Below are 57,671 nucleotides of genomic sequence, written 5' to 3' on the forward strand. Positions count from 1 at the left end.
ATGATATATTGCAATTGTTCTATATTCATGTATGATTCCCCTTTAATTCCTCATATTAGAATCATACCTCTAATAGAAAACCCATTCAATAATAGGGAAATAAATTTTACCCATCATATTACAAACAGACAACTACAGATTCTCCCTAATCTAAAAACGATTGATGACTGCCGTTTTGTTATCTAATTCTTTTATAGGTTTTTTCGAATGATTCTTAATAGATAATGCAACAAATACACCGGCCAATGCTGCAAATACTAAAAACCAAAACGCTGCATTATAAGAGCCATTAAACAGTGTAATGATAAAACCGATTGCAACCGGCGAAACTGCACCTGCGATTTGACCTGCAAAGGTCACAAGCCCAGAGGCCGAACCTGTTAGTTCCTGTGGTGCATATTTAATGACAATTGTATAAAGAACGGTACCGAAGAAAGAAAGAGCTACTGAATTAAGAGTCAGAAATGTTATGAACATTCCAACAGACGTAGCATTAGACATAAGGTAAAGAAAAATAGCAGATAATATAGCTCCTGCAGCAGCTAAATACTTCTCGCGACCAACCATATATTTATCCAATACCCAGCCGCTTACATTAAACATAAAGAAACCGACAACATAAGGAATAGCCATTAGACCCCCAGCTGCTACAATATCCACCCCTTTTTCCTTCACTAAATAGATAGGCATCCATGAAATTAGACCATAGTTAATGATATTTGATAAAAACTTAAATGAAACTAACTTCCAAATGTTCTCTATTTTTAATAATAGCTTTAGTGGAACTTTCTTTCGTTTCTGGGTGGTTATTGTCGTTTCCCCAGATTCTTTAGGCTTAAGGATAAACCAAAATCCAATTGACACCAAAATACCGAGAATACCAGCAATGATAAACATCCCCCTCCAGCCAAACGCGACCACCATTGACGCGGCAAGAGCGGTGCCTAAGATTCCGCCTATATTTTGGGCAGACAGGAAAAAGGAATTGGCGCGGCCTCGTTCATTTTCAGGAAAATTATCCCGTATGGTTGACATACTTGCTGGGTAAAAAGGACCTTCCCCTATCCCGAAAACGAAACGAAATAATAACAGTGTAACAAATGACCAAACAAATCCAGTCGCAAGAGTAAATAAAGACCAACTTAACAGGGAAACTGTAATCATAACTCTTGCTCCGAATTTATCGGTCATCCACCCTCCAAGTGGCTGCATTAAAGAATAACTGATAAAGAATATACTAATTGCCAAGCCTGTTTGGGAGGTAGTAAGATTAAACTCATCCCCCATAGGTATTATCGCAACATTAAGGGCAACACGATCAAAAAAGCTTAAAACCATTCCAATAAATAAAAGACCACTAATAGTCATTTTCCGTTTCTTACTAGCAAACATCTCCATAAACCGTCACTCCATTTTATTTAATTTTTTATACCGTTGCTAAGGTGTTACGATATTTACCTTTTGCATGGCTAAGACTAATGACAATGGTACTCACCGATTCTGAGGAAGATGTTCACATTACAGTTTAATTGCTACCTTTGTAATGTTGAAAGCGCACCCAAAATTATCAATCCTGTTTTACCGCATGTCTCCATATACAAGGGTTAACTGTATGGTCTGCTGTAATAATTTCTTTTTTATCCACCTCACTATTTGAATAGTTTAAATATATTGTATATTTAAACTATTCTTAAGTAAATTTAGTATTTTTAATGGTAACTTCAATTTTATTTATATAAAAGAAACATTATAAATGGGAAAGTTACAGACTTTTAATTCGCAGCAAATACGAATGGGTATTGTTATTCATATATTTAATAAAAAACACTCTTCCGACGAATCTGGATGAGTGTTTTTTGATCGTTCGTTTATAAATCGGAACCTGTCACTACTTACTAATACTTCCATTCCTTTGCTAACATACTATATGTAACGATGTCTTCGTAATGGTCATATAGCCATTGCCCGTCACGTTTAATTCCTTCACTAACAAAACCCAATCTTTCAGGAATCGCAATACTTTTATGATTATTCACTGCAACTTGAATTTCCACTCTATTGAGATTTAGTGTTTCGAATAAGTATTTTAACAACGATGATACTGCCCGTGTGATGATCCCTTTGCCCTGTGCTTCTTCAGACAGAAAATAGCCGATGCTGGTTGCACTATTTTTCCAATCGATATAATGGAGCCCTATCATCCCTACTAATTTTCCATTGTATCGAATCCCTGCGTCGAATCTATTATTATCGGCGTAATTTCTAATCCAAATTGGAATGATCATCTCAAAATCATCCGCCGATTTGCGTTTATCCACCCACAATAGCCATTTTCTTAGATGTTCACGATTAGAATCGATTAATTCATATAATTCTTCCTTCTGATGCTGCTGCAATAATTCAATTGATAGTTCCTCATCTACTTTGAATGAAAACATGGAACCTTCCCCTTTTACCCATTGTTCAATAACGCTAATTTTTCCATTTCAATTACTCTTTTTAAATAGTCATATTCTGCTTTTTCGAGGATATCTATTTCCCGGTTTGTTGCCAGGAGAATTTGATCTCTGCATTTTGCGATTCTTTGTATCATTGGATGTATCGTTAAACTAGATAGATTCACAAAGTCGTACAGATCATTTAAACAAACGGGCAGCTTATAGCCTTTGTTGCTGGAAGCTATTAGTAAGCCCTGGTCGCGCAGCTTCGAAACAATGTTTGATCGAAAGTAATGCTGCTTGATTTTATTTACTCGAATAGCATTTAGGTTATCAAGAATTTCTTCTGTATACACATAATCATCCGGGTTTTCTTTCAAATTGAATAAAAGAAACTTCAGTAAATCAATCCGGACTCTTTCATCCTCTTCTTCACTTTTTCGATGTTTCTCGATGTATTGATAAGCCAAGTTAACAGCTTGTTTGATAATAATCTGATCGGTTTCTGAGTCCGTTTTTTCAAAATGGTAGTCGTATAGGTAGTGCTTGTAATCATGCGGCCAAAGGTTAACCGTGATGATTTTATTTTTTAATAGTCTATAAAACGATGGATACTGATGAGAGTGATGTTTTGCGTCATACCCTTTTGCAATCGTTTCAGCGATAAATTCTGCCAATTCGAGGAGAATATCGGATTCACTGCTGTTAAAACCAAACGTTGAATAATTAAATAAGTCTGGAATGCACTTCTGTTTTACATATGCAATAAATTCCTGGGTAAACTCCTTTGATCCCTGTTCATCCGCGACAAGGTCAAGTGAATCAAAGGTGCGATATAAATCATCAAAGATTTTTCGATTGAAAAATTTAATAAATGTTTTTTCATAGGTAACGCCACTATCTTCTCGAATTTTCCGCTTATCAATGACATAGGCATAAACCTTAAAAGGTAAATCCTTTAAATTCTGTAAGATTTCCATTCGAAGACTGTCGTCAATTTCCTTTTTTGAAAGGTGTTTCCGTTTAATTTTTTCTACTTCCTGCTCGAGAAATTCTCTATCAGAATCTTTTACTAGTATAGAAACGATTATAAAATGGGTCGAAGTCTCAGGTTGATCAAAATCGAATCCGTAATGGCCAAATTCATTTATAAAAGCATATTGGATATCATTCAATTTTTACCTCACCTCACCAATGGAAAAACTTACTATACTTATTTCAACAAAAAATCCTATAAACCTTTTAAATGTGTTATTTTTCCTAGCAAATCCTTTGGAACTCAGGAGAATGTATCGGTTGGAGGTAAAAACAGGGAGAAGTTCGTAGAAAGGTGCGTTTTTTGATTATTTTCAAAAATAATTAGGGATTGCGTTAAATGTGTGCTATACTGTGTCTACCATTTGCTTTACGTTTTACGTTTTTCGATTACCTGCCCTGCTCAATTCCTGAGCAGGGTTTTTTGTTTACAAGTATGTAAATCCTTGATGGTTATTAGAGATTATGGCATGATTAATTTTTTATTCGTTACCGCTAACCCTGCTTTTCTTAGTTTACGGGCACAAATAGCTCCTATTCGTTACCGCCAAGCCCAATTTTCCTCGTTCACGGGCACGAATAGCTCCTATTCGTTACCGCCAGCCCCACTTTTCCTCGTTCACGGGCACGAATAGCTCAGAATCGCAGCCACTAAACCTTATTTTCCTCATCCAAGGCCACAATCCCCCTAAAAGAACGAAAAAAAGACTCTCAAAAGAGAGTCTTTTATATATGTCGGTTCAATTATGCTTTACGAACGTTAGTAGCTTGGGGTCCACGTTGACCTTGTTCTACTTCAAAAGTAACTGCTTGACCTTCGTCTAAAGTTTTGAAACCTTCGCTTTGGATAGCTGAGAAATGTACGAATACGTCGTCTCCTGCTTCTCTTTCAATGAATCCGAAACCTTTTTCTGCATTAAACCATTTTACTTTACCTTGTTCCATTTGTTGTATCCTCCTCGTGTGCTGTGCACACATTGTGTTACTATCCTTGCTCAGTTCTTTAGACGTAAAGTTTGAAAACTTTTTAATCCAACTGACAAACAAAAATAATTCTTCTTTACTATAACAGACATATCCAATTAAAGCAAATCAATCTCCAAAGTTTTTTCTAGACCGTTTCAAATACTTTTTATAACATCGTCCGTGCTGGGCAAAATTGGTGTGCTAAGAGGAGGCTTTTTCAATACATGCGTGGTTTGACTGCCTCTAGTTAATGCCTATTTGTTGCACCCTTCAATGGGATTCTCCCTCTTCCCCTAATTTTTCTAGATAATATTTAACTAGCTCCTGATACTGCTGTACTTCAAGCCTGCCCTTCTCAGTAATCGCATAGGTACCTCTCTTAATCCGTTCAAACCATCCATAATAGTTTTTTGTTAAAATAGAGGGAATTTTATCACCGGCACCCAAAATCTTTAAAGCCTTCGGGGATAGGGGGCCCAGTTTATCTAGAAAACAAGCAATTTGGATACAATTTTCTTTGTAGGCGGTCATAATTTTTGTCCGACTGCTTCCCCCTACATTAAAATCAGCACTGCGTCCGCCTATCTCTTTCAAGATAGCATCTCTTTTCAACTTATTTCTCCCGATTGCTATCTTACCAGTATAGGGAGTTGGGTGGACCAGTATATCTGCTTTCGAGCCATTACCTGGAAAGGAAACGACAATTAAGCCTAGCTCTAATCTTTTCACTAGATGACATTTTTCAGCCCATTGCTTAGAATTCAGCCGGCCTTTTGGTCTAGGGATTGCTATATAAACTTGATGGGTTAATTTTTGTCGTTTTACCGCCTGAATAAGAAGATCGACACTTAAAGTGAGTTTTAATTCAACTATGATTAGCTCATCCTCTTTCACTGCGACGATATCACAGTCCTTCACTTCACCGTAAACCTCATAGCCTTCTCGTAAAAAAAACCTCTGAATCGGTTTATATAAATCTACCTCTTGGAGTTTCTTCTTTTCTTTCATATATATCTCCTAAAACACAGTTTTCTCCTATTATCTTACCATGAAAATGCCTTTGAGGATTATCTAATAGCAGGTTAAATCACTACTAACATTTTTTTACAAAGTCTTTGTATTTGAAATAGCCTAATCTATCAGAATTATGTTAATATTGTTTAGTCAAACTAAATAGAGAACTTGAACATGTTTCATGGGGGTCTAATATGAACAAGAAATTCGCAACTAAGCTACATTGGATTGTACCAGGGATTATTATGATAATAGGAATACTCCTATTATTCTATGAAAACTTTTCTGATGTGACTGAACACCCTGCAGATGATTGGAGCAGGGCTCTGACAATAGGAGAAACAGAACTGAATCAACTGCCACCTGTAAAGGTGACGGAAAATGGAGATTTTATTTTCACACGATTTGAAGATGGAAAATTAGCCACTACTACTTTGGGCAAGGATTTCACAGTAAAAAAAGAGAAAACCTACAACATACCGGTAAATAAATGGACGCAGGTTTATCAAAAAGAAAATACGATTATCTATTTTGATTTTAAAAATATTTATGACGAAGATAGGAATATGCTCGTCTCCGATGTTGAGAAGTTTTATCCTTTAGAAACGACCACACTTTATGTGAAAGATCATGTGCTTTATCAACTATCACCAGAAACGAAGACATCTGAAAAATTAATGGAGATTGATTTAGATAAGCTCGATATCATACCTCAAGAGAACGAAGAGGGAGTAAATCTATTGACCTATACATCCGATCCAACAGGAGTCGATGTTACACTGCAGCAGCATGCAAATGAAAAATTGACGACCGTATACCAATCCAGAATAAATGTCGACCCAGGAAAAGCTGTTAATGATATTGCGTTTGCATTGGATGGTCAAACATTAACACTGTTACTTCAGGAAGAACTTCAATCCACACAAGGCGGGAATCCAGAGTTTTTTAACTATTTTTTACTAACAAGTATTACAAATCCGAATGCGCAAACTCTAAACCAGTTAACCTTTGAAGATCCAGCTGGACAAAACAGCTTGAAGGAAGTTTCTGATGTCGTTCTTACGTTTCGTAATGGGAAACCAACTATTCTTTTTCACGCGAACGGGCAAACACAAACTCAATTCAATGACAGCACGACCTTTAATATCTATTCTGCGGAAATCAGTGAAAGTGGCACCACTAAAACGGAGCGACGAAGCAATACACCAGAAATTTCAACCAAACCACAATGGATAAATGAAGAAATCATTGCATGGGTAGATTTAGACGGTGATGACCATAAAATTAAAGTATCATCTTCGGATATTAAAACAGTCGATTCATTAATTAAGTATACACAAGACGATTGGCTTCAGGCACTGGGTAAGACATTTGGTATGATCACTTCATCCTTTTTCGGAATTGCCTTTGCTGTCATTTGGTTTATCTGGCCAATTCTTTTCGTTGTATTTATGTATATCTTTAGAAATCGAATCGCTGATCGCGATCCCGTTTGGTATTTTTATACAGGAATTGGGCTTTACGCTGTAGCAGCACTCATTTGGAAGGATCGATTTTTCTTAGATACCATTTATACGAAAGCACCGAGTTACTTAACCTTTACCGGCAGTTCGTACGTTTACATGATTTTATTTGCGATCATCGCTTTTTGGTTAACAATGCATACTAAAAAAGCAAATGATTGGGCAGGTACGGTAAGAATAAGCTATTTTGTCGGCCTTCACATTTTACTATTAACAATTTTCTTCGGACCTTATATTATCTAATGAAAAAATCCCCATTTTATGAAATGGGGATTTTCCTATCTATGGAACATTCACCTGTTATAGCGTTTTAAGCCTTCTCATTTTTTCATCCAGCAGTTGAAAGACTATTTTTACATCTTCCTTAGGCAGCGTGGCATACAAATCACCAATGCTAACTTCATAGTAACAAGTTGTCTTGTTGACTTCGCGTACATAACCGGTTAAGCCAATACCTGTTTCTTCGTAGATTGCTGCTAGAATCACTTCCATCTCGTCTTTTGGTGCTTCAAAATGGACATGAAACATATTAGAGACTGGTTCCAAGGGCTTGGTCGAAACACGATAACATTGGTTCAAGCATTGGGCAAGTTCTTTTGCTTCTTCGTAGTACTGATTCATGTTTGATAATCGTTGGTCAAAATAATAATCAGCACTTATGATGTACGGATACAGGCTGATTAAATCTCCGCCATGGCGTCTTTTCCAAACCTTTGATTCTTCCGTAAAAGCTTTATCCCCAGCAAGTATCGCTCCTGCAATCCCGCCAATCCCTTTGTAGAAAGAAACATAAACACTATCAAATAGAGCACAGACTTCTGCAGCCGATTTTTGATAATAGGGGAGAATTTCAAACAGTCTTGCTCCGTCTAAATGTAATTTGATCCCCTTTTCCTTGCAGAATGCTGAGATGTCTTCCAATGTTTTATAGTCAGGAAGCTGGCCGCCAATCTCCCGTTGCGGCAGCTCGAGCAATAAACAAGCGATTTCCACTTCTAATCCTAGTACATCTTCCAGCTCAATGACGCTATCTTTATCAGCTAATAAAATCGTTTCAATATGGTGTAATTCCTTCAATCCGTCTTCCTCATGAATCTCCAAATGACTTAATGGATGATATGCTACTTTTTTGATCCCCTTTTGGTCACACCAAATCCGTAAGGCAATTTGTTGTGCCATTGTACCGCTTGGAAAGAATACAGCGGACTCTTTGCCAAGGTATTTTGCCATTTTCTCTTGGAAGTCGTCGATGACCTTTCCCTTTCCGTACATCTCGCTTTCCATCTCTCCATCGATATTCATTAATGCCTCTTTTAGCACTTGGACATTCCTAGAACCATGACCAGGCACCTTATACTTTGCCTTTTTATAAGCTTCACCCAAAATATTTATCGCTGACATTGCGATTCTCCCTTCAAGACTACTGTCTAATGGTATTTTATACTAAAAAATGCGAAAAAGGACATCATCTATTAGATGACGCCCAAATATTCTTTTATCCTATTTATTGAACTGTTTCTTTTACAAAATCGACTTCAAATCCTAAATCTTTCAGCATTTGGTGATCTGCGGTCGTTTCTTGTCCTGAAGTTGTTAAGTAATCTCCTACAAAAATAGAATTTGCTGCATATAATCCAAGTGGCTGTAAACTTCCTAAATTAACTTCACGTCCACCTGAAATTCTGATTTCTTTCGTTGGATTCACATACCGCATAAGAGCTAAAACCTTTAAGCAGTACCTAGGATTCAATTCCTTAGTACCTTCAAGCGGGGTACCATCTATTGCATGTAAAAAATTAACGGGTATGGAATCGGCGTCTAATACTCTTAGACTCATCGCCACGTTCACTACGTCTTCCTTCTTTTCCTTCATGCCGACTATTACTCCTGAACACGGAGATATTCCAGCTTCTTTTATTAGCTCAACTGTATTCACTCGATCCTGATAGGTGTGTGAAGTCATGATGGAGTCATGGTGATTTTCTGAGGTGTTAAGGTTGTGATTGTAGCGATCGACACCAGCTTCTTTCAGCATGGCGGCTTGTTCTGGTTTTAAAATTCCAAGGCAGGCACAAATCTTCAATTCATATTTATCCTTTATTTCCTTTACTGCTGAAACCACTTGGTCCACTTCATGATTACTTGGCCCGCGTCCGCTCGCTACTATGCAATACGTACCAGCCTGAAGCTGGTAGGCTTGTTCTGCTCCTTTAAGGATGGTATCTTGATCTACCATTCGATATTTTTCAATCGGTGCATTAGAAATACTAGATTGCGAACAATAGCCACAATTCTCAGGACATAGACCTGATTTTGTGTTAATTAACATATTTAGCTTTACCTTATTTCCATAATAATGATGGCGAATTATGTAAGCTCCATGCAACAGTTCTAATAATTCCATATCGGTGGAATTTAGAATATCTAATGCTTCCTCTTTTGAAATTATATGACCATTTAGCACCTCAAACGCTAATTCCTTCCACTTACTCATCCAATCCCTCCATTACTTAACTCGCTTTATTAACATTCCTAAATTGACTTTTTGACAAGGTTCGTTTTAAGCGATGGCCCATCACACCTGCTAAAATGGCTAGAATAATATCTTTTGGCAGCGGAACCACCATCCATAGCCAAGCCAACTTGTAGGTAAAGCCATCTGGTGCTGCAGCCCAAATTTTATATGCGGCGTACATCCAGTTCGTACCGAAAAGATAATTAATTGCCATTCCTACGAGTGCCGCAAATACAAATACCCCAACGGTATTTTTCATTTTTTCAATTATGTAACCAGTAGCATAGGCCGTAAATACATAAGAGACAATAAAGCCAAATGTAGGCTTTAAGAAAGTCCCAAATCCACCGCCAAATTGAGCAAAAACAGGTACCCCAACTAAACCAACGAACATATAAACCATCATTGCAATCGCACCCAATCTACTGCCAAGTACCACGCCTGCTAAAATTGCAAAAAATGTCTGAAGCGTAATCGGTACTCCCCCTACGACCATAAATGGAGCAATCGAAGTAATATTAGCCCCAACAGCCATTAGCGCAACAAACATCGCCGCTGCTGTTAGATCAGTTGTTTTAAGTTTCATAAACATCCCCCTAAAATAATTCTATAAATTAAGAATAATAGGTCCAATAATTTATGTCAACTTGTTTTAAGTATTAGTTTACATATAAAAAATTCATCAACTGTAATCTTTACTAAACGTTCTGTGTCCGCCGCTGCTAAACAGCAACAAATTCCACCTTGTTTCATACTATAAAGTGGGTATTCGACTAGATTAATGGATTGGACTTTTTAAGTTTTTAAAGGAGATGAGATGCACGGTATGACGATTAGAAAAGCAACTTACGAGGAGACTCGAAGTATCTTAAATTACCATTTAGAGGTATTAAAAGAAGCCACTATGGGTTATGTTAAACCTAGTCGCGTAAAAGCGATAGAAATGATGACTCCTTTTTTAACTGGCGGTGGATATTACCTTGTTCGAGTTAAAAATAATGTTATACAAGGATGGGTTGGTTTAGGTCGAATTATCGATCAAAATACGGATGAAACGGTCGGTTTTATCAATGAAATGTATGTACTTCCACCCTTTCGTAAACAGGGGGCAGCTGAGAAACTATGTAAGGCTGCTTTCATACAGTTACGAGCTGAAGGTCATAAACAAGTCCAACTAAATGTTTATGCCGGAAACCATGCGAAACACCTATATGAAAAGCTTGGATTTACAGACGTTTCCACTTTAATGACAAAGAAATTAGAATAGTAGTATTCACAGTAAGCAAAAAAAGTGGTCGTCAGAAAAAAACTGAAGACCACGTCCTTACAATTTATCTATGCTTTAAAATGTTGCACGACCTTCCCTTTACCGTCCTCTACTTCTAGTTCACCAAATGCTCCGTTGACAAATGTGATTTGTGGCGGCATATGTCCGCAATCGACATCATAAATAATCGGGATTTGGAGCTCATTGGACAAATCTTGGTAAACATCCACAATCGTATAGTTCTCCACTGGTTCATTGGCAGGACTACGGCCAAATAGGATACAGGATGTATGCTCAAACCAGCCTGCTAATTTCATTTGTACTAACGTCCTTCGTAAATCCGTTGTTTTTAACTCACAATTTTCTAGATACCACATAATAGGTTCATCGTTGATATATTTTTCCCTGAAACTTTTCACGTCACCATACGGGGTACCGATTAAATGTCGGATGACATCGATACATCCTCCAAGCAAACGCCCTTCTGCTTTAACCTTTTTACCCGAAACGGTCTTCCAATAAGTTGATTCTGTTAAATGGAAAACACAAGGAGACGGGTTATCATGCTGCCATTTTTTTTGATATTTTCTAGAAGAATACTGAATAATTGAGTCTCCGGCTTTTGTTGATAATACACTTTGCCACATGGCAGTTGTATCATCGGAGTACTCGCCTCTTAAATCGATTAAGTTCGTTCCATTTGCCGTTGCAATACCGGTCTTTAACGTGATTGCCAGCAACAATACACTTGTATCAGAGTAACCCAGTACCCACTTGTTCTTCAGCTTATCAAAATCAATCTCTTCTAAAATCTCAATAAGCAGCTCTCCGCCCCACGGTGGAATGATGAGGTCAATCGCTTCATTCTTCATCATCTCATTAAACTCTTGGGCACGCTTCGCTGCCGGTGCAGATTTGGCTTTGTCCTGGGTCCAAACCGTTTCACCGCAAATGACATGAAAGCCTCTATCTTTTAATCGACTAGATGAACTCTTCACAAGTTCGTGCAATTCTTCTTCGACTCCAGAAGAAGGAGCCGTCACTCCAATTGTTGCGTTATTTTTTAAAATCGGATATGTAATCATCTTGAATCCTCCCCTTAAAATAGAATTTATTACCATAATTCTACTTTGTTTAGGGTAAGAGGACTAGCTTAATTTGTAGGATTCTTTATGGAAAGATGCCATATACTTAAGACAGTCTTCTCCTTTTATTGGTGTTGCAGGCTTACCCTTAAGATAAAGGACCATTGCCATATAGTGTTGGGGACCCCATTTGTAACAATGTTTATAGTCATCTAACAGGTGAAACCCACATTTTTCCCAGAAATGAATTCTTGCATGATTCTCAGGTATGTCATCACATTCTACTTCAACTAATATTCTTTTGTATTGCGGCTCCGATTTAGCCCATTCTTTTATATAATCAAAAAATTCCTTTCCAATACCATGACCACGCAAGTTCTTACGTACCGCCAAATAATCCAACAGCAGTACACTCGAACCTGGCATAGAACCTGTAAGTGCCATTGCCAGAACCTCATCCTTCTCGATTAACACATGAAGTGCACTTAGACCCCTGGCAAACATATTTCGGATAATCTTTTCTGGCTTGGTGGCATGTTCACCAAAAGCAACGTTATATATACCTCTAGTCTTTTGCCATAATTCCTCATCCCACTGTTGGGTCGTGATAAATTCCATCGTTGTGCGTTCCTTTATTTTGAAGTTTTTACTGATCTTTTTAACATTCTGCTAGCAAGCTGCGGTTGTCGCTGTCGCTCCATATACCATTGAAAAAACCAGATAGATGCAGCAAGCCAAAAACCGCTGGCAAAATAACCACCAATGATATCACTAGGATAGTGGACTCCTAAATAAATCCTGCTAACCCCAATCATGATAATAAAAAAGGAGCTAAAGAGAAGCAGCAAGATTCGTCCGCTTCGATTAAATATATGCCTCCACAATAGAAAAGTTAGAATCCCATATACAGTAAAGGCATTCATGGCATGCCCACTTGGGAAACTATAGCCGCCAATTTCAATCAGCCGATGTAAATCTGGACGTGCGCGTTGGAAGATTTCTTTCAACAATGTATTTAGAATGGGTGTTCCAACAACAACTCCAATAAATAATAGTAATTCCAGTCGATGGTGCAGAACCTTATATAAAAAAAAGATAATAAAAAGGCATAAAATCACAACGATTTTAGTTGAACCAATTTCGGTAAAAAACTTCATTATAGATGTTATGTATGGCGCTTCCTGCGATTGAACAGCCCCAATAACAGTACGATCAAAATCAACCAACTTATCTGCCCTCATCAAAATCGCCACTAAACAAAAAAACATCAGTGAAAATAAACTAAAAACAAACACACGTGTAATCTGAAACTTAACATTCATATCGTTAACCCCTTCATAACCGATAACCATATAATTTCCCATTTTCTACAATCCTAATAATTCTACCACACAAAAAAGGGCACCAAATATACAAAAATCGCTGCATAAGCAGCGATTTTTGTATATTTGGTGCCTGTCACCGTAAATGTCAACATCAAGCAAATTTCTCGTATAAAGTTGTTTCTTGTTTGACTTGCATGATTTGTTGTGATTTTATTTCGTTTCTTCTGTTCATTTCAAATACCTTCAAATGTTCAGAACGTATATTATTTTCCATTAATGCTTTGGTTAATATTGGTGCAAGGATATGGGCGTCTTTCATTCCACAATTTATTCCAATTGCACCCGTTGGGGTCATGGTATGTGCAGCGTCCCCAATGAGGACTAATCCGTCCTCTACCCACGTTTCGCAGCGGGAGCTTTGTACCTTTAAACAAACAAAGTCACTCCAAGACTGAAGGTGTTCTCTCACACCTTCTTCTAGCTGTGGAAAACTTTCAATCAATGGTTCAAGAAACGGCTGGATTGAACGTTTCCTTAATGCAGGAAAAGATCCTTCTGGAATATTCCAGCCGATTTGAATCAATCCTCCCGTTTGGCTAAACAATGCCAGCTGATGACCATTAACCAGTGCCATTCTTGTTGTCGGTTCCCATCCTTCTGGAGCTGGAATTTTTGCCCACAGGACATCATATCCGTGTGTCATTTCGATTGTTGGTATCTTTGCAAGCTTCCTAACAGTAGAATAACGACCATCTGCCCCTATTGTCACTTTGCTTGAAATCGTAATTTCTTCGCCATTTTGGATGGCTTTAACACCTGTATAGATTCCCTGGTCATCCTGAATTAATTCTTTAACGGTTGTATTAAATAATAGTTGGAATTGATTATTGTGTTCTGACTCTTGAATGATGGCATTTAATAAATGCGCTTGTGGTACATGGATTCCAACGTGATCTTCATGGACACCTGGAGAAATACTCTTCACCATATTTCTACCAGAGTAGTATTCTACTTTTTCCATTTTGAGGATACCTAGCTCTTCTATTTTCTCAAATAATTTATGCTCTTTTAGGATGGCTTCTGTTTCGGCATTAATATGCTCGCCCCTGAATTGCCTATTCACTCCAGCAGATCGTTCTATTATGATAGTTGATACACCGTTTTTAGCTAATAAATGTCCGAGTAATGTTCCTGCAGGTCCGCCGCCAACGATACAAACATCTGCTTGTAAGTTCATTTTACCCACCTTCTACTTTTATTATATTTTTCTATATATTAATGTATTTTTGGACTACATATTTGGTTTTAAAAAGTTTCATGATAAGAAAAAAAGTTAAGTATAGAGTAACAAAATTATTAAAAACGGTCAATCTTTTCTTTACCGTAACTATTACCAATGTCCTATATAATCCAGCCTGATTGATATGCGAATCAAGTATTTTAAATTATTTGTAAATTTTACTTCAAAATGTTTGAGGATTTTTAAAGAAGAGGTTAATGAATGTTAAGAAATGGCAAATTGAATCTATTTCATCTCAGAAGCTTGTATGATAATCCTGTAGTACAAATTGCTAGCATTCAAGGAGGAATTTTTGAGATGAAAAGTTTCAAGACTTGGTTAGTTGCTATGATGTCTGTTTTAATGTTGCTTGGAGTTGCCACTGGTTGTGCTGATACTGGAAATGATGAAACAGAAACAGAAGAAACAGAGCAGAATGAAGAAGGTACTGAGGAAGGTACAGAAAATACAGAGGAATAAGGATAATAAAAATACTTAATATCTAACATGAAACAAGGCGGCCGACTGCCGTCTTGTTTTGTCTTTATTTATGTCTAATTAGAACATTGGGTCTTAAAATATTTCTTCTACCATTTTTCAACTTATCTCTAAATGATGAAACAATGATCGAACTGCCCAGCCAGAACAGGAGCCCAAGAACAATACTTAGTGTCCAGTTGCCTCTGACTTGTAGTACGGTCCATACCGTAGCCACACACACCACACCGCCAATCATACCAAAAACAGACCCATTTGCAATCTTGGCTGCATTTTTTGAACCAGAAGCAATCCCCACCATTAACACCGCTGTAATCATCACAGCTGGAAATGCTGCAAAGATTCCGGCTAAGATTTTCCACGGAGAAATAACCGTTATCAAATAGCTTACCATTACGGCAGCACCGCCAAGAATAAAGCGGATTAGTAAATCTTTATACATATCTAGCACCCTTCCGTTATGAGTATGTTGTAATCATCACAACCGCCATGGATACAACCAGCCAAAATCCCATTGCTTGTAGAAGTCCGCGTTTCCATCCTTGTCTAGGAAGCAGATATCCAGCAAGAATTGCGACCATAATATTAATTCCCATGCCGACTATGGCACCTTTCGATAATAGAATGGAATGGGCTACTAGTTCATCACCACTAAAGTCCAAGCCCACTGTCAATAAAGCCGCTAAATACACAGCTGGAAATGCTGCAAAGATTCCTCCAGCCTTTTCACCTAAATTTCTAGCAACTAATGTCGAAACAACAACAGCTGCTCCTCCTAAAATGAATCTTATTAGTAATGCACTTATTGATAGGTCTCCCATGGTGATCCACCTCTGTTATTTTTGAAGATATTTTAACTTTTGTGAACTATTTCACATAAATCTAACATAAATTTATTTTACCTTATTTTCACGCATTCACATGTGAACATTTCTTTACTATTTTTAAAGCGTTCTCATATTAAGTATTTTAGAAAACCTTTGAAAAACAAAAAAACCCTAAATTAGGGTTTTAGTTGAATCTACATTAATAACCTTTTTTTGTTTCAACAATATTTTTTAGTGGCCTGTTTTCGTCAATGTTCTTAAGGGTTTCGAGAAAGCAAGCAGCCCCCTCACTTGGGGTTGTAACGGCAGAAATATGTGGAGTGATCTGAACCCTTGGGTGATTCCACAACGGATTGCTGTTTGGAAGCGGCTCTTGTTCAAATACATCAAGTACAGCAAAACTAACTGTGTTGTCATTCAATGCCTGTAGCAGTGCTTCCTCATCTATAGAAGCACCTCTCCCTACATTTATAAATCCCGAATTGGAAAGTTGATTAAAGATGGCACTATTAAATAATTTCTCTGTTCTTTCCGTCAAGGGCAATGTATTAATCACATAATTCATCTCATTTAAAACAGAAAAATGAGAATCAACCGTCAAAACCTCTTTAAAATCAGCTTTTTCTTCCCCGCTTAAAGATACACCGTACACGTCAACACCTAATGTAGAAAAAACTTTCGCAATCATGTGCCCGATTTCTCCTGTTCCATACACAAGTACTTTTTGTTCTCCTATTAATTTCGGTGTAGACTGAACCCAATTTTTCTGCTGCTGTTGCTCTTTAAAGCGGTCATGTAGCTGTAAATCTTTTAGGATGTAACTCAAGCAATATTCTGCAATCCTTTGTCCAAAAGAACAAATCGTTCTTGTTAAAAGTATCTCCTGATTCCAATCCTTCTTATGTAAAAAACGATCAACGCCTGCGCCTAACGAGTGAATCCATTTCACAGAACTGTAATCATATTCAGCTTTTAGATTAAAAGAGACCAGTGCGTCTGCCCAGCTTAAATCTTCCTGTGATAGCTCTTCCTCGGGCATAAAACGGAAAGTCTTATCTGGGATATTCTTTTCAATTAACGCTTGAAGTTCTCTAAACATCGGACTGACTAGTAAAATATTCTTTATTTTCATTTTCTTCCCCTCTCCCTCATTAATCTTACTCTTTCGGCACGTCAAGCGCTTGGTATGCTGTCTGATATCTCCCGCCGTCTGCTACTTCTGAATGATATAAAGCCTTAAGAGCAAAGTTTTTCTCAAGTTCATGTTCGTTAATCAACTCTTTTAAATGCACCTGTAATTCTTTATTTTCTTTTACTAACTGCTTCATTTGTGATTTAAAATACTTCATTTCGCTTTAAATCTCCTCTATTATGATTAAAAATAGGGACGATAAAATCGTCCCAGTCTTGATCGATTATTTTAATGCCTTACTTACTTTCAGTTTCTTTCCTTTGACAGTTGTGTGTTCCATGGCTTGCAGGACTAGTGAACCTTTGCCGTTAAGAATATCTACGTAGGTTAAGTTGTCCTGGATAGTAATAATTCCAATGTCATTTGCTGATATTCCCGGAATATTGGAAATGGTACCCACAAAATCCACCGCGCGCAATTTTTTCTTTTTGCCGCCGCTAAAGTGGAGCTTGGTAATATCCTTGTTAATTCGAGCTGTCTTATTGTTTCTGACTACCCTTCGTCCGCTAAGCTTTTCTTCAAATGCTGCTTTTCCACTCGCAACCTCATCTTGGGTCGGAGCGTCGATGGGAGGAATTTCGAAGCCAATATATCTTTCAATTGCTTTTAAGAATTTCCCTTCAAATGGTGTTACGAAGGTAATGGCTTTTCCCTTATTTCCAGCCCGGCCTGTTCGACCAGTCCTGTGAACATAGCTCTCTTTTTCCATCGGAACATCATAATTAATAATCAACGTCACATTATCAATATCGATGCCCCTTGCAGCCACATCCGTTGCTACTAAATAGCGAAAATTACCCAATTTAAATCCATCCATGACAGCAAACCTGTCCTCTTGTTCTAGCCCGCCATGTAATCTTTCACAGGAATAATTGGCTTTTTCCAATTCAGTATAGACATCCTCTACATTTTCTTTTGTTCGGCAAAAAATGATACAGCTATCAGGATTTTCAACGACTGTTATATCCTTCAGCACAGAAATCTTATCTTCATCCTTTACCTCGATAACACCATGTTCAATTGTATTCGTTGTCACACCTGTAGCAGCAATCTCAATATGAATCGGTTCTTTCATATATTTATGGCAAAGGTTTTCAACATCCTTCGGCAGAGTTGCAGAAAAGACCATGGTTACCCTATTCTCAGGAAGTTCTTTAATGATCGCTTCAACTTCGTCAATAAAGCCCATATTTAGCATTTCGTCTGCTTCATCGATGATTAAATAGTTAATTTTATCTAATTCGAGAGTTCCTCTTTCAATATGATCGATGGTTCGACCAGGAGTTCCCACCACTACATGCGTTTTTTGCTTTAATTCTTCCTTTTGTTTCGAAAAAGGTTCTTTCCCATAAACCGCCATCGCCTTGATCCGTTTAAACCGGCCAATATTCGTTATGTCATCACGAACCTGGACAGCCAGCTCACGAGTCGGTGTAAGGATTAACGTCTGAGGTTTTTTCTCCTCCCACTCCATCATCTCGCAAATTGGTATCGCAAAGGAAGCTGTCTTGCCGCTGCCTGTTTGTGATTTTACAACCAAATCTTGATTCTTTAATGCCTTGGGTATAACTTCTGTTTGCACTTCTGTGGGATTCTCGTATTTTAGCACCGTAAGCGCCCTTCTTATTTCCTCGCTTAACGAATAATCCTCAAACTTTTTTTCACTCATGCAGCAACCTCATTTTTAATTATTATCCAACTTCTATATAGGATTTCTCTGAAAGAAATATCATATGCAAAATCTGAATATGTTCATTATACTTGAAATAAAACAGTTTTCGACTTTTTATTTCAATGTATTGTTACACAACAGCTTTACAACACTAAAGAGAAACGGTAAAGTATTTTAATAAGCTGCCTTAGGGTTATTGTCATCTCCTACAATTAAAAAACAGAAAAGTCCAAATTTTTCTCAAAAATCTGTTATAATGGAAATATCCTGCTATAAGGATATTATAGATCACTCACTGGACAGCAATTTCATACATCTTTGGATCTCTTTTTTTAATTTACTAAATTTTTTTCAGGAGGTAATCTATGTATAAAATCAAAGATAAGGAAAAGCTTTTCATTTACACTGGACCCGATGGCTCTGGGAGAAAAACGATTGCCAAAATGGTCGCGACCGCGTTTGATATGGAAACTGTCCTCTCTTACACGACTCGTCCTCCCCGTCATTACGAGCAAGATGGCGTAGACTACCATTTTGTTTCGGAAGAAGAATTCAACAAGCTGAAAAACAACGATGAATTCCTTGAAAGCGTAGACATCGATGGAATTCATTACGCAATCCGCGAAGAGGATATCGTTAAAGCTTTTGAAAATCATAATCTTGTCTATTTAACATTAAATCCAGAAGGCACTGAAAAATTGAAGGACATGTATGGTGACAAAGTCATGCGCTTTTTCATTTTTGCTGACCGTGACACGGTTATTGCAAGACATGAGGCACGAAAGGATACAGAAGAGGATATTCATAGGCACTTAGCACACTATGATGAAATCATGGCTTATAAAACTGAATGCGAGCATGTTTTTGAAAACTATGATTCACCACAGGTATCTTTTCAGGTGAGTGAAGTCATTGAGGCTTTCCTAGACAGAAATCGAATTGTGACTGATTACTAAGAAAGGGTCCAGTTGATAGGATGTTATCCTGTCATTGGACCTTTTTCATGTTTACTAGCCCAATTAAAGATAACCGCTTGAAATCGTCGCAAGTACCGTGTATAATTAAGTGTTGAAAACATTATTTAGGGGGAACTCTTTTTGTCGATCGAAGTAGGCAGCAAAGTACAAGGTAAAGTAACGGGTATTACTAATTTTGGAGCGTTCGTAGAATTACCAGGTGGCACAACGGGTCTTGTGCACATCAGTGAAGTAGCTGATAGCTATGTTAAAGACGTTAATGATCATCTAAAAGTAGGAGATCAAGTTGAAGTTAAGGTAATTAGTGAGAAAGACGGTAAAACTGCCTTGTCTATTAAAAAAGCTATTGATAAGCCAGAAGGTCAAACTTCTTCTTATTCCCAGCGTCCACAACGCCAAGGAAGAGATAACAGGCAATCAAAAGACTTCCGTTCAAAAGGCGGCAATTTTAAGCCAAAAGAGAACTTTGAAGATAAAATGGCAAAATTTTTAAAAGCTAGTGAAGAAAACTTATCCAGCTTAAAGCGCAACACCGAAACGAAACGTGGCGGACGTGGCGGAAGACGCGGATAATTATAGATAAAGAAGGCATGCCCACTATGGCATGCCTTCTTTTACTCTAAGGAATATTTCTTATATACTCCCCTAATTCTTTGCCAAATCTCTTCGATTGGCTGCTAATGGCGGCTGCTCTAACCATTCGTTCTGAATCATAAGATTGGCTCCATCCTCAGATAATTTCAGAACCTCTACATTAAACCGTGAATAATCAACGACTAAATCTGTCCTCTGACTCTCCGAAATCGCAATCCCATAGTTTCCTACTCCGGCATAGATCATCAAATTAAAGTGAAACATCATTAATTTATCAGAAAACGGTGATTCAGTGGAATCTGTTACTTCCTGTTCAAACCCCATCGGAATGGATAGTGAATCCATTTCCAAATAGCTGCTTAACACCTTAATATGTTTTAAGGATACATCTTTTCCTCTTAAAAAATATTTTCGGACCTTATTGGACTTAGCCACTTGGCTAAAAGCCATTGCGATTGCGATACCTAGCCGATTGGTCAGAACGTCTGCATATAGATTGGTAACCTCAGTGCCCGTAAGTGCTTCCCTTCTTCCCAACCCTTCTAAGATAAAGGACTGTTTATGGACAAACTCTAATTTTTGTGGATACGGAATTACAGGCGGACGCATGGCCAGTCCTTTTTCTAATAAAATCATCGCTGCCTTTGAATCCAGTTCCAGAGTATCAGTTAAACATTCAGCATAAAAAGACCGAATATCCTGGCGATAGACATTTTGTAATACTCTTCCATTAGTTACTAACCCGCCCTTAGACATGTTCCGAATATACCTTAGGTAAAAAATATCTGAAAATAACCGTTTAGCTAATAAATTTACATCTTGTTCGGTAAACCCTTGTGGAACCTGTATTTGTTCCTTTGTAAATATCCCACGAATGAACTCAACATGTTTTTCAGACAATTGTAATGCGTAAGTGGTAAGGGATTTAATATCATTGTCATCGATATGTACTAGAAAATATTTCAAAACGCAGACGGACATACTATCAGCAAGATAGCTTGTCCATAAATAGGACAATTCAGATGCGGTTAACTTGATATGGTCGAGGTTTTTATCCATAAAATTTCCTCCTATTATCTTCAAGCATAATATTTCCAGAATAGGAGGAATTTATTTATGGTATTGGTTCCATTTACACAACGATTTCATTAATTGATCTATGAACAGCCCGCCGGAATGTCCAAATGATGTCGGTTAACATGTCTGTTTCCACCTTTATTTCTTTTATGTCCCAATATAATTCATTTTTACGATGATAATAGAAAATGCCATCCTTTGATTTCATGATTGTCAGGATTCCCTTCGGGTTTTCTGTTTCCATTGTAAGAAAATGTTTTTCTCCGTCCCAATTTGCAAATGCTTCGAAAATGTTTAGAAAGACCTGGACTTCCCTTCTACTCTCTAGCACAACATCCACTCCCCTTTTTTTAAAATAAAAAATGATGAGTCCTCCACATTCGTTACCCTTCCAATCAAGTAGTGTTTTGATTATAGTGAATGAAACAAGCAGCCTTCCATCATCCTGTGAGAAAGACTAACATGGTTTTGATTTTTTCCGTTAGAACTCTAGCTACCATCATTATAGAGGCCAAAAAATGGACGATTTTAAATAGACTATCTTGGTGAATAAGATTGTTACAGTATTCGATAACTATCTAATTTTTCTGGTGCAATTCTTGCCTGATTGTTACCGTAATCATAGTCCACACATTATTTCTGGCACCATTCAATTAATATAAAAAAAACATAAGGCTGTCCAAAAGTCTAATAGACTTTTGAACAGCCTTTTATTTGTCTTATTTATTGTTTAACTCATCTAATAGCGGAAAAAGTTCTTCTAGGTGTTGAATTTCATAGGTTGGAATAACTTCATTTCTTTCTTTATTATGGCGGTTAATCCAAACGGATTTAATTCCTACACGATTGGCACCGAGAATATCAGTCATTAAATTATCCCCTACCATTAATATCTCATCCTTCTCTAATCCCATAAGTGACAAGGCGTGCTCAAATATCGTCGGATCAGGCTTCCCTCTTCCAAACGCACCTGAAATGACAATCTGGTCAAAATAGGGGACTAGTTCTGGTGTAATCGATAGTTTCGTATTCTGCAAATCCGGGGAACCATTTGTCAAAAGAAGCAATTGGTACTTCCCTTTTAATGAATCTAGAATCGTAAATGTTTCCTCATATACGAACGGTAAGTTCCTGCGCTCCTGAGGAAACCTTTCAGCTAACTCATAACCAAAATCAGGATCATCTATTCCCAATGCCTTCAATCCTGTCGTCCATGTATCTTTTCGATAGCCAGGTACAATTTCTTTCATTTTCCGAAAGTCATCCTGTTCATCTAAAAAATTCCCCCATAAGCCTTCAAACGGATTAATTCCAATCATTTGTGTAAATGAATAGGTCTCATAGGAGGAGTAGAGATCCCTTGCTGCCTCACGAACTGCTTCTTCTAGTTCATTTGCGTCTACCCCACAACGTTCCTCCGCTACTTTACAAGTCGCAACAAATGCTTCCTTAATACTTTTTTGATCCCAAAGCAGTGTATCATCTAAGTCGAAAAAAATCGCTTTTATCATTTCCTAAGCCTCACCTTTCACACAAATATATTTTACTAGTTTACCATTATTTAAATTAAATGAATATTCTTTCACAAAATTAATTTAAAATGTTTTCGGCTGCCATTATCAAGCATCTCTGTAGCAAAGGATCTCCTACTTCTTAAATATTTTAAGCTGCAGTATATACTTTTTTATTGTATAAATTAATTCAACATATTCCTTTTTCTTTTCTCATAAAATGGACAAGGGAGAGGTAGTCCAAAGGGGGAATGAAAGTGGAAATCACGACTATACATTTGAGGATCCATTTATACTAGTTATGAAAAAAACATTGTTGACTTATTTTTGTTTATTATTAGGGGCAACCCTACAGGGTATTGCGATGTCTGTATTTTTATTTCCACATTCCATCCCATCTGGCGGCGGTGCCGGCCTTGCCATCCTAATCAATCATTTTTTCCATCTATCCCTTGGGTTTTCTTTATGGCTGGCAAATGCTGTCTTTTTATTATTTGCGCTCCCTTATTTTGGATTTACTTGGACCTTTCGCACGATTATTTCAGTCGCGATTACCGCTATGACGGTAGGTTACATAACCTCTCACTATCCCCACCCACATATTAATATTTTCATATGTATTGTGGCTGGAAGTGTTATTTTTGGCTTTGGAGTCGGCTTGTTGATTCGTGCCGGTGCCTCTAGTGGCGGGATGGTCATTCCATCGTTAATGATTGCCAATTACAAACAGTGGACACCAGGCAAAGTCATGATGGGAATTAACCTGATTATCTTTTTACTAACGGCTGTGGTAATTGATATAAACATCGTTTTATATGCAATTATTTGCCAATTTTTCTCCACCAATATTATTGATTCTATCTATGATCTAAAACTCCATAAGATAAGGATATTAACCGCAAACTGGAGAAAAAGATAAGAAGATCCATTATAGAATCTTCTTATCTTTTAGGTAATTTATTATTATCTCAACCGATTGAGCAATGGACGTATTATCAGTTTCAATGACGATCTCAGGTAGATTAGGTTTCTCATACGGTGAAGAAATCCCTGTAAACTCCGGAATTTCTCCCTTTCTTGCCTTTTTATATAACCCCTTTGGATCCCTATTTTCACAAACTTCAATCGGACAATTCACAAAGATCTCAACAAATTCCTTTGTCTCAAACATTTGACGTACAAGTTCTCTATCCTCTCTAAATGGAGAAATAAAGGCTGATGAAACGATTATGCCGCTGTCAACAAATAGCTTTGCCACTTCCCCAATTCTCCGGATATTTTCTTTTCGGTCTACCGGACGAAAACTTAAATCACGATTTAATCCATGACGAATATTATCACCATCTAAGACATAGCTACTAAATCCCTCATGAAATAAAGCGTAATCTACGGCATTTGCTAAAGTGGATTTCCCTGACCCTGATAAACCCGTAAACCAAAGGACGCAACTTTTATGCCCATTCCTATCATGGCGTTCTTTTTTGCTTACACTCGAGTGATGCCAAGTGATGTTTTGACTATTTTTCATGTTCTACACCCTTTATTTCCTTTGTGTAAACATGCTGCATGCCTTGAATAAGAATTTCAATTACCTCCGGTCGACTGAATTCCTTAGGCGGATGCACCCCATTTTTCAACATCGCTCTTACCTTTGTACCGGACAGGACGACATGATCTCGTGAATCATGTGGACATGTTTTTTCAGAGGCCATATTTTCGCACTTTTTACAGTAAAAGCTATTCTCAAAGAATAGAGGTTTAATTCCTAAATCGGATTCGTTAAATTCCCTAAAAATTTTCTGTGCGTCATATGTTCCATAATAATTTCCTACACCAGCATGGTCTCTCCCTACAATAAAATGAGTACACCCGAAGTTTTTGCGGACTATTGCGTGAAATATAGCTTCCCTTGGTCCTGCATAACGCATGGCAGCGGGGAATACAGACAGGAAAACCCGATCTTTTGGGTAGTAATGTTCAAGTAATACCTGATAACTATTCATCCTAATATCACTTGGGATATCATCTGCCTTTGTCTCCCCTACCAGGGGATTTAAGAAAAGACCATCGACTGTCTCTAAAGCAGTTTTTTGAATATATTCATGTGCCCGGTGAACGGGATTTCTAGTTTGGAACCCCACTACTGTCTTCCAGCCAAGATTCCTAAATTTATCCCTTGTTTGAATAGGATCTAGATAAAAACGTTCAAACTCACTGTTATTGATCCTTCTAACCATCGTGATAGGACCTGCCACATAGAGTTCATCCCTCGCAAACAGTTTTTTTACACCTGGATGCTGCAAATCTGTTGTTTTATAAACCATTTCTGCCTCTAAGATTTTATCAGGAATGTAAATTTCCTCTACATTCATGACGCCATATATGACCCCATCTTTTATTAGGTTAATGGTTTCCCCGACCTTAAGTTCGATTGCTTTATTTTTATCAATCGCTAATGTAATCGGCAGCGACCACGGAAGCCCGTTAGATAGCCTCATATTTTTTACGACTGATTCATAATCGGTTTTTCCCATGAAGCCTTCTAAAGGGCTATAGGCACCATTTGCAATCAATTCCAAATCACTTAATTCTAAATTATCTAGTGATACCGATTTCAGTGAAAAGTCTGTAGGTAGATTTAAATTTATCCTATTTATTAATTTGCCACCATGTGGCACACTTTCACTCATGATTCTTCCCTCCAAAATCCTACTAAACTATTAAAACGGCTGTCCATTGGCAGCCTGTTATGACTCATGAAGTCCACATTCTGTTTTTGATAGACCCGCCCATCTGCCTGCGCGCGAATCCTTTTGGTTTGAAACAGGTTTTGTACAAGGAGCACAGCCAATACTTGGGTAGCCTTTATCATGCAGTGGATTATAAGGCAGCTTATTTAGTTGAATATACATCATGATATCTTCTGAGGACCAGTGAATGAGGGGACATATTTTTATTTTTTGAAATTTATCATCTTTATTAATATATTCTGTTTTGCTCCTTGTGGGGGATTGTTCCCGTCTTAAACCAGAGATCCATGCCTTTACATCCGCTAGGGCTTCCTGAAGGGGAACCACCTTTCTCATATGGCAGCAAAGATTAGGATTATGCTTCCATAATTCATCACCATACCATTTTGCTTGGTCCTCCAAGGAATTCTTCGGTTTTAACATATTGATCTGCAAGGATGGGTATCGATTTTTAACTTTTTCAATTAATTCATAAGTCTCAGGAAAATGTAGTCCTGTATCAAGGAAGATGATTTTGGCCTCTTTATTTACCTTCGAAATTAAATCGATTAGGACGATTCCCTCGGCACCGAAGCTGCAGGCGTATACAATTTCGTCATTATATTCTCGAAAAGCCCACTTTAATACATCCAAATAATCTGGCTGACTCTCCCTAAAGGAGGTAATTTGTTTTTCATCCCATTTATCATACGTTAACAATCCGCGGACCCCCATTCCTCTCTATCCCTTAGGTTTCAATGCTCAACGTGATACAGGCATTATTCACCACTTCAATCTTATTCATCTGGTTAATGTCGCCGTAATTGGCATAAGAAATCATCGCTCGTATCCAAGAGCCATGACCAAACGCAAGGATATTTGTATATTTTTGATATTTATCTAAAAACATGACAATCCGTTTTTCTAAATTCTTTAAACTCTCACCTAGCACCAATTCTCTTGGGTTTTCAAACCATACCTCTCCATATTTTTCAATCAAATTCTTCTTCGGTACTCCTTCAAATGGCCCAAAATCTAATTCATCCAATAATCCTTCTAGTTCATACGTATATCCGTAGAGATTGGCTGTTTGGTGGGTTCTTTGTAATGTGCTTGCTAAAACAAGATCAAATGGTGCTAACTTATGGAGTACTTTTTGATTGACCGCAATTCCTTTTAATAGTCCTTCCGAAACTTGTGATAATTCGATATCCTGCCTCCCTTGAAGCCATGTTTTTTTATTCCATTCCGTTGGAAGGTGTCGAATCACAGTGATTTGCATTCATCTTCCTCCACATAAAAAGTTTCACTCCGCAGTCCGCGGCGTTGGGTTTCTAATACTAAAACATCTTGAAGTTTTACATTGCCTAAATTAACGTTGGGTCCAACTTCTCTAATAAAATACATTTGATGTTTGCATGTTGGCGCCTCAAAGATAATCTTTTTACTATCGATATCTTTAATTAACTCCTGAATCAAACTGGATTTAATGCTGCCGGATTTTTCATAAATACCAGATGTTCCTGAATCTCGCCCTTCGGTTATCACATAATCACAACCTGCCTGTAATAAAAGATTTATTTCTTCCTTCCAATCACAAATGTCCATATCCTTATTTGAATCCTTTGAGCCAACCTCGGCTATAACATGAAAATCCTTTTTTATTTCCGAGATCATTTGGAGGCGTTCTTGAAGTGGAATATCCAGCGTTCCGTTGGAAATTTCAATCCATTCAATCCCTAAATCACGTAAATGCCTTAAATATTCAGGGACTTTATTTTGATAAAAACATTTTTCAAATAGTGTTCCTCCACAATAAGGCTTTATCTGATACTCCTTATAAAGTTCAATTTTTTTCCTAAGGTTTGGAGTCACATAAGCTGACCCTATTCCTATCTTAGCTATATCAATGAGGTATCCATAATCATCTAAGATATGTTTTAATTCACCTATTGGGGTGCCGAAATCGATCACCGAGGTCAATCCGTATTTTCTATTTCCTGACGTCCTTTCTGGCAGTATTAAGAAATCCATACCTAAAGCGCCTCCTCTATTTTTCTAGGATAGATTATTCAAAAAATAGGTGATTGTGTAGATATTAGGCTTGAAAAGCAGAAATTAGGCATTTGTCTTGTATAAACTCTGCCGTCACTTGAAACAATAAAAAGGCTATTCTCACAGTTAGGGGTGTACATCCTTGTCAAAGCAAAAACATAAGGGTTTGACGATTCTGGCCATTAGTTCCATACCGCTTATACTTGTTTTAGGAAACTCGATGCTTATTCCAGTTCTTCCTAAGATGAAGTCAGAACTCGATATATCTCAATTTCAGGTTAGTTTAGTCATATCTGCATTTTCAATTGCAGCAGCCATATCCATACCTGTCTTAGGTTATTTGTCCGACAGGTTTTCTCGAAAGGCCATTATTATCCCTGCCCTCATTTTATATGGGAGTGGAGGACTTTTAGCGGGTGCGGCCTCCGCTTGGTTTGACAATGCTTATACATGGATCCTTGCAGGCAGGATTATGCAGGGTATGGGTGCTGCAGGGACTGCCCCTATTGCCATGGCCTTAACAGGTGATTTATTTAAGGGTGCCCAACAGAGTAAAGTCTTAGGCTTGGTCGAAGCCTCCAATGGTTTTGGAAAGGTTATCAGTCCTATCATAGGGTCGCTTTTAGCCTTAATCTTTTGGTATGCAGCGTTTTTCGCCTTCCCGATTTTTTGCCTTATGTCCTTATTATTAACGATCTTTTTCATTAAGGAAAAGAAAACCAAAAAGGAACCCCCTCCGGTTGGTAAGTATGTGAAGGGTCTTGCCTCTGTTTTTAAAACAGAGGGACGCTGGTTATTTGCCGCTTATATTACAGGAGCTACCTGTTTATTTACACTTTTTGGGATTTTATTTTACATTTCAGACATCTTGGAAAAGGATTATAAGATTGATGGTGTGTTAAAAGGATTGATTTTAGCCATTCCTCTTCTCGTCATGACCACCACATCCTATATAACCGGAAGTAAAATTGGTAAAAAGATGAAGCTGATGAAAACATTAATCGTAATAGGGTTATTGCTCATGACCACCTCATTTGCATCACTTATTTTCTTTAAAAATTTAGTTCCATTTTTCGCTGTCCTTTCAGTAAGCAGTATTGGAACAGGCCTTGTTCTTCCATGTATCAATAGTTTTATTACTGGTTCTGTGCCAACAGACCGAAGGGGTTTTGTAACCTCCTTATACGGTTCTGTTCGATTCCTGGGGGTAGCGATTGGTCCCCCTGTATTCGGCTCCTTAATGGCATGGTCGAGATCCGGTATGTTTTTAGTTACTGCTGGGTTGACGTTAGTTTGTGCATTGCTTTGTATGTTTCTGATTCACGTAGCGAAAACCAAACCATCTGAAGAAAATGAAAGTGACTCGTTATTTGAAAAGTTGCAGTTCACTTAAGATATGTAAGATATAAAGGAGAAGATTTAATTGCAAATATATTTTTCACCTGAGGTTATCACCCCTGAATATCAGGTACTAAATGTCGTTAATTCAAAAAATAAGGGTGTAGGAAACGTTGCCTTTTTATTTGATGAAAAGAAGCTGTATGTTTACGGCATTTTAGAAGATGAAGAAGTGGGTTCTGATTTTAAAGATTTGGTTACTCCCTATATAAAAGGATTAGCAAAGGCTAAACCTGGGCTTGATATTCTGTCCTGTCTGTATGTCGGCTGTAAAAAAATTAAGCTAAAAGAAGAAGAGCACGAAGAAGAATAAAGAAATCATTAGAGGACGTCATTGACCGTCCTCTTTTAATTTGGGTTTGGGCAGTAGTAACAAGGCATTTAACCACTTCATAACTTATTGGTAAGCAGTTAGACAAATATGGAGTGTGTGGCCTAATGAGTATTGGAATCATTCTAATGGGGCTATTAATCGGATTTATGGTGGGCTTGACCGGTGTTGGCGGTGCAGCATTGTTAACACCCATATTAATATTACTGGGGATTAGTCCTTCCATAGCAGTAGGAACAGACCTAGTTTATAATTCTATCACCAAGCTATTTGGATCCTTCCAACATTGGAGGCAAAAGACGATCAATCTTACGCTGGTGAAATATCTTGCTATTGGCAGTATACCTAGTGCAATTTGTGCGGTGGGAATTCTCCATCTGTTTGACTCGTTTTTTCATAACCAAGAACAAGTAATCAAACATGCTTTAGGATACGTTTTAATTTTAGTAGCGTTGACTACTCTAATTAAAACGTTTGCTAAAGGTAAATTAGAAGAAAATACCTTCCAAAAGAAGCCGCTTCATGAGAAACGCGGTTTAACGATTGGTATTGGGGTTATCTTGGGCTTTATTGTTGGTTTGACCTCTATTGGTTCTGGTTCTTTGTTTGCCTTGGCAATGCTTTATCTATACAGAATGAGTCCTTCAGAGCTCGTCGGAACAGATATTGCACACGCATTTTTACTAGTTACAGCCGCTGGCTTTATGCATGCAGGGATTGGGAATGTTGATTATTTATTGATGATCAACCTGCTGATGGGTTCCATTCCGGGTGTACTGATTGGAAGTAACTTATCCTCCAAATTCCCAGCTAAACCTTTAAGAACCATTATGGCTATCATGATTTTGATTAGTGGTGTTAAACTGATATAAGAAACACGGCGCCGCCGTGTTCTCTTCTTTTTTTTATGAAAATGAAAAACCTGTCCTTCTCCTGAACAACCAATCATATACTTATGGTAGAAATGGTAATTGCAGGAGGTCATTATGTTTATCATTATTGAAAAAGTAGTACTCGGAATGGCTTTTTTACGTTTAATATCTGGTAGCATTGAAATATTTGCAGCTATCCTCATGATTAAATTTAATACGGTGGAAAAAGCACTGATGGTTAACTCTTCACTCGCACTAATCGGTCCGGTTATTTTAGTTTTAACGACATCTATTGGGTTAATAGGATTAGTCGAGAAAATATCGATTATGAAATTCGTCTGGATTGCCCTTGGAGTTAGTTTCATTTTTATAGGGGTAAAGTCCTCATGAAAAACTACATAAAAGAAAGCCTATCATAGACGAATGATAGGCTTATTTATGGGATTGTCTCGTTGCGTCTTGTGGATTCAGCATTCTGGCACGGGTATTTTTTAGGGGGATTGGTGTGCGAGCAAGCATTATCCGAAAGTCCTGCGGATTAAACGGGATGAATGGATATAAATACGGAGTATTCATACTCTTTGTTCTTGCCAGCATTATAATCCACAATGTAATTCCGATTGCTAGACCTGGTACGTTAAGTACAGCGACCATGATTAAAAAGAACACACGAAACAGTCTGTTTGCTAGACTCAATTCATAGCTTGGTGTTGCGAAGGTTCCGATTGCTGAAACCGCTACATAAAGGACTACCTCATGCGTAAAGATTCCCACTTGTACTGCAACATCTCCAATAATTATCGCCGAAACGATACCGAGTGCTGTTGCAAGGGCGTTGGGGGTGTGTATGGCAGCCATCCGCAGTATTTCTATCCCGATTTCAGCAATAAGAAATTGCCATATCAATCCAATTTCCCCTGAATCTTTTACACCAATAAACTTCCATCGGTCTGATAGCAGCTGTTCATTGGAAGCATAGGTATACCATAACGGTAAGAGGAATAAGGAGGCCAGCACCGCAATAAATCGTGCCCACCTTAAGAAGACACCTACTATTGGCTTTTGGCGGTATTCCTCTGCATGCTGTAAATGGTGCCAATAGGTAGATGGGCAAATCATCACGCTAGGTGATCCATCGACAACAATTAGGACATGACCTTCCATTAAATGAACAGCACTGGTATCTGCTCTTTCCGTATAACGTACCATTGGATATGGATTATAGTTTCTGCCAAAGACAAATTCTTCGATTGTTTTTTCACCCATCGATATTCCATCAACAGAAATACTTTCAAGCTTATCCCGTAACATTTTTACATGTTCAACATCAACAATGCTATCAATGTATACTAACGCAATATCCGTTTTTGACCGCTGACCAACCTGAACATATTCCATGACGAGAGACCGGTCACGAACACGCCTTCGAATCAAGGCTAAATTAAAAACAATGGTTTCAACAAAACCATCGCGCGGACCGCGGACCACACGTTCAATATCTGGCTCTTGAGGAGAACGAATCGGATATTCACGTGCATCAATCAGAATAACTTGCTTACAGCCTTCCACAACTACTGCAGTTTGACCTGCAAGTACTTGAGCAATAGCTTCTTCTAAATCCTCTGACGTATTAACCTCCACATGAGGAATAAAGGTTTTAAAAAGCTTGTCGATTGGATTGTTTTCAAAATCCTCTGGTTTGCGCTTCTCAATTTCCTTCATAATTAACAGTAGGATATTGGCTGTAGCGAAACCATCAACCTGGAACATCCCAAACTTCAGTCCACCATACTCAAGAGGCCGGTGAATGATATCAAAGTTTTTCCCTATACGCAATTCTTTTATTAAGTACTCAATGTTATCTTCAAACTTTTCTTTCACTGGAATTTGCGTTCCCTTTTTTCCCAAGCCTGCCAACTCCTAAAATTTTCATATTGGTATTTTGCAGCAAGCTTGAGTGTTATATACTTACGTTTCGTGTTTTTCACATGTATTTATTCTATTAAAAACTTTTCAATTGTCTTTTGTATTTCATTTTCTGTATAAACAAATGAAATTTCACTGCCCTCTTTTAGGGATGGCAATTGCTGTATCGCTTCCTCTTTTAACTGGAAGGCGACCATTTCACCTTTGATATCCACCTAAATGGAATGGGGATCGATTTGACCTGTAAACACACCTGAAGCTTTTGAGAATAATGATTTTTCAACCAATAAATCCATTACAACCTTAGCTTGCTCTTCCTGTGCTGTTAAAAAAACTTCAATTTTATAAGCTCCATTATAAAGGTCAGAAATGGTAAACGAATTTTGAATTTCTTGATTATTGTCAAACGTCATCTCAGTAATTGCCTGTGTTGACATGACTTCCTCCGAATACTGTTTTACTTTTTTCCCTTGCTGATCATAAACGATATAATCTGCCTGTAACCCGCTTGCAAACGATAGTTTTATAGGTCCGCCAGATATATTTTTGACTTTGTAATTAATAATCGTAGAATTATTTTCTTCCTTTATTTCAATTGAGGGATGAACTTTTGCGGCAATTTCACTTTTGTTTGGATTATCCATTGTGTTCTCTTTTTTCACAACCTCATTGTTACCATTTGTTTCATTTCCAGTACCACAAGCACTTAATAGTCCAACTAGTAAAACAATCATTATTATTTTAAATGGCATAAAAAAATCTCCTTTTAATCGAATTACATTAATAGTCGATTAAAAGGAGGATAGAGTTACACGTTTATAGAAAGATTTTTTGATCCTATAGACCACCAAGGTAGGCTTTTTTGATTTCTTCACTTGCTTGTAATTCTGCTGCTGTTCCGGAGATTTCAACTCTGCCCGTTTCAATTACGTAGGCACGGTCGGCGACGGATAGTGCCATATTCGCATTCTGTTCAACTAGAAGGATGGTTGTTCCATCTTTGTTGATTTTCTCGATGATTTGAAAAATCGTTTTTACCATTAACGGCGCCAATCCCATTGAAGGCTCATCGAGTAAAAGCAACTTCGGCTTAGCCATTATCGCTCGTCCCATCGCAAGCATTTGCTGTTCTCCTCCGGAAAGGGTTCCCGATAACTGCTTTCGCCGCTCTTCCAGTCTTGGGAAAAGCTCGTAAACGCTTTGGATATCTTTACGGATTTCCTTCGAATCTTTTCGTAAATAAGCACCCAGTTCCAGGTTTTCCTCGACACTCATATTAGCAAATACACGACGCCCCTCTGGTACATGTGAAATACCGGACTTTACAATCGACTGGGGAGCCTTGCCGGAAATCGAACTGCCTAGGTATTCAATCGTCCCTGACTTTGGCTTAAGCAGCCCCGATAATGTCTTTAGCAGCGTACTTTTACCTGCTCCGTTCGCTCCAATCAGGGTAACAATTTCCCCTTCATTGATTTCTAATGATACACCTTTAAGGGCGTGAATATTTCCGTAAAAAACATCAATTCCATTTACTTTAAGCATTGTCACTCGAAACCTCCTCTCCTAGATAAGCCTCGATTACTTTCGGATGATTACGAATTTCATCAGGAGTTCCTGCTGCAATGAGCTGTCCATGGTCTAATACATAGATTCTTTCACAAATTCCCATAACTAGTGCCATATCATGTTCAATTAGTAGAATCGTTAGATCGAATTGTTTTCGGATAAATGCGATTAATTCCATCAGCTCGTGAGTTTCCTGAGGATTCATACCAGCTGCCGGCTCATCAAGCAGCAATAATTTTGGACTCGCTGCCAAGGCTCTGGCTATTTCCAATCTTCTTTGCTGGCCATATGGTAAATTTTTCGCTTTTTCATCTTTATAACGGTCCAATTGAAAAATCTTTAAAAATTCCAGTGATTTTTCCTCCATCACCTTTTCTTCGGAGAAATGAGAAGGAAGGCGAAAGATGGAACTTAAAATGGAATGCTTCGCTAAAGAATGATAAGCCACTTTAACATTATCTAATACGGATAATTCACTAAATAGGCGGATATTCTGAAACGTACGGCTGATTCCATTTCGTGTTACCTGGTATGGAGCAAGACCATTTAGTCTTTTCCCATCAAATAAAATGTCACCCTCTGTTGGGACATATACACCAGTCAGCAAATTAAAGCTTGTTGTTTTCCCGGCACCATTTGGACCAATCAAACCGACCAATTCTCCTTGATTAAGTTCCATATTAAAGCCTGAAACCGCCTTAAGCCCGCCGAACTGAATTCCTGCATTTTTAACCTGTAGTAAAGCTCCCACGTTAATTTCCTCCTTTCACACTTTTCTTCTTACCAAAGAAATCTGTAATTTCACGGGTACCCATTAAGCCCTGTGGACGATATAACATGACAACAACCAATACGATACTGTATATAATCATACGAGTCTCAGGATATTGCTGTAAGTATGTTGAAATAATGGTTAAAAGGATAGCAGCAATTACGGAACCGGACATACTTCCGAGTCCGCCTAAAACCACAAAGATTAAAATATCAAAGGATTTTAAGAAACCAAAGTTGGTTGGCTGGATAATGTAAAAGTTATGAGAAAATAATCCGCCGGCGATTCCTGCGAAAAAAGAACCAATGGCAAATGCTGCGACTTTATAAAAAGTTGTATTAATCCCCATCGCGTCTGCCGCAATTTCATTTTCCCTAATCGCAATACACGCTCTTCCATGCCGTGAGTTCGTAAAGTTGGATATCACAAGAATGGTAATAACGAGACACACAAATGCGCTTGTCCAAGTCGTCATATTGGATACCATCATTCCTGCAGCGCCGCCAACATACTCAATATTTAAAAACACAATTCTGATAATTTCACCGAATCCTAGAGTAGCAATAGCCAGATAATCTCCTCGAAGTCTTAAAGTAGGAATACCAACAAGAAGGCCAGCTAATGCCGCAACAATTCCACCAATAATAATAGCTAAAACAAAAGGCAGTTCAAATTTCATGGTAATGATCGCTGAAACATACGCTCCTACTGCCAGGAATCCAGCATGCCCAATCGAAAATTGTCCGGTAATTCCAATAACTAAATGAAGGCTGACCGCTAAAATGATATTAATGATCATTAAGATCAGCATGTTGCTATAAAATGCATTTAATATACCTGTTTGAATCAAGCCTTGGCCAATTCCATAAATCAGTACTGCTAAAATGAGAAATAGCCAGAATTTACTTACCTTTTTCATCTGTCTATCTCACCTACACTTTCTCTCTTGTATTTTTTCCAAAGATGCCAGAAGGTCTAAAAATAAGAATCAGGATTAAGATAATAAATGCTGCAGCATCTCTCCAGAGTGAGAATCCCATTGCACTTACCACTGATTCCACAACTCCAAGGATAAGACCGCCAACCATTGCTCCTGGGATAATTCCGATTCCGCCTAAAACAGCTGCAACGAACGCCTTTAATCCAGGGATAATCCCCATTAATGGTTCTATCTTCGTATAATAAACACCAAAGATAACACCGGCAGCCCCTGCTAATGCAGAACCAATTGCAAAGGTATAGGAGATGGTCCTGTCTACGTTAATCCCCATTAAACGTGCAGCATCCATATCATGTGAAACGGCACGCATCGCTTTACCGATCTTCGTGCGGTGAACGATAAATTGTAAAATTATCATTAAGCCGACAGACACGCTAAGGATGAAAAGGGACTGACTGCTGATTTGAGCTCCGAAAAGGTTAAAGCTTGTGCTTGGTAACACATTATCAGGATACGCCTCAGGCTGTGCTCCACGAGCGTAAATTACTCCGTATTCAATTAATAGCGACATTCCTATTGCTGTTATTAAGGCCGCTATTCTAGTAGCATTTCTAAGACGTTTATAGGCTATTCTTTCAATCAATACTCCAAATACTGCACAAAATGCCATTGAGAATAATAATGCTGGAAAGAAGCCTAGACCCCATCCCTTAATCGCATAAAACCCGACGAACGCACCTACCATAAAAACATCACCATGGGCAAAGTTAATTAATTTTATGATTCCATAAACCATGGTATAGCCTAATGCGATTAAGGCATAGATGCTACCGAGTGATATTCCGTTTATCAATTGTTGTAACCACTCCATTGTTCTCACTCCTATTTTTTCCAGAATAAACTCTTTACAAAAGTAAAATGGAAGGATTATCCTTCCATTCTACTAAAATAGTACTTTTAAGGATTTACTTTTGTGTTAAACACTTGTTTACCATCTACATATTCTAAAATTGTTGCTGTTTTGATTGGATGATGATTTTCATCAATTGTTACTACTCCAGTAACAAGGCTTAAATCTTTTGTTTTTGCTAATTCTGCCTGAATCTTACTAGAATCAGTGCTGCCTGCACGCTTAACCGCATCCGCTAAAAAGTAAACCGTGTCATAGCCAAGTGCATTAAAGGCATTAGGTGCTTCGCCATTATTCTTTTCTTTAAATGCTGATACAAAGTTTTGTACCTTTTCATCTGGATCTTCAGATGAGTAATGGTTGATTAGGTAGGTATTATTTAATGCTTCTGCTCCAGCCAAATCAACTAACTTTGGTGAATCCCAGCCGTCAGCACCCACTAATGGAACATCGATTCCTAATTCACGCGCTTGCTTTACAATTAAGCCAACTTCTTCATAATATCCTGGGATAAAAATGAATGAAGGATTTTTTGCCTTGATTCGTGTTAGTGTTGCACGGAAATCTGTATCCTTTGCGACATAAGCTTCTTCCGCGGCAATCTTACCGCCAGCTGCTTCAAACGTTTCCTTGAAGGCGTCAGATAATCCTTTAGCATAGTCACTTGAGTTGTCAGCGAAAATCGCTGCATCTTTAATTTTTAACGTATCTAAAGCAAAGTTCGCAGCAACTGTACCTTGGAAAGGATCGATGAAAGAAGTACGGAATACGAATGGTCTTACTTTCCCTTTTTCATCTACAGTAACAGTTGGGCTTGTACCACCTGGAGCAATTAAGACCGTTTTCGTGTCATTTGCAATTTGCGCTTGAGCAACTGTATTACCGCTTGTTGCTGCTCCAATTACAGCTGTTACCTTGTCTTGGCTTGTTAATTTAATAATACCGTTTGTAGCTTCTGCTGCTTCTGATTTATTATCTACTTTCACAACATCAAACTTTTTACCATCAACGCCGCCATTTTTATTGATTTCATCAACAGCCATTTCAATCCCTTTTGACATTGATTCACCATATGACGCAACGTTTCCTGAAAGCTCTAAGTTAATACCCAATTTAATGGTATCTGAATTGCCGCCTCCTGAACTTTCTTTTGCTCCACCTGCACACCCTGCTAATACTCCAGCAAAGATGGTAGATGCCATAAACACACTTGCTAATTTCTTTTTCATGGAATTTCCCCCTTTGATTGAATTTTCAGATACTAAGAATCATAGATTAGTACCTTTTTTGACCCCATGAGATTTGTTTATAGGCTAAATTAATTAACATAAGTTATTGTAGTACTTTTTTCATTGTTAGTCTAGTATATTATTTCAATATTTCAGAACTTTTTATTTTTTATAAAAATTAAAGCGCTTACTTGTTGTTATAAGGCATTTTCATTGAAAATATATATTGTTGCGAATTAGAATTTTTTCTTAATCATTATTCCAATTTATGTATTCACGTTTGAAATATTTTACTTATATATACTTTTATTACCATCTTATTGATTTCCATAAAAAAGAAAGAAGACAAATTTCGTCTTCTTTCTTTTTACTCAGATGTATCCTTTACCACCTATGCGCCTTTGCATTTGATCTCGTGATAATGTTATGTTGAGAAATTTTTGTGTGTCCGTTTACCTGAGAACTAGCACGCTTAGGCCTTGTCCAATTATTGAAGAACTTTTGAGAATGTGGATCCAAATGATCTTGAGTACTCACAATGAATCACCTCAACAGTTAGTATAGGGATACTCTGAAAAACGATATTACAGGAATATCAATTATAGTATTTGGTTTTGGATATATAAAAATACACATTATTTAAAGCATATCCATGATTTGGCTAAGGAGCTTAAAGAATGACGATAACTTGGCCAACATGATTTTCTATGGAGTTTCATATTTACACTCTAACAAAAGATCGCGTGGAGATTCCCAGGTGTCATTTTTATTATGACATAATTCTTTTTTCCCCTTCGATGGCTTTTATAGGATCAATGTTTTGCGTAAATTCAAGTGTCCCCATGTATTTACCACTCTCATCTCTAACAGCAAAATAACGGATGTATACATATTTATCACGAAACTTGATCCAGAAATCTTCTGTATCCTTCCTCCCTGCTTTAAAGTCAGCTAAAAGTTCCTCCACCACATGTACACTTCTTGGTGGATGACAGTTTTGAACTGTACGACCAATAACTGCCTTTGTTCGAGCAAAAATTCTTTCTTTCCCATGAGAGAAGTATCGTACCACATCATCTTGATCAATGAACGTGAGATCTACGGGTAAATGATTTAACAGCAGCTCTAGCTGATTTAAAGATAATATTCCTGTTTCCATTTTAATGTATCCTTCGGAAATTGCTTTTTCATCCAATGCATGTCTTTCAGGCTTCCAAACCTCTGTTGGTGCAATCAAGCAATATCCAATTTCGTCACTCTCTCGTGCAATTTTCACCCATTCATCTTCGGTAAAATTGTTCAATGCCATCGGGAAAAGAATCTTCTCTTCTCTATAAATCATGGTAATAACTTCTTGAATAACAAATTTAATCACTTCGATAACGGCCTGTTTCTCACCATTATAAGTGGCCAATTTTTTCCTTGCTTCTTTAATCGCGTCACGGATAAAGTCGTTAATCCGCCACATGTTATTTGTTGGCCCATAAATGCCGTAGGTTTCTAAATAAGGGAATATTAAATTCTCCTTCCGGCTATAGTGCTTATCAATATCGAGCAGTAAATTGATGTCTTCTAAGAGGAGAAGTACATTTTCTTGATTATCTTCAATCTCAAACTGATCCAAATGAACTTGAAGTTGAGTATTTACCAATTTATCTAATTCTTTATTTTCTACTATAAATGTGTGTATCGGGTGGCCATGTTGTTCCTCTGGCTTGTTTGTTTTTTCTACTTCTTCAATTGCCCCTTTAAAAATTTCTGTGTGTTTTGCATGTAAACGGTGCATTTCTTCTACTGATAGATCCCCGAAATCATGCTGAAGTTGTGATATTTCTTCAATTGTAATTTTTCCAATAAACGCATCAAAATGAGCTTTTACCTCATTAACATTTTTTCCTTCGTGAAGATCTTTAAATATTTGCTTTAAGATAGCCTGACGTTTATTTGGATTATTCGTTAATTGTTCACGGTTATTAATTAATTCACTCATTGGAATTTCTCCTTCGAAAGTTGGTTATTTATGCTATTGATAATTAATCTCATACATAAAATAACACCTTTTAAAATGTCTGTTTGTGATTAACATCATTGATACAGAAATAACTTTGTAAATGTGATAAATTTGAGAACGAATGATGGCAGAGAAATTGACAGCCGTTTTTATCCGTGTTATATTTATCTCGAATTAAAGATAAATATTTTTGAGATATCTACTATCACCCTGTCCTATGGAGTGAATTCGACTTTAAAAGGCAAAATAAATAAAGACATGTAAATGGAGGAATAAACGTGAACCACTTTAAAGGTATACACCATGTAACAGCAATAACAAGCAGTGCTGAGAAGAATTATGAATTTTTTACTTATGTATTAGGCATGCGTTTGGTTAAAAAAACAGTCAATCAAGATGATATTCAAACCTATCACTTATTCTTCGCAGACGACACTGGAAGTCCTGGCACTGATATGACATTTTTCGATTTCCCCGGAATTCCAAAGGGTGTGCATGGAACAAATGAGATATCAAAAACTTCCTTCAGGGTACCTAGCGATGTCGCATTAGATTATTGGGTGAAGCGTTTTGACCGCTTGAACGTAACCCATACCGGAATAAAGGAGCAATTTGGTAAAAAAACCTTATCGTTTGTTGATTTTGATGATCAACAATACCAATTGATTTCTGATGAAAACAATAAGGGAGTTGCCTCTGGTGTACCTTGGCAAAATGGCCCGATTCCATTGGAATATGCGATTACCGGGTTAGGTCCTATTTTTGTACGGATTGCTAATTTTGATTACTTTAAAGAAATGATGGAGAAGGTGCTGCTCTTTAAAGAGATTGCTCAAGAAGAATCCTTTCACTTATTCGAAGTAGGTGAAGGAGGAAATGGCTCACAAGTAGTGGTGGAATACAATGCGGTCCTTCCACAGGCAAGACAAGGATTTGGTACGGTTCACCACGCAGCATTCCGGGTTGAAGATCGTTCCGTACTAGAGGAATGGGATCAGCAAATGCAGAGCTTTGGATTCCAAACATCTGGCTTTGTGGATCGCTACTTTTTCGGTTCACTCTACTCAAGAGTGGCTCCACAAATCTTATTTGAATTTGCAACTGACGGCCCTGGATTTATGGGTGACGAACCATATGAAACCCTTGGTGAAAAATTATCACTCCCCCCTTTCTTTGAATCAAAACGCGATCAAATCGAAAGACTCGTTCGTCCCATCAATACAGTAAGAAGTACAATTAAATTTAAAAAAGAATAAAAATAAGCGGATCCTTCGGGACTCCGCTTTTTTCTTTGTTTCCAATCGTTTATACCTTACATTGAAAAAAGTGCCAGGCTCGAATGCTGGCACTTATAGTCATTATTATAGTGTTGTAATGATTGGTCCATTTTTCGTTAGGATGATGGTATGTTCGTACTGCGCTACAAAACTTTCCTCTGTCACATAGGTCCAGTCGTCACCTTCAACTTGAAAAACTTCCTCTTCTTTGGTTGAGATGAAAGGCTCGAATGCGATTACCATACCTTCCTTTAAAAGTTCGTCATCCCACGTATCATGGTAATTATAAATATGATCTGGAGCTTCATGAATTCTTCGTCCAATTCCGTGTCCTGTTAGGTTCATGATGACTGTTAATCCGTGCTGTCGCGCCGTTTGGATTACGGCTTTTCCAAGTCCACTTTTCTTTGAACCAGGTTTTGCTTTCTTAAGACCAGCTTCAAAAGCCAATTTAGCCACATCACAAATTTTAGTTAATATTTCTTCGCCTTCACCTACTACGAAAGAAATCCCTGTATCAGCGAAGTAGCCATTCTTTGAACCAGATACATCAATATTTACGATGTCACCTTCTTTAATGACTCTCTTCCCTGGGATACCATGGGCCACTTCCTCATTGACACTAATGCATGTGTAGCCGGGAAAATCATATTCACCCTTTGGCGCAGAAACGGCACCGGCCTTTTCGAAAAGCTGTCCAGCTATATCATCTAGTTCCTTTGTAGTTATACCAGGTACGGTTCTTTGTACCAATTCATCTCTAATTTCGGCACAGATTTTGCCGATTTCTTTCAGCGCTTGAATATCTTCTTCTGTTTTTGCAATCATGTGTTTTCCCTACTTTATCATATTAATATCGTTGTAAATTTTCCATTCTTATATTTTAGGCTTACTTATAGTAAAAATTCAAGTATGTTTCCTTAGTGTGTATATTCAAAAAACTAGTTTCCTTACGACCAATGAGCAGGCTTTACTAATGTGGCTGGTAATTTAGTATGTTTATTCCCTATAGCGGCATTCACTTGAGCCTGAGTAAGAAAAATACTCCCAGTAAGATTTGCTCCACTGATATCCGTATCCCTAAAATCCGCACCGATGAAATCGCACCATCTAAGATCAGCATTTCTAAGGTCTGCTGCAATTAGTAAGGCACCTCTTAAATTTGCACCCCTTAGATCGGCGCCCTTCAACTTTGCCCCTATATAATCCATTCCCCGCCGTGTATCTTTATCCTTTTTAGTGACTTGAGCTCGAACCAATTCGCTAGTACGAATCAATAACTTGTTTACTTTAGCTCTATGCTCATTCATATCTATGCTCAATATGAATTCTGGACTTTTACCGGTCAGTTCTTCAATCTCTACAAGACAATAATGTAATTCATTATAGATTGGTTTTGCCGCGTCTATAGTTAGTGCTTCATTTAAATACCATAGCATTTCATGGAGTTGTTGCATCATTGGATAAACATCAAACATCTCTTGAGCAATATCTTTGTTCGTCCGCCAATCCTTTCCATTATATGTACTTTGAGATACCTTTTGACCAGCCCCAAAGCATTCATAAGCCGAACAGCCACGAAACCCTTTATTCCGAAGGTCATTATGTATACCGCATAAATAATTGGATTGTAAATTACGGCAAGGAGTTCCACTGTCTTTATCAACGGCGAAATCTGCTGATTTTGCATAAGGCAGTGCCACACAGCACAAACCAAAACAATTTTCACAGTCAGCACGTAAATGATTAATAGTATTGTCGTCTATTATTAATGCACTAGACAAAATAAACACACTTCCTTCTATTAAAAAACTAGCCTATTATCCTCTTTTGAAAAATTTCAACCACATATTATCTTAACACAGAATCCATTAGTACGTCTTTTCCTCAACTATGTATCTTTTTTCTATTTTATAGAGTTAAAGGGGTGTACGATGAACTGACATGGATTACCGTTTTCTCTGTAAATAAAACTGCACTTGGTATTCGTTACCATTTTTTCTGAAAATAGAACTGCACAGGCTTGATTACCTGCTACTCGTTACCATTTTTTCTGAAAAAGAATTGCACGGGCATCATTACCTGCTATTTGTTACCGTTTTTTCCGAAAATTGAACTGTACGAGCATGAGTTACCTTCTATTCGTTACTATTATCACTATAGATAAAGCTGTTTTATTTGTCCTTCGGGGCAAACAAAAAAGAACAACCTTTTTAAGTTGTTCTTCATTGTTATTTTTACGCACCTTAGAGGATTCGAACCTCTGACCGTACGCTTAGAAGGCGTATGCTCTATCCAGCTGAGCTAAAGGCGCATATATATATATGGCGGAGAAGGAGGGATTTGAACCCTCGCGCCGGTTACCCGATAAAAATTAACGCAAAATTGAGCGGACACTGATACGGTCATTTACCGAACTTTCGACCGTTTTCAGTATAACACGACATAATATAGAAGAAAAGCGGTTAGGATTATGTAAAAAGAGCGGACGGAATCACGTCCACTCCACGAAACTAGGCAGACGTAGTAGTCCCGACTTGGTTAAATTTCGATATTTCACACGGACACCAATCGGCACAGCTAGGTAAGCAACGTCGTCCGTCTCTTTCGTTATCTCAGCGCGATACACCCTCGCTCTTGCTTTCGCTGGCACACCGAGCTCCATAACGCCCATATATTTGCCGTCAGAATCCGCCAATATCCATCCGAAGTCTTTCGGTTGCTTCCGATAGCCAACAACCAACATTTCTGCGTATTGATAGTTAATTACCTTCAGCCACGAATGACTTCGCTTGCCTACCTCATACCGCGAGTCCTTGCGCTTCAGCACAATACCTTCGAGGTCTTGCGCCTTAACAGCGCCAAAGTAAGCCTCACCGTGCCCTTCGATAAATTGCGTTTTTGCAAGTACTGGAGTATCCGTCGGAATGATTTCCGTGAGTATTTCTTTTCGCTCAAGCAGAGGAAGATTGCTCACTCGCACACCTTCGTGCTGAATAACGTCAAACACCACGAAGCTAATAGGTGTCTTATCGCGCGAACTCATAAAGCGACCCATCATCGCCTCAAAATCTGGCTTACCTGCGTTGTCACTGACGATCAATTCGCCATCAAGTATGGTACCGGGAGGAATTTCAAGGCAGTGCAACTCGGGGAACTTTGCAGTTACTTCATTATTATGGCGGGAATAGAGGCGTACTTTGCCTGCGTTGTCTACAGAATATATTAAACGTATGCCGTCGAGTTTTAGCTCCGTGATGTAGTCCGAGGAGTCGAACGGCTGGTCTGATTTGTGTAAAAGCATTGGCGATATAAACAAGTAAATCACCACCTACAGTTATTGAGCCTTTATTTTATCACGTTTAATAGATCCGGAGATTAGGAGGTTTTTGGAAATAAAAGACCCCTATGCTATAAAGACATAGAGGTATAATGAACTACATAAGCGAATTTATTTCCGTATAGGTTTTCTCATCGCAGCGAATATGTACCGCTACTTCCTCGTTAGTTTCGGGCTTCATAAGGTAAACAAACGCCTTCGAGTTATCCTTTTTACGACCACCAATCGCAGCTCCAGCAATAGTGCCCAGCGGTCCAGCGACTAAAGTTCCTGCGATAGCGCCAACAGCAGCCTTCCCTCCGCTACGTGTTGCAGATTCTTCCCACTCAATTCCGGTCAATATGAACGGTGTTTTCGATAGCATAGGCACTTGGGCAATGACCTCGCCGCAGTTATCGCCTTGAATTAATACTGCGTTTTTAATCGGCACCTGGAGTTGTTTTTCCGATAAATTATTACCGCCCGCTAGAATATCGAGGTTAATCCGTTTTTTCCCTGCATTTTTAAATAAGTCTTTTAAACCCATTGCTAACCCCACCCTTTTTACCGTATTATACCATATGTACGGAGAGACCTACGTAAAAGTTTCGTAGTCCCTCGAGAAAATTATTTTTCGTCCTTAAACCCAGTACCGCTTGTCGGATTATTAATAACGCCCGCAAGTATCAGTACATAAAGAATCTTTTCGACGTAGTTATCGAAAACTTCCGTATTAGCAATTACGCCAAAGTCAACGAGCGCCATACCCGCAACGGCTGCAATCGCAATCCATAACGCATAGTTTTTAAAACGATTCATGCTCGTCACCCTTTCGTGATTAAAACGTTATTATTTGGCGTAAACTTCACCTGGTCTTTATATACCCATCCGCCGATGTTGTACCAGCCGGTAAGGTAATCGTGGACTAGAAACTCTCCTTCGCCTGGCTTGATTGCGCGAATAATATCGGCAGTATAGACGGCCTCTTTACGTATTACCGTGTTTTCTATAATAGAAAGAACGCCGATTCCCTGAGTTTGTTTTGACGGCGTGACCTTCGCTTCAACTGGCATCGGCGCCTCTTTGCGTTTCAGTCCGTACAACTTAGCGATAGCATGTGCGACACCACTTCCGGCAGATTCTAAGACCTTATCATCACGGAGCTTCTTAATATCTATCGTAGAGTCCATAAAACCTCCTTCGATTAGCACTGCCGGCATGTTAGTTTTGCGAAGGATGTGTAGGTGCTGGCCGTTCTTGATTCCGCGATTCGTTAATCCATATGCGCTTACAATTGCCGGATGAACAGCTTCCGCAATTTTCTGCGACTGACCGCTACCCCAAGAAAACGTCTCAACACCCGACCACGTTCCCCATTTACCTGTGTTTGCATTATGGTGGAATGATACGTAAAGGTCTGCGCCCCAGGCATTTGCGCCGTTAGTTCTAGTCGCTAATGGAACGTCAGTCCTTCCCGTCGGATCATCGAACCGCCTAACATCTACTCCTTCGTATTGTTTCAGCGTTTTCTCGAAAGCGAGCCATACCTTGTTGTTAAAGTTCCACTCGAACTCACCGTCCGGTGTCCGCTTACCTAGTGTGACTCCAAAACCGCCATGACCTCCGCAACCGCCAATTCGCAACGTCATATTTATCGCATCCTTTCCTTATTTATTAGAGTCCATTTATCACGATACCGGCAAGACTTAGTACCGCGGTGATAGTTAACCCAATAGCCCACTTTGCGGTAGTTTTAATAGCAGCAATATCATCTGCCAGGTCGTCGATCTTTTGCAGTGCTTTATCGGCCTTCTGTTCCGCGCGCTCGGCCGTTTTCTTCGAATCCATTACGAAGTCCATTTTCGTGTTCATTACGCTGAGATCAATCGCCATTTGATTAATTTTGTCGTAAAGCTCCCGAGTAGTTGGTTCCGTCATTGTTGAACCTCCATTCCCTCCCAAAAATAAAAAGAGAGCCTATAAGCTCTCTTTTTTGATTAATGTTGGTTTCATTTTTACTATTGCCACTTTGTAATTAAACGCATTAACCGCGACTTCCTCTTCTACAATGAAGAAGAAATCGTACTCTCTGTCGGGAATGATGTTGTGCCCATATAGCGATTCGGTAATGTTGCCTTCATCGTCGGTATTTACATATAACAGCATTGAATCACCCCTCCAACCATGCTCGTATTTTTCGGAAGTACACATTTCCGTTTGCAATATCTTGATAGCCTTGCAGATATACCGAAACTACTTCCCCAGTCGGGACACCGAGGTCGACGGTTAATATCTCACCCACAACAGCTGCCTGATCCGAGATTCCATTCGTAAAACTTTTGCCAACTAGCAGAATATTGCCGTTCTTAGCAATACGAATTCCGCCCGTGTTACCGTCACCGGTTTTGTAGAACGCCACCTGCATTTTGAGGTATCTGGCAGTATGCTTAAAGGTATAATAGTTACCGGATACTGGCACTGTCGAAGCAGTTGTAAACCAATACCCATTAATGTTCACACCGCTGTCCCGGAACGGAGGATCGTGCATGTCTGTCGCAAACTCGAAGTTCGCAACACCATTGTTAATTAGTTTGTATCCATCTGGTCGCTCTACAGTAAACGCCGTCCCTTTCGCAAAAAAACCATTCGCGTCAATTAAGGAATAATCGGTTTCGCCGCCCCCTCGAACGCTGATATTATTTGCGTCAATCTGCCCGGCAGTCAACACGTCAGTTACCACGCCTTGCGAGGTAATCGCTTGCCTAAACGTTTGACCTCCGTCTGTCGATATCCCCAATCCCGCAGCGTTAAACAGGACTAAAAAGTTCGGATTGTTTTTGTCCCGCGCAATAATTCCGTTATCAAACTCCAGCTCCGTCTGAGCCGACTGCAGCGCTTCGGTCGCCCGCTTAACCGCCGCGTCCAGCACGTTATACTTCACCTTGCCGTCGCTTCCGATAATATCGCTGACTTGCTTCTCCACGCTTGCCCACCGGTCCACCACCGAATCACGAATATTACCGAGCGTAACCGTCGTTCTAATCGGCAGAAGGCTATCCTCCGCAAATTCTTCGTCGATGTCCACCAGTCGAGTCTCAATGTCAATTCCGATTGGCTCGTAGATTAAGAACACGTCGTCGCCTTCAGACGGTACATCATACGGAAAGCCGGCACGGCGAAGGTCCGCAAAGTCAATCGTAATCGATACTTCTGGCTCGTCGATAAGTTCCGCCTGCAACCTCGTATTTAATCCCTCAACTGTCGTATAGCGCTCATCACGTACTGGCTTTGCGTGTCTGATTCCGAAGACAGCCGCGTTCGGCGAAGTGTACTCCGCCTCGACTGCGTACGTTCCGTCCTCGTTTTTCTTTCCGAAGCCCTTAATGTACGTCGATAAGTTGCTCGTCTTGATATCGCGCGTTATCGTTTTGACATTGTAGTTATAACGGAATTGGAAGTCAGTCGCATTACCGATTCGCTGGCGAAAAGTTATGTGCGTGCCGTTTAGCGTGAATTCCGCTCCGTACCGCTCGAGCAGTGTTTGGAATAGGGCAAGCCGGTTTTCGTCGCCGAAGTTTTCGAAGTCCTGTGCATAGAACTGGTCGACGATGGACCACGTATATTCCGTGTCACCGAGTACGAATTGGACCGCTGAGGCGAACGTCATTGAACCGGAGTGAAGCGCGTAAACATGATCGTCAATTAAGTCGAAAAACGTGTGTACCGCGATGACTTCTTTAATAAACGTGGTGCCCCTCGACTTTTCCGCGATTTGTTTAATTCGATAAGGCTCGCCGTCGAAATCGATAACGGATTCCTCGGATACCATCGGATACGAGTGCGCGTTTTGCTCCGTCGGTAAAATTAAAAATGCCAACGTTTTTTCTCCGTTGACATTACGATATCTTTTTAACCCTTTATACCCGGTTAATGCCTCTGTATTCCCGTTTATATCAGTAATAATGAGCAAGTTCTCACCGCCTTTTTTGCAGATAAAAAAGAGCCCTGAAGGGCTCTCGTTAGTGGGTACTTATTCCGTTTTCGCTACGATTCTTTATTGTGCTTCTATTTCTCCATCTAATTTAAGCAAAAATATTTTCCGCATGTTTCATGTTCAATGATTTCTTTTTCCTTTTCAAAATCTATGAAAGGACTAAATACTTCCACGTAAAAACCTGTTCGTTTTTCCAGAAGATAAAAATTGTTTAATTTGGGTCGCTTTACTATTTGAAATAAATCTGACACAAGTAGCTGATGTTGAATTTCTAAAAACACCGGAGTCAAAATACATTTTTCCTTAAAATCATATTTGAAGTTACAACGAGCAAATTCTTCTTCTATCATTTGAAAGATCTTAATGATGGCTTGTCTTCCCGTAAGTGGTGTTCTAACTGTAGACAAAGTTTTCTTTAATCTTCTGTATAGTTGATAGGTATTCGGATGTGTTTTTCTAATATCGGGTTCATATTTCAAAAATTCATCAGAATTTCTATAAAAAGATTCCACCAATGTAAAGGAATTCTTAATAAAAGTAAGCCGATCATCTGGAAGAAGGTTAGTTAAATAGTTTTGTAGAAAGTTGATATTTTCTTTTTCGTGCATAACTTTTAACTCATTCATCATTGGATATAAAAGTACATGTTGAGACAGGTCTTCAATACTTTGGAATAAATCTTCATCCAGATTATCATATTGTATTTCAATACTCCTATTTATTCTAGGAAACCCTATCAAGAAAAACTCTGCATGTATTAATTCATGTAACAAAATTGCCTCTTTTTCTTCATGAACTAAAGGGAGAGTTATTTCAATTTTTTTACTACTGTAATCCACATAATGGGAACCCAGACCCTCTTCATTTGAAGTATCTTTTTCGTAAATGTTTAAAGAATAGCCCTTACTTATTGCCATCTGCTTAATGATTTCTAGTTTTTTTTCAATTGATTTATTCATTAATAAGATCACTTCTTTTTAATACCATCTTAACAAATTAAGTTATACAATGGTATACGTTTGAATCAATTTATATTTCACAAGTTCTTCCGAAAGTGCATTATTGATTGTAAAAAAATACCTCTCTGATAGAATGAAAGATGTTGAGCCTGTCATTTTTCCAGAGAGGAGGATATTTTTGTTAATTATTGTGGACACCTACTAACTCAAGCCTATTTCGCAATCGTTCGCTCTTCGGTGTACGTGCGATGCAACCACATATTATTATCATACCCAAGGAGATTATGAATGACAACCAAAGCATCAGTTTTTAAAAATATAGATGACACCTTAAAAACAGTTGAAATTGCATTGAAAGATTTAAAAAATGAAATTCCAGAAAGACGGATTGCATCAATAAGAAACATAATCACTTTTGGAAGATCTGTTACATTTGCAATTCAGAAATTGAAAAAACACGTTGATGGCTTCGACAATTGGTACAAACCTAAACAACAAGAAATGATTTCAAACCCTCTTTTTAAATACTTTAAGGATATTCGAGATGAAATCATCCATGAAGGAAAACTCAATACAAATGTTTCGGTAAATACGACATTCTTTAGCCCTTTATTCTTGCAGTACATGCCAAAACCACCAAACCATTCAAGTTTCTTTTTAGGTGACCAAAATGGTGGTTCTGGATGGATCGTTAAAAATGACGACGCTGAAGAAGAAAAATATTATATTACTTTAAATAAAGATTTCGTTGATGTCCAGTTAAGCTTAGAAGGACTTCCTCAAGATCTTCCATATGAAGATACTTCAATCTTAAACTTGTGCACCATTTACTTTGACTATTTAAAGAACCTTGTTGTTGAAGCAAAGGAGCTCTTTTCTTAACTAATTATCAAAACCCGGTAATAAATTTAACCGGGTTTGTTTTTATTTTCATTTGGTGAGTATCATTTTGTTCCAACTGCGCATTAGGCATCTATTGCTCCAAACGATTTCCAAGTTCCCGGTGTTCCGGCTGTCGTGCAAATCCAACCCACTTTACCTCCAGCGACTGGAGCCGTATTATAATAAATATCACCTACTGCCCATGTTCCTGTTGTAGGTGCCGCTGTACCAAAGTGATGTCTTTTTCCACCTAGCTTCATATAATCTATATCATCAATGTAAGCTCTTGAAAGTTTAACAGCGTTTTTCAAATAACTGCTACTTCTTTGAGTGCCGATAGATGGAAGACTCCACACATTTGTTCCGTCCGTTACAGTGCTTTCACCGTTTGCAAAGAATAGAAAAGGATTGCCCCCGCCTAAATAATGAGGTGCAAGCGTTAATATCGTTGCTCCTTTGCTTTGGAAATTTGAATCCAATACCATAGAAACTTTATCGCTGTAATCAACCCTAGTGTAATATTCAAAAGTTCCGGTGGATGGTGCTAAGAAAGTAGTATTAATCAATTTGAAGCTTCCGTTAAACTTAAAACGTAAACCGATCTTTTTGAAATCTTCAATGTTGCAGTTTAGTAGCGTGATATTGAAAATGGAGTTTTTTCCGTCCGTTGCTACATCTTGACCGAAAACACCCCAAATATCTGCGTTGTCCACTCCGTTACAATTTATCAGGGTAGCTGAACTATAGACAACGTAAGCCGCTTTCCCGGTTGCTACCGAGTGAACATAACAGTTTTCTAGTAATGTGGTGTTTCCACCTTCGATTTCAATTCCATTATCTGCAACGAAATCAACTTGTATGTCCGTGAACCGACAAGAAAACATGTTAGGAATATAAACGCCTTTTCCTCTAAATTCACGAACAAAGATGTTTTCAAACACGCAATTCATCGTTTCTTTCGTGCCTGAATTGATTCCAATGGCATGATAACCACTGTTAGTATTCGTGATTAGTCCTGCATCTCCTTTTATCGTCATATCGCGCAATTTAAAATTATTTATATACGTATCTGTTGGGGAAACAAATCCAGAACAACCGATAAACTGAATAATCGTTTTGCTTTTGCCGTTTCCTTTTACTTCTACATTTGATTTAACGAGGATGTTTACAGTGCTTTTCAGCGTGCCTTTGGGTAAGTAAACAACACCGCCACCATTTGAAGCTACAAAATCAATTGCCTGCTGCAAAAGTGAACCATGGTCGGATACACCTGTGAAATCAGCCCCATAATCTTGCATTAAATCAATTGCGATATTGTTTAATTGTTTCGCACTTTGGGCCAAATTCGAAGTAAGGTCGTTCAGCCGATCGCCCAGCACCGGAAACCCTCCGCGAGAATCAACCACCTCGCTTGGCTGCGGTGTTCCTACGATTAAATCATCTACTCGTTTTTTCTGCGCTTGGATATCAGTGTCCACGTCGTCAAGCGCTTTGTTTAACGTATTACGGAATATGCGGTCAAACGCGCTTCCTAAAGTACCATACTTTCCCACGTAGCCGCCTCCTTTATAAATAATAAAATCTAAAATCAAAACTTAACGTAAATAATCCGCTCGCACCCGTTATGACGAAATCGTTCCATCCAGGCACTATCGATATTACTTTGCGATTAGTGTCACGGAATATTGACAGCCCGTTCTTCGTCGACTGAATGCTATCTAGTTTTACGCTATCGCCAGCAGTGGTTACGCCTGTATACGTCCATTCCTCGCCAGTCGTGACGTTCTGGATTTTCAAATTATTGGACGCCCCTGTGAACGTAATGACTAACGGGTGTTGGCGTGGATTGACCGTCGTATCTCCGAGGTTATAAATTCGGAACGACGACGTTGTATGCGTATAGACCAATCCGTCGTCTATTATGCCTTGCCCGATTTGCCATAGTTCCGTATCGAATGTCAGAGGGTCCAGCGTTGTTCCGATTGACTCTGCGTAAGGTATTGCCGCCGTGAAATCAACGTCAAACCGGCCTTTTTTAGCAGTTAATTGCTCTACAGAAAATCCGTTTGACCGAACTTTCCACCGTTTCCCTGGTTCGCGTGAGTCTATCAGATAAAACTCCTCTACTCCCGCAAAGATTCGAAATACCTCGTTTCGTAATAACGCGAAGTCAATGCTATCCACGGCTGACATATAAAAAGATCCTCGAAGTTGTCTCGAATCATATACCGCGCCTAAGTCGAGGGTTCCGTCTCTTCCTTCGACAACCTCGGTATAAACACGGGGCGATGGCGCATCAATCTGGAAGTCTAGCGTTTTAATTCCGTAATCAGCCAAGTTATACAAAGCGCCAGTTAAGCGCTGAATTGCGATTTCCATCGTTTTACCTCACCCCGTTGAATCGTAGTTTAAGTCCTAGCCGGTCGTTTAGTCCGCGTTCGACGAAGTTAAGCATGTCGTTTGCGTCTTCCTCTGAACCTGTACCGTTATAGTTGAGCGTTAAGTTAATTGTCGGTCCTGCATTGGCTGATTGTTGTCCTCCGCCAATCATTCCTGCTATCGCTTCTGCAAACGGTCGCATACGACTCTTATTCGATAGTGGTACGATAGCTTCATCGCCACCATTTTCGCCGACACCTACGATTGTTCCGCCGTTAGAACCTTTGACAATACCGCCACTTGCAAACCAATCAATACTGAATGTTGGTACTGAGACTGCGGGGATACCACCCTTACCACCAAACAATGTCTTACTTCCCACATTGATTTTAGGTAGTTTTGGTTTTGGAATAGAGATATTCATGTTGCTAAAAGCACTCTTGATTGTCTCTACAACCCCAAGTATTGTTTCTTTTGCTGATGTGATAGGACTTGTAATCTTCTCCTTAATGGAAGAAAAGATTTCAGAAGCCTTCTGCTTGGCACTATTAAATTTGTCAACAATGCCGTCCTTCAAAGCCTGTGCCTTTTCAACTACACTATCTTTCAAGGAAGTCATCTTTTCAACTACACTATTCTTGAATTCAATGACCTTCTGCTTTGCACCCTCAAAGGATTCAACTGCCTTATCCTTGATAGATTGCCATGTTTGCTTCAACCACGCAGAAACCTTATCCCAATTTTTCCAAAGTAGAATACCTACTGCAATCAAAGCACCAATAGCAATTGCAACCCAAGTAATCGGGTTAGCTAGTAAGGCTGTATTGAATCCCCATTGCGCCAAAGTTGCTAGTAAAGTACCTGTCCTTAAAGCACCGATTAATTTAGTAAAAACACCGATAGCAGTGTTAATTCCCGTAATCATATTAAAAGCTAAGAAAGCCCCAGCTAACCCACCTAATGTAGCAGTTACAAGTTCTGCGTTTTCTTTAATATAGCCGAGTGTTTCTTTGAAACCTTCGAATAACGATTTAGCAGTTTCCAGACCACCTGTTTCCTTGAATTTATCCCACAGAAATTGAAGACCGTTTTTTAAATCTTCGAATGCTGGTCCGAAAGTATCTTTCATGTAGCTGCCAAAAGTTGCAAATCCTTCTTGTACAGCCTTAATATCAATGCCTTTAACAGCTGATGTTAAGCCTTTTAACTTTTCGTTAACAAACTCAAGAATTGGACTACCAAACTCTGCTAACAATTCTGACCAGGTGTTCTTTAAGTTGGCGACTGTGTTGGCATATGAACCAGCTTCTCTTTCACCTTGCCCCACAACACCCGCGCTTGTATGTTGTCTTACGGCCTCTTGAACCTTCAATTGTTCCTGCTGAGCTACTGATAACTCATCGAATTTCTTTCCATACTCTTTTAATGCTATATCGTTCATCATGGTAGCAGACAGGTTAACCATGGCTGTGTCCAAACTGTCATACTCACCTTTGATACCACCCATAAATCTTGCTGTGGTGTCCTCCATACTTTCATTAGCAAAAGCATTGGCGTCAACAGTTGCGTTTAAATAGCCTTTAGCTAAATTATGCGCTTCACCTTCTGCAACACCTTTTGATTTTAAGATTGCTACGTACTGCATGTAGGTCTTTTTCAACTCATTTGGGTGTTTACCCCATGCTTTACTCATGTCTCCGAGGTACTTGTCTGTGTCGTCTTTCATGCCGCCCATGACTTGCGAATACTGAGAGTTAAGTGCCTCGAGGTCGGCTGTAGTCCCTAGGATCGTTTTCCCGAATCCAACTACAGCGTCAACTGCGAAGGCTGCAGCAATAGCAGCGCCAATTCCTTTTAACGCATTTTTAATTCCGCCAGCACTTTGGGTTACTTCCGTCTGGACATCATTCATTGCTCCGCCAACTTCGTTTCTTACGCCGTTTAACTCGCTTTCGAGTTGTCCCATCGCCTGTCTAAACCCGCTAATATCTGCGTCAAACCTGACGATAATCTCTCTTTCAGACAAAAAGCCTCACCTCTTTTCCAAGCAAAATAAAAAGGCTTAAAATAAGCCCTTAAGGTAGTCTAATTCAGCTTTTTTCTGTACTTTGGTGACTCTTCCTTTGCTTTCTTCTTTGCGATCATCGAACATCTTAATCCTTCGACCTTTCTTAACGCTTGCATACCCTGTAGCGAAAGCAAACGCAGTAAGCTCGTAATGTTCTCGTTGGTCCTCTAAGTAATACTCGTTTAACGTCATTATTTCGCCAGGCGTATACTCATCCAGCGCACCGTACGGAAGTTTCAAGCGTACCGTTGCGATATAGAGTAACCGCTCTCCGTCAATAAGTCCGTTAATTTTTCGAGGGAGGCTGGGCTTTACCGCCAAACGCAAACCGAACCGCTTCGCCTACTTTTTTCGAAAGCTCTTCAAAACCATGCTTCTCAATTACTGCGTCCATGATATCGCCGGTTTGTTCAAGCGTTAAGTCCTTATCTTCCCATCTTAATCCGACATGAATCATCGTTCTTAAATCTGCGAATCTCATACCCTCGTCTAAAGCCATGACCGAGCGACCTAGCTGATCCTCAAGTTCAATCATTTGGTTCGAACTAAATTTAAGGTTCCTTGCTTTATCTGCGTCAATTAATACTGTTTTAGCCAATCTATAAACCCCCTTCAATATTTTAAAAAAAGAGAGGCCGAAGCCCCTCGTCCAGTTATGCTGTGATTTTGTTAAGTGCCCCGTCGCCCAATAGTGTTATTGAATACGTTGCAAGGTCGTCATACGGGACGTCAACTGGGAAGTCAGTGATGATTGCAAAACCCTCGTATTTATTACCTCCAGCCGTAACCATTTGGACTTTTACCTTTTCGTCATTCATAAATGCGTCCTCTAATGCTGTGTAACCTGCATCAGTTTCTACGAGTAGGCCTTCGCTGGAAAGTTCCCAGTTCTTAAATCCGACCTCGTTTTCTAACCAACCATCGGAGTCTTTAGATGTTCTGTCAAACGTGTCAGCACCGCGACTTAAAGAACCTCCACGCTGTCCGGCTACTTTTGTCCAAACTGGAACTCCTTCGGTACCCGTATTAACGTTTATGATAAAATCAATGCCTTTTGCCATTTATTAAACCTCCTGTAATCTGTATTCGATTTGGGTTATTCCGTGGTATACAATTGAGTTTCCATCTTGTTCTTTTAATGTCTGATTCAAGTCCAAAGCACTAAATAAAACAACAAAACCGTCTACGATTAGAGGCGCATCGATCAAGGAGGTTTTAATGAAATGATTCATTTCCTTAACTTCCTTTGCAGAAATTGATTTACTCCACGTATGGACGGTTATTAAATGGCTTGTTATTTCTTCTACTTTTGTACTTATATCAAGAAGCGTTTCCTCGCCGATAGTAATAAACGGCATGGCTACGCCTTGTTGAAACTGGTCGTATACTTTGTAATCCCCACTCTTCAATGCGTTATTTACCGAGCGCTGTAGCTCTATAGAAGGTATCATTATTGATTACCCCCGTTCTATTAATCTCTCGAAATGTTCTTTAGCCTTAAAGTACGCAGGCGTCATAAACTGCTGAGCTTCTTGTTTTGACGTCCCATACTCGACGAATAGCGAATACTCAGCGTGAGAAATGACTTCCGCACTAAGTCCGCCATCCTTAATATGTGTTTTTATGCTTCCCCGTAAATACCCCGTATCAACTGGCGCCAGTGCCTTTGCTTGCGCCTCTAACAAGTAAGCCGACTGACTAACGGCTTTTTTCGCAGCCTTCTCTTGATCCTTTTCGATTTGCCGGAGACCGCTTATGACGTTGTCTAACCCTTGGATATACCGTGACATTACAACGCCTCCAGTAGCATAAAGATGCGTCCGTGCTTATGGTTTTTAACCTGGCGAACAACATAAGTCTCACCGTTGATTTTGTATCGGTTTTTATCGTTAATTCCAGCCTTCGTTATGACTTTAACAATCTTATTCGATACGAAACCGTAGGAACGAAGCTGTACTTCCGCTGATACTGGTGCGACAACCGCATCAATCTCCACGCCGGATTCAACCCAGTCCGTGGAATCAGCAAAACCGTCGTTAACTTCGACAGGAACAAGTTCCTTTACCTTGTCGTCATACCGCATGGCTATAACATCCTTAAGCGATTGGCACCGCGAGTATCGCTGTATTGATCGAGATAAGGCATATACAGACGGAAAACATCATCGTGGTAAGTAATTGCCAGTCCTTCGATAGATTCCGATGAATACCCTTCAGACCCAAGTTGATTGTATTTCGCAACAACCACGGACTCTGTGACGAAAGATAGTTCGGCCGGCACTTCGGACAGTTTGGTATAATTACGGATGGCTTGCTCTGTATGTTCGATTAAAACTTCGAGGACTTGGTATTTTGAAACGTCGGTGATTCCAAGTAACGTTATTACGTTATCTATCGCCGCCATGACTATTCACCCTTCTTTTTAGCAGGCTTCTTCGGTTGTGGCTCCGGTTTAGCGACCGCTTTTGCTTCTGCTAATTTCTTTAACTGATAATGTAAAAGCATTAAATCACCCCATCCATAAAAAGAGCAGTTACCCGAAGATAACCGCTCATAAATATTTCTTACTATTAAGCAGTGATAGTAATCTTTACAGCTTTAGAAGCGTCACGTAGGTGAGTAGCAAAGTGTTCATCTGCCGAAACAACAGTTGCTTTCGCAAGGATGTCGCGATCAGTTTCAACTTGTACGTCTTTAGACAAGTAGAGTGCTACTGCTTCAGGCTTAACAATATAAGCAGTTCCAGAAGCAACACGATTAGAAACTAAGACTTGACAGTCATAAATAGCGTTATCTTCTTTAACGTAAGCTGGGTCTTTCTTAACGTTTGCTAATTGGTTAGGGTTGATAAGAAGGTACTTTTCGCCGTCTTGGTCCTCGCCGAATAAAGCTAATCCGCCTAATACGCCGTCACCAGTAACTTTTCCGCCAGCAGCAGTTGCAAATGTAAGAGTCGCAGTTGCTAAAGCTTCGAACATTTTCTTCTCTACGCCACTAGCGATAGATTTTGTTAATTGATTTTCAGCTTCTCCAACGGGGTCGCCGAAAGAACCTTTTGCAGCTTCGTCAGTGATATTTACTGCTTTACCTACTTTAATAACTGGAATGTCTTCGCTTGTTTGGTTTAGTAAAGACGGGTCGATTGCTACGCCTTCAGCAATTACGTCAGCATCGCCGATGTATGCGTATTTAGGTACGCGAATAGTTCCGGATTGTTCACCTTCGAAATTTTCTACGTATGCCAATGGTAATAATTT

General features: G+C 38.9%; 69 protein-coding genes and 1 tRNA gene (2 of these 70 cut by a window edge). 12 read left to right on the top strand and 58 right to left on the bottom strand.

All coding sequences use genetic code 11. The features are described 5' to 3' along the window. From F4694_RS19180 to F4694_RS19205, 6 genes are all read right to left on the bottom strand, one after another. Positions 1-29, bottom strand: the beginning of a protein-coding gene (locus tag F4694_RS19180) for a LysR family transcriptional regulator (protein ID WP_179600888.1). 877 nt of this gene lie to the left of the window's left edge; only the first 29 of its 906 coding nucleotides appear in the window; its start codon is at positions 27-29; its stop codon lies off the left edge, out of view. Positions 30-150: 121 nt separating this feature from the next. Further along, on the bottom strand, positions 151-1,398 hold the full coding sequence (locus F4694_RS19185) for an MFS transporter (protein WP_179600890.1): 1,248 nt from the start codon (positions 1,396-1,398) through the stop codon (positions 151-153). 497 nt (positions 1,399-1,895) lie between these two features. Beyond that, a complete protein-coding gene (locus tag F4694_RS19190) occupies positions 1,896-2,438 on the bottom strand; it encodes a GNAT family N-acetyltransferase (protein WP_179600892.1) in 543 nt (180 codons plus the stop codon). A gap of 14 nt (positions 2,439-2,452) precedes the next feature. Further along, complete coding sequence (locus F4694_RS19195; protein ID WP_179600894.1) at positions 2,453-3,613, bottom strand: DUF3800 domain-containing protein; 1,161 nt, start codon at positions 3,611-3,613, stop codon at positions 2,453-2,455. 604 nt (positions 3,614-4,217) lie between these two features. Beyond that, positions 4,218-4,418 carry a cold-shock protein gene (locus F4694_RS19200; protein WP_026568674.1) on the bottom strand — a complete coding sequence of 67 codons (201 nt, stop codon included), beginning with the start codon at positions 4,416-4,418 and terminating at the stop codon, positions 4,218-4,220. Between the two features lie 291 nt (positions 4,419-4,709). After that, on the bottom strand, positions 4,710-5,447 hold the full coding sequence (locus F4694_RS19205) for a DUF2161 domain-containing phosphodiesterase (protein ID WP_179600896.1): 738 nt from the start codon (positions 5,445-5,447) through the stop codon (positions 4,710-4,712). A 200-nt stretch (positions 5,448-5,647) separates the two neighbouring features. Here F4694_RS19205 and F4694_RS19210 point away from each other — a divergent pair, with 200 nt between their 5' ends. Further along, positions 5,648-7,219, top strand: coding sequence for a hypothetical protein (locus tag F4694_RS19210; RefSeq protein WP_179600898.1), 1,572 nt, complete (start codon positions 5,648-5,650; stop codon positions 7,217-7,219). A gap of 57 nt (positions 7,220-7,276) precedes the next feature. Here the strand turns inward: F4694_RS19210 and F4694_RS19215 are convergent, their stop codons facing one another. The 3 genes from F4694_RS19215 to F4694_RS19225 all read right to left on the bottom strand — a co-directional run bounded on the left by F4694_RS19215 (position 7,277) and on the right by F4694_RS19225 (position 10,083). Continuing rightward, positions 7,277-8,377, bottom strand: a complete 1,101-nt coding sequence (locus F4694_RS19215) for a threonine aldolase family protein (protein WP_179600900.1) — start codon at positions 8,375-8,377, stop codon at positions 7,277-7,279. 103 nt (positions 8,378-8,480) lie between these two features. Further along, positions 8,481-9,470, bottom strand: coding sequence for a biotin synthase BioB (bioB, locus tag F4694_RS19220; protein WP_179600902.1), 990 nt, complete (start codon positions 9,468-9,470; stop codon positions 8,481-8,483). Between the two features lie 16 nt (positions 9,471-9,486). Then, positions 9,487-10,083: a biotin transporter BioY gene (locus tag F4694_RS19225; RefSeq protein WP_179600904.1), complete on the bottom strand. Its 597-nt coding sequence runs from the start codon at positions 10,081-10,083 to the stop codon at positions 9,487-9,489. Positions 10,084-10,317: 234 nt separating this feature from the next. Here F4694_RS19225 and F4694_RS19230 point away from each other — a divergent pair, with 234 nt between their 5' ends. Then, complete coding sequence (locus F4694_RS19230; protein ID WP_179600906.1) at positions 10,318-10,758, top strand: GNAT family N-acetyltransferase; 441 nt, start codon at positions 10,318-10,320, stop codon at positions 10,756-10,758. 68 nt (positions 10,759-10,826) lie between these two features. On the opposite strand, the gene F4694_RS19235 is transcribed toward F4694_RS19230, so the two are convergent. The 4 genes from F4694_RS19235 to F4694_RS19250 all read right to left on the bottom strand — a co-directional run bounded on the left by F4694_RS19235 (position 10,827) and on the right by F4694_RS19250 (position 14,405). After that, positions 10,827-11,843 (bottom strand): S66 family peptidase, encoded by a 1,017-nt coding sequence (locus tag F4694_RS19235; RefSeq protein WP_179600908.1) that lies wholly within the window; start codon positions 11,841-11,843, stop codon positions 10,827-10,829. 63 nt (positions 11,844-11,906) lie between these two features. Further along, positions 11,907-12,461, bottom strand: a complete 555-nt coding sequence (locus F4694_RS19240) for a GNAT family N-acetyltransferase (RefSeq protein WP_179600910.1) — start codon at positions 12,459-12,461, stop codon at positions 11,907-11,909. Between the two features lie 14 nt (positions 12,462-12,475). Then, on the bottom strand, positions 12,476-13,207 hold the full coding sequence (locus tag F4694_RS19245) for a phosphatase PAP2 family protein (protein ID WP_257029309.1): 732 nt from the start codon (positions 13,205-13,207) through the stop codon (positions 12,476-12,478). A gap of 112 nt (positions 13,208-13,319) precedes the next feature. After that, on the bottom strand, positions 13,320-14,405 hold the full coding sequence (locus F4694_RS19250) for an FAD-dependent monooxygenase (protein ID WP_179600912.1): 1,086 nt from the start codon (positions 14,403-14,405) through the stop codon (positions 13,320-13,322). A 360-nt stretch (positions 14,406-14,765) separates the two neighbouring features. Between F4694_RS19250 and F4694_RS32330 the strand changes: the two genes are divergently transcribed. After that, complete coding sequence (locus tag F4694_RS32330) at positions 14,766-14,927, top strand: hypothetical protein (RefSeq protein ID WP_257029310.1); 162 nt, start codon at positions 14,766-14,768, stop codon at positions 14,925-14,927. A gap of 64 nt (positions 14,928-14,991) precedes the next feature. Here the strand turns inward: F4694_RS32330 and F4694_RS19260 are convergent, their stop codons facing one another. The 5 genes from F4694_RS19260 to F4694_RS19280 form a co-directional block, all read right to left on the bottom strand. Beyond that, the gene (locus tag F4694_RS19260; protein ID WP_179600914.1) at positions 14,992-15,387 is read right to left on the bottom strand and encodes a DUF3147 family protein; all 396 of its coding nucleotides are present in this window, start codon (positions 15,385-15,387) and stop codon (positions 14,992-14,994) included. Positions 15,388-15,403: 16 nt separating this feature from the next. Next, complete coding sequence (locus tag F4694_RS19265) at positions 15,404-15,766, bottom strand: DUF3147 family protein (RefSeq protein ID WP_179600916.1); 363 nt, start codon at positions 15,764-15,766, stop codon at positions 15,404-15,406. 205 nt (positions 15,767-15,971) lie between these two features. Beyond that, a complete protein-coding gene (locus tag F4694_RS19270) occupies positions 15,972-16,904 on the bottom strand; it encodes a D-2-hydroxyacid dehydrogenase (protein ID WP_179600918.1) in 933 nt (310 codons plus the stop codon). Positions 16,905-16,929: 25 nt separating this feature from the next. Then, complete coding sequence (locus F4694_RS19275; protein WP_179600920.1) at positions 16,930-17,121, bottom strand: hypothetical protein; 192 nt, start codon at positions 17,119-17,121, stop codon at positions 16,930-16,932. A gap of 66 nt (positions 17,122-17,187) precedes the next feature. After that, complete coding sequence (locus F4694_RS19280) at positions 17,188-18,633, bottom strand: DEAD/DEAH box helicase (RefSeq protein WP_179600922.1); 1,446 nt, start codon at positions 18,631-18,633, stop codon at positions 17,188-17,190. Positions 18,634-19,001: 368 nt separating this feature from the next. Here F4694_RS19280 and F4694_RS19285 point away from each other — a divergent pair, with 368 nt between their 5' ends. Then, complete coding sequence (locus F4694_RS19285; protein ID WP_179600924.1) at positions 19,002-19,592, top strand: guanylate kinase; 591 nt, start codon at positions 19,002-19,004, stop codon at positions 19,590-19,592. A 141-nt stretch (positions 19,593-19,733) separates the two neighbouring features. Further along, positions 19,734-20,186: a S1 domain-containing RNA-binding protein gene (locus tag F4694_RS19290; RefSeq protein WP_063251682.1), complete on the top strand. Its 453-nt coding sequence runs from the start codon at positions 19,734-19,736 to the stop codon at positions 20,184-20,186. 72 nt (positions 20,187-20,258) lie between these two features. Here the strand turns inward: F4694_RS19290 and F4694_RS19295 are convergent, their stop codons facing one another. The 3 genes from F4694_RS19295 to F4694_RS19305 form a co-directional block, all read right to left on the bottom strand. Continuing rightward, positions 20,259-21,266 carry a DUF3231 family protein gene (locus F4694_RS19295; protein WP_179600926.1) on the bottom strand — a complete coding sequence of 336 codons (1,008 nt, stop codon included), beginning with the start codon at positions 21,264-21,266 and terminating at the stop codon, positions 20,259-20,261. A 73-nt stretch (positions 21,267-21,339) separates the two neighbouring features. Next, the gene (locus tag F4694_RS19300) at positions 21,340-21,615 is read right to left on the bottom strand and encodes a hypothetical protein (protein ID WP_179600928.1); all 276 of its coding nucleotides are present in this window, start codon (positions 21,613-21,615) and stop codon (positions 21,340-21,342) included. Between the two features lie 388 nt (positions 21,616-22,003). Next, positions 22,004-22,795 (bottom strand): HAD family hydrolase, encoded by a 792-nt coding sequence (locus tag F4694_RS19305; RefSeq protein ID WP_179600930.1) that lies wholly within the window; start codon positions 22,793-22,795, stop codon positions 22,004-22,006. A 364-nt stretch (positions 22,796-23,159) separates the two neighbouring features. Here F4694_RS19305 and F4694_RS19310 point away from each other — a divergent pair, with 364 nt between their 5' ends. Beyond that, positions 23,160-23,714, top strand: coding sequence for a YitT family protein (locus F4694_RS19310; RefSeq protein WP_373459807.1), 555 nt, complete (start codon positions 23,160-23,162; stop codon positions 23,712-23,714). A 9-nt stretch (positions 23,715-23,723) separates the two neighbouring features. Here the strand turns inward: F4694_RS19310 and cysC are convergent, their stop codons facing one another. Genes cysC through F4694_RS19335 form a run of 5 tightly spaced genes read right to left on the bottom strand, consistent with a single transcriptional unit; the run spans position 23,724 to position 27,558 of the window. Beyond that, a complete protein-coding gene (gene cysC, locus F4694_RS19315) occupies positions 23,724-24,323 on the bottom strand; it encodes an adenylyl-sulfate kinase (RefSeq protein WP_179600934.1) in 600 nt (199 codons plus the stop codon). Next, entirely contained in the window at positions 24,313-25,485 is a 1,173-nt protein-coding gene (gene sat, locus F4694_RS19320) for a sulfate adenylyltransferase (protein WP_179600936.1), read from the bottom strand. The genes cysC and sat overlap by 11 nt, the downstream gene beginning before the upstream one ends. 57 nt (positions 25,486-25,542) lie before the next feature. Next, complete coding sequence (locus F4694_RS19325) at positions 25,543-26,244, bottom strand: phosphoadenylyl-sulfate reductase (RefSeq protein ID WP_257029311.1); 702 nt, start codon at positions 26,242-26,244, stop codon at positions 25,543-25,545. Between the two features lie 28 nt (positions 26,245-26,272). Beyond that, complete coding sequence (locus F4694_RS19330; RefSeq protein WP_179600941.1) at positions 26,273-26,806, bottom strand: histidine phosphatase family protein; 534 nt, start codon at positions 26,804-26,806, stop codon at positions 26,273-26,275. Next, positions 26,791-27,558: a phosphosulfolactate synthase gene (locus F4694_RS19335; protein WP_179600943.1), complete on the bottom strand. Its 768-nt coding sequence runs from the start codon at positions 27,556-27,558 to the stop codon at positions 26,791-26,793. Before F4694_RS19335 ends, F4694_RS19330 begins: the two co-directional genes overlap by 16 nt. Before the next feature lie 163 nt (positions 27,559-27,721). Here F4694_RS19335 and F4694_RS19340 point away from each other — a divergent pair, with 163 nt between their 5' ends. The 4 genes from F4694_RS19340 to F4694_RS19355 all read left to right on the top strand — a co-directional run bounded on the left by F4694_RS19340 (position 27,722) and on the right by F4694_RS19355 (position 30,570). Next, complete coding sequence (locus F4694_RS19340; RefSeq protein WP_179600945.1) at positions 27,722-28,972, top strand: MFS transporter; 1,251 nt, start codon at positions 27,722-27,724, stop codon at positions 28,970-28,972. A gap of 30 nt (positions 28,973-29,002) precedes the next feature. Then, entirely contained in the window at positions 29,003-29,290 is a 288-nt protein-coding gene (locus F4694_RS19345) for a hypothetical protein (protein ID WP_179600947.1), read from the top strand. A 125-nt stretch (positions 29,291-29,415) separates the two neighbouring features. Next, the gene (locus F4694_RS19350; RefSeq protein WP_179600949.1) at positions 29,416-30,180 is read left to right on the top strand and encodes a sulfite exporter TauE/SafE family protein; all 765 of its coding nucleotides are present in this window, start codon (positions 29,416-29,418) and stop codon (positions 30,178-30,180) included. Positions 30,181-30,294: 114 nt separating this feature from the next. Next, positions 30,295-30,570, top strand: coding sequence for a YqhV family protein (locus tag F4694_RS19355; RefSeq protein ID WP_179600951.1), 276 nt, complete (start codon positions 30,295-30,297; stop codon positions 30,568-30,570). A gap of 42 nt (positions 30,571-30,612) precedes the next feature. Here the strand turns inward: F4694_RS19355 and F4694_RS19360 are convergent, their stop codons facing one another. From F4694_RS19360 to F4694_RS19400, 10 genes are all read right to left on the bottom strand, one after another. Then, entirely contained in the window at positions 30,613-32,088 is a 1,476-nt protein-coding gene (locus tag F4694_RS19360; protein WP_179600953.1) for a spore germination protein, read from the bottom strand. Positions 32,089-32,174: 86 nt separating this feature from the next. Further along, on the bottom strand, positions 32,175-32,321 hold the full coding sequence (locus tag F4694_RS31810) for a hypothetical protein (protein WP_218895745.1): 147 nt from the start codon (positions 32,319-32,321) through the stop codon (positions 32,175-32,177). Then, the gene (locus F4694_RS19365; RefSeq protein ID WP_179600955.1) at positions 32,322-32,858 is read right to left on the bottom strand and encodes a BsuPI-related putative proteinase inhibitor; all 537 of its coding nucleotides are present in this window, start codon (positions 32,856-32,858) and stop codon (positions 32,322-32,324) included. An 85-nt stretch (positions 32,859-32,943) separates the two neighbouring features. Next, positions 32,944-33,651: an ABC transporter ATP-binding protein gene (locus tag F4694_RS19370; protein ID WP_179601096.1), complete on the bottom strand. Its 708-nt coding sequence runs from the start codon at positions 33,649-33,651 to the stop codon at positions 32,944-32,946. Further along, positions 33,644-34,426, bottom strand: a complete 783-nt coding sequence (locus F4694_RS19375) for an ABC transporter ATP-binding protein (protein ID WP_179600956.1) — start codon at positions 34,424-34,426, stop codon at positions 33,644-33,646. The genes F4694_RS19370 and F4694_RS19375 overlap by 8 nt, the downstream gene beginning before the upstream one ends. A gap of 1 nt (position 34,427) precedes the next feature. After that, a complete protein-coding gene (locus F4694_RS19380; protein WP_179600958.1) occupies positions 34,428-35,366 on the bottom strand; it encodes a branched-chain amino acid ABC transporter permease in 939 nt (312 codons plus the stop codon). A 13-nt stretch (positions 35,367-35,379) separates the two neighbouring features. Further along, entirely contained in the window at positions 35,380-36,258 is an 879-nt protein-coding gene (locus F4694_RS19385) for a branched-chain amino acid ABC transporter permease (protein WP_179600960.1), read from the bottom strand. Between the two features lie 86 nt (positions 36,259-36,344). Further along, complete coding sequence (locus F4694_RS19390; RefSeq protein WP_179600962.1) at positions 36,345-37,526, bottom strand: ABC transporter substrate-binding protein; 1,182 nt, start codon at positions 37,524-37,526, stop codon at positions 36,345-36,347. Between the two features lie 384 nt (positions 37,527-37,910). Beyond that, a complete protein-coding gene (locus F4694_RS19395; protein ID WP_179600964.1) occupies positions 37,911-38,063 on the bottom strand; it encodes a YpzG family protein in 153 nt (50 codons plus the stop codon). 232 nt (positions 38,064-38,295) lie between these two features. Next, positions 38,296-39,516 carry a DUF438 domain-containing protein gene (locus F4694_RS19400; RefSeq protein ID WP_179600966.1) on the bottom strand — a complete coding sequence of 407 codons (1,221 nt, stop codon included), beginning with the start codon at positions 39,514-39,516 and terminating at the stop codon, positions 38,296-38,298. Between the two features lie 299 nt (positions 39,517-39,815). Between F4694_RS19400 and F4694_RS19405 the strand changes: the two genes are divergently transcribed. After that, complete coding sequence (locus F4694_RS19405) at positions 39,816-40,793, top strand: ring-cleaving dioxygenase (protein ID WP_179600968.1); 978 nt, start codon at positions 39,816-39,818, stop codon at positions 40,791-40,793. 105 nt (positions 40,794-40,898) lie between these two features. Here F4694_RS19405 and map read toward each other — a convergent pair whose 3' ends face one another. The 11 genes from map to F4694_RS19460 form a co-directional block, all read right to left on the bottom strand. Next, positions 40,899-41,642 (bottom strand): type I methionyl aminopeptidase, encoded by a 744-nt coding sequence (gene map, locus F4694_RS19410; RefSeq protein WP_179600970.1) that lies wholly within the window; start codon positions 41,640-41,642, stop codon positions 40,899-40,901. 122 nt (positions 41,643-41,764) lie between these two features. After that, positions 41,765-42,598, bottom strand: a complete 834-nt coding sequence (locus F4694_RS19415) for a pentapeptide repeat-containing protein (RefSeq protein ID WP_179600972.1) — start codon at positions 42,596-42,598, stop codon at positions 41,765-41,767. Positions 42,599-43,054: 456 nt separating this feature from the next. Then, positions 43,055-43,128: transfer RNA gene (locus F4694_RS19420), tRNA-Arg, on the bottom strand. Positions 43,129-43,308: 180 nt separating this feature from the next. Then, a complete protein-coding gene (locus F4694_RS19425; protein WP_179600974.1) occupies positions 43,309-44,133 on the bottom strand; it encodes an ATP-dependent DNA ligase in 825 nt (274 codons plus the stop codon). 118 nt (positions 44,134-44,251) lie between these two features. Further along, positions 44,252-44,680, bottom strand: coding sequence for a hypothetical protein (locus tag F4694_RS19430; protein WP_179600976.1), 429 nt, complete (start codon positions 44,678-44,680; stop codon positions 44,252-44,254). Between the two features lie 80 nt (positions 44,681-44,760). Then, positions 44,761-44,952, bottom strand: a complete 192-nt coding sequence (locus F4694_RS19435; protein ID WP_179600978.1) for a phage holin — start codon at positions 44,950-44,952, stop codon at positions 44,761-44,763. Positions 44,953-44,957: 5 nt separating this feature from the next. Further along, on the bottom strand, positions 44,958-45,782 hold the full coding sequence (locus F4694_RS19440; RefSeq protein ID WP_179600979.1) for an N-acetylmuramoyl-L-alanine amidase family protein: 825 nt from the start codon (positions 45,780-45,782) through the stop codon (positions 44,958-44,960). Between the two features lie 25 nt (positions 45,783-45,807). Continuing rightward, positions 45,808-46,071, bottom strand: coding sequence for a hemolysin XhlA family protein (locus F4694_RS19445; RefSeq protein WP_179600981.1), 264 nt, complete (start codon positions 46,069-46,071; stop codon positions 45,808-45,810). A 39-nt stretch (positions 46,072-46,110) separates the two neighbouring features. Then, positions 46,111-46,299 (bottom strand): hypothetical protein, encoded by a 189-nt coding sequence (locus F4694_RS19450; RefSeq protein WP_179600983.1) that lies wholly within the window; start codon positions 46,297-46,299, stop codon positions 46,111-46,113. Positions 46,300-46,303: 4 nt separating this feature from the next. Beyond that, the gene (locus tag F4694_RS19455) at positions 46,304-48,103 is read right to left on the bottom strand and encodes a phage tail protein (protein ID WP_179600985.1); all 1,800 of its coding nucleotides are present in this window, start codon (positions 48,101-48,103) and stop codon (positions 46,304-46,306) included. 107 nt (positions 48,104-48,210) lie between these two features. Next, positions 48,211-49,086 carry a glutathione S-transferase family protein gene (locus F4694_RS19460; RefSeq protein WP_179600987.1) on the bottom strand — a complete coding sequence of 292 codons (876 nt, stop codon included), beginning with the start codon at positions 49,084-49,086 and terminating at the stop codon, positions 48,211-48,213. Between the two features lie 288 nt (positions 49,087-49,374). On the opposite strand from F4694_RS19460, the gene F4694_RS19465 reads away from it, so the two are divergent. After that, a complete protein-coding gene (locus F4694_RS19465; RefSeq protein ID WP_179600989.1) occupies positions 49,375-49,968 on the top strand; it encodes a hypothetical protein in 594 nt (197 codons plus the stop codon). A gap of 83 nt (positions 49,969-50,051) precedes the next feature. Here the strand turns inward: F4694_RS19465 and F4694_RS19470 are convergent, their stop codons facing one another. From F4694_RS19470 to F4694_RS19520, 11 genes are all read right to left on the bottom strand, one after another. Next, on the bottom strand, positions 50,052-51,521 hold the full coding sequence (locus F4694_RS19470; RefSeq protein WP_179600991.1) for a glycosyl hydrolase family 28-related protein: 1,470 nt from the start codon (positions 51,519-51,521) through the stop codon (positions 50,052-50,054). Positions 51,522-51,534: 13 nt separating this feature from the next. Continuing rightward, complete coding sequence (locus F4694_RS19475; protein WP_179600993.1) at positions 51,535-52,347, bottom strand: phage tail family protein; 813 nt, start codon at positions 52,345-52,347, stop codon at positions 51,535-51,537. A gap of 4 nt (positions 52,348-52,351) precedes the next feature. After that, positions 52,352-54,373 carry an apolipoprotein A1/A4/E family protein gene (locus tag F4694_RS19480; protein WP_179600995.1) on the bottom strand — a complete coding sequence of 674 codons (2,022 nt, stop codon included), beginning with the start codon at positions 54,371-54,373 and terminating at the stop codon, positions 52,352-52,354. 36 nt (positions 54,374-54,409) lie between these two features. Beyond that, entirely contained in the window at positions 54,410-54,742 is a 333-nt protein-coding gene (locus F4694_RS19485) for a hypothetical protein (protein ID WP_179600997.1), read from the bottom strand. Further along, entirely contained in the window at positions 54,702-55,013 is a 312-nt protein-coding gene (locus tag F4694_RS19490; protein WP_179600999.1) for a hypothetical protein, read from the bottom strand. Before F4694_RS19490 ends, F4694_RS19485 begins: the two co-directional genes overlap by 41 nt. 55 nt (positions 55,014-55,068) lie before the next feature. Beyond that, positions 55,069-55,476, bottom strand: coding sequence for a phage tail tube protein (locus tag F4694_RS19495; protein WP_179601001.1), 408 nt, complete (start codon positions 55,474-55,476; stop codon positions 55,069-55,071). A 3-nt stretch (positions 55,477-55,479) separates the two neighbouring features. After that, complete coding sequence (locus tag F4694_RS19500) at positions 55,480-55,866, bottom strand: DUF3168 domain-containing protein (protein WP_179601003.1); 387 nt, start codon at positions 55,864-55,866, stop codon at positions 55,480-55,482. Positions 55,867-55,872: 6 nt separating this feature from the next. Then, positions 55,873-56,205: an HK97-gp10 family putative phage morphogenesis protein gene (locus F4694_RS19505; RefSeq protein WP_179601005.1), complete on the bottom strand. Its 333-nt coding sequence runs from the start codon at positions 56,203-56,205 to the stop codon at positions 55,873-55,875. Beyond that, positions 56,205-56,498: a hypothetical protein gene (locus F4694_RS19510; RefSeq protein WP_179601007.1), complete on the bottom strand. Its 294-nt coding sequence runs from the start codon at positions 56,496-56,498 to the stop codon at positions 56,205-56,207. The genes F4694_RS19505 and F4694_RS19510 overlap by 1 nt, the downstream gene beginning before the upstream one ends. Before the next feature lie 2 nt (positions 56,499-56,500). Further along, positions 56,501-56,818, bottom strand: coding sequence for a phage head-tail connector protein (locus F4694_RS19515; RefSeq protein WP_179601009.1), 318 nt, complete (start codon positions 56,816-56,818; stop codon positions 56,501-56,503). A gap of 166 nt (positions 56,819-56,984) precedes the next feature. Next, positions 56,985-57,671: the 3' portion of a phage major capsid protein gene (locus F4694_RS19520; protein ID WP_179601011.1), read on the bottom strand. It continues 81 nt past the right edge of the window; the window shows 687 of its 768 coding nt (coding positions 82-768); its start codon lies off the right edge, out of view; its stop codon occupies positions 56,985-56,987.

This window comes from Neobacillus driksii, assembly GCF_013409995.1.
Lineage (GTDB): Bacteria > Bacillota > Bacilli > Bacillales > Cytobacillaceae > Neobacillus > Neobacillus driksii.

Excerpts from the sequence above, each read along its gene's own strand:
- F4694_RS19285 (WP_179600924.1), top strand. The coding sequence starts at position 19,002 with ATGTATAAAATCAAAGATAAGGAAAAGCTTTTCATTTACACTGGACCC.
- F4694_RS19400 (WP_179600966.1), bottom strand. The coding sequence starts at position 39,516 with ATGAGTGAATTAATTAATAACCGTGAACAATTAACGAATAATCCAAAT.
- F4694_RS19235 (WP_179600908.1), bottom strand. The coding sequence starts at position 11,843 with ATGATTACATATCCGATTTTAAAAAATAACGCAACAATTGGAGTGACG.
- F4694_RS19240 (WP_179600910.1), bottom strand. The coding sequence starts at position 12,461 with ATGGAATTTATCACGACCCAACAGTGGGATGAGGAATTATGGCAAAAG.
- F4694_RS19390 (WP_179600962.1), bottom strand. The coding sequence starts at position 37,526 with ATGAAAAAGAAATTAGCAAGTGTGTTTATGGCATCTACCATCTTTGCT.
- F4694_RS19260 (WP_179600914.1), bottom strand. The coding sequence starts at position 15,387 with ATGTATAAAGATTTACTAATCCGCTTTATTCTTGGCGGTGCTGCCGTA.
- F4694_RS32330 (WP_257029310.1), top strand. The coding sequence starts at position 14,766 with ATGAAAAGTTTCAAGACTTGGTTAGTTGCTATGATGTCTGTTTTAATG.
- F4694_RS19430 (WP_179600976.1), bottom strand. The coding sequence starts at position 44,680 with ATGGGTTTAAAAGACTTATTTAAAAATGCAGGGAAAAAACGGATTAAC.
- F4694_RS19265 (WP_179600916.1), bottom strand. The coding sequence starts at position 15,766 with ATGGGAGACCTATCAATAAGTGCATTACTAATAAGATTCATTTTAGGA.
- F4694_RS19225 (WP_179600904.1), bottom strand. The coding sequence starts at position 10,083 with ATGTTTATGAAACTTAAAACAACTGATCTAACAGCAGCGGCGATGTTT.
- F4694_RS19280 (WP_179600922.1), bottom strand. The coding sequence starts at position 18,633 with ATGAGTGAAAAAAAGTTTGAGGATTATTCGTTAAGCGAGGAAATAAGA.
- map (WP_179600970.1), bottom strand. The coding sequence starts at position 41,642 with ATGATTGCAAAAACAGAAGAAGATATTCAAGCGCTGAAAGAAATCGGC.
- F4694_RS19185 (WP_179600890.1), bottom strand. The coding sequence starts at position 1,398 with ATGGAGATGTTTGCTAGTAAGAAACGGAAAATGACTATTAGTGGTCTT.
- F4694_RS19460 (WP_179600987.1), bottom strand. The coding sequence starts at position 49,086 with ATGAATAAATCAATTGAAAAAAAACTAGAAATCATTAAGCAGATGGCA.
- F4694_RS19465 (WP_179600989.1), top strand. The coding sequence starts at position 49,375 with ATGACAACCAAAGCATCAGTTTTTAAAAATATAGATGACACCTTAAAA.
- F4694_RS19230 (WP_179600906.1), top strand. The coding sequence starts at position 10,318 with ATGACGATTAGAAAAGCAACTTACGAGGAGACTCGAAGTATCTTAAAT.
- F4694_RS19385 (WP_179600960.1), bottom strand. The coding sequence starts at position 36,258 with ATGGAGTGGTTACAACAATTGATAAACGGAATATCACTCGGTAGCATC.
- F4694_RS19370 (WP_179601096.1), bottom strand. The coding sequence starts at position 33,651 with ATGCTTAAAGTAAATGGAATTGATGTTTTTTACGGAAATATTCACGCC.
- F4694_RS19435 (WP_179600978.1), bottom strand. The coding sequence starts at position 44,952 with ATGAATCGTTTTAAAAACTATGCGTTATGGATTGCGATTGCAGCCGTT.
- sat (WP_179600936.1), bottom strand. The coding sequence starts at position 25,485 with ATGAGTGAAAGTGTGCCACATGGTGGCAAATTAATAAATAGGATAAAT.
- cysC (WP_179600934.1), bottom strand. The coding sequence starts at position 24,323 with ATGAAAAATAGTCAAAACATCACTTGGCATCACTCGAGTGTAAGCAAA.
- F4694_RS19330 (WP_179600941.1), bottom strand. The coding sequence starts at position 26,806 with ATGCAAATCACTGTGATTCGACACCTTCCAACGGAATGGAATAAAAAA.
- F4694_RS19515 (WP_179601009.1), bottom strand. The coding sequence starts at position 56,818 with ATGGCGGCGATAGATAACGTAATAACGTTACTTGGAATCACCGACGTT.
- F4694_RS19245 (WP_257029309.1), bottom strand. The coding sequence starts at position 13,207 with ATGGGAAATTATATGGTTATCGGTTATGAAGGGGTTAACGATATGAAT.
- F4694_RS19475 (WP_179600993.1), bottom strand. The coding sequence starts at position 52,347 with ATGGAAATCGCAATTCAGCGCTTAACTGGCGCTTTGTATAACTTGGCT.
- F4694_RS19215 (WP_179600900.1), bottom strand. The coding sequence starts at position 8,377 with ATGTCAGCGATAAATATTTTGGGTGAAGCTTATAAAAAGGCAAAGTAT.
- F4694_RS19445 (WP_179600981.1), bottom strand. The coding sequence starts at position 46,071 with ATGACGGAACCAACTACTCGGGAGCTTTACGACAAAATTAATCAAATG.
- F4694_RS19275 (WP_179600920.1), bottom strand. The coding sequence starts at position 17,121 with ATGAAGTATTTTAAATCACAAATGAAGCAGTTAGTAAAAGAAAATAAA.
- F4694_RS19305 (WP_179600930.1), bottom strand. The coding sequence starts at position 22,795 with ATGATAAAAGCGATTTTTTTCGACTTAGATGATACACTGCTTTGGGAT.
- F4694_RS19190 (WP_179600892.1), bottom strand. The coding sequence starts at position 2,438 with ATGTTTTCATTCAAAGTAGATGAGGAACTATCAATTGAATTATTGCAG.
- F4694_RS19355 (WP_179600951.1), top strand. The coding sequence starts at position 30,295 with ATGTTTATCATTATTGAAAAAGTAGTACTCGGAATGGCTTTTTTACGT.
- F4694_RS19505 (WP_179601005.1), bottom strand. The coding sequence starts at position 56,205 with ATGTCACGGTATATCCAAGGGTTAGACAACGTCATAAGCGGTCTCCGG.
- F4694_RS19295 (WP_179600926.1), bottom strand. The coding sequence starts at position 21,266 with ATGGATAAAAACCTCGACCATATCAAGTTAACCGCATCTGAATTGTCC.
- F4694_RS19310 (WP_373459807.1), top strand. The coding sequence starts at position 23,160 with ATGTCTGTATTTTTATTTCCACATTCCATCCCATCTGGCGGCGGTGCC.
- F4694_RS19205 (WP_179600896.1), bottom strand. The coding sequence starts at position 5,447 with ATGAAAGAAAAGAAGAAACTCCAAGAGGTAGATTTATATAAACCGATT.
- F4694_RS19500 (WP_179601003.1), bottom strand. The coding sequence starts at position 55,866 with ATGATACCTTCTATAGAGCTACAGCGCTCGGTAAATAACGCATTGAAG.
- F4694_RS19350 (WP_179600949.1), top strand. The coding sequence starts at position 29,416 with ATGAGTATTGGAATCATTCTAATGGGGCTATTAATCGGATTTATGGTG.
- F4694_RS19335 (WP_179600943.1), bottom strand. The coding sequence starts at position 27,558 with ATGGATTTCTTAATACTGCCAGAAAGGACGTCAGGAAATAGAAAATAC.
- F4694_RS19510 (WP_179601007.1), bottom strand. The coding sequence starts at position 56,498 with ATGCGGTATGACGACAAGGTAAAGGAACTTGTTCCTGTCGAAGTTAAC.
- F4694_RS19250 (WP_179600912.1), bottom strand. The coding sequence starts at position 14,405 with ATGAACTTACAAGCAGATGTTTGTATCGTTGGCGGCGGACCTGCAGGA.
- F4694_RS19270 (WP_179600918.1), bottom strand. The coding sequence starts at position 16,904 with ATGAAAATAAAGAATATTTTACTAGTCAGTCCGATGTTTAGAGAACTT.
- F4694_RS19365 (WP_179600955.1), bottom strand. The coding sequence starts at position 32,858 with ATGCCATTTAAAATAATAATGATTGTTTTACTAGTTGGACTATTAAGT.
- F4694_RS19450 (WP_179600983.1), bottom strand. The coding sequence starts at position 46,299 with ATGCTGTTATATGTAAATACCGACGATGAAGGCAACATTACCGAATCG.
- F4694_RS19495 (WP_179601001.1), bottom strand. The coding sequence starts at position 55,476 with ATGGCAAAAGGCATTGATTTTATCATAAACGTTAATACGGGTACCGAA.
- F4694_RS19380 (WP_179600958.1), bottom strand. The coding sequence starts at position 35,366 with ATGAAAAAGGTAAGTAAATTCTGGCTATTTCTCATTTTAGCAGTACTG.
- F4694_RS19200 (WP_026568674.1), bottom strand. The coding sequence starts at position 4,418 with ATGGAACAAGGTAAAGTAAAATGGTTTAATGCAGAAAAAGGTTTCGGA.
- F4694_RS19440 (WP_179600979.1), bottom strand. The coding sequence starts at position 45,782 with ATGACGTTGCGAATTGGCGGTTGCGGAGGTCATGGCGGTTTTGGAGTC.
- bioB (WP_179600902.1), bottom strand. The coding sequence starts at position 9,470 with ATGAGTAAGTGGAAGGAATTAGCGTTTGAGGTGCTAAATGGTCATATA.
- F4694_RS19210 (WP_179600898.1), top strand. The coding sequence starts at position 5,648 with ATGAACAAGAAATTCGCAACTAAGCTACATTGGATTGTACCAGGGATT.